Source organism: Geodermatophilus sp. SYSU D00696 (assembly GCF_054050235.1).
In genome coordinates this window covers 1-55,947 of the sequence record NZ_JBJGYY010000020.1, presented here as the reverse complement: position 1 = coordinate 55,947, position 55,947 = coordinate 1, and the positions used below count along the sequence as shown (strand labels likewise).

Annotated in this window: 62 protein-coding genes (1 of these 62 only partly in view); 36 read left to right on the top strand and 26 right to left on the bottom strand. The window is 75.3% G+C overall.

Translation table 11 applies throughout. The annotated features are described in order from the left end of the window. A protein-coding gene (locus ACI79O_RS14230; protein WP_456888543.1) for a MerR family transcriptional regulator crosses the window boundary here: on the top strand, nt 1-365 show its 3' end. Its footprint begins 448 nt before the window's first position; the window shows 365 of its 813 coding nt (coding positions 449-813); the start codon falls outside the window, past its left edge; it ends in the stop codon at nt 363-365. Between the two features lies 1 nt (nt 366). Here ACI79O_RS14230 and ACI79O_RS14225 read toward each other — a convergent pair whose 3' ends face one another. Further along, nucleotides 367-996, bottom strand: coding sequence for a LysE family translocator (locus ACI79O_RS14225; protein WP_456914476.1), 630 nt, complete (start codon nt 994-996; stop codon nt 367-369). Between the two features lie 12 nt (nt 997-1,008). Then, the gene (locus ACI79O_RS14220) at nt 1,009-1,344 is read right to left on the bottom strand and encodes a TfoX/Sxy family protein (RefSeq protein WP_456873902.1); all 336 of its coding nucleotides are present in this window, start codon (nt 1,342-1,344) and stop codon (nt 1,009-1,011) included. Between the two features lie 70 nt (nt 1,345-1,414). Here ACI79O_RS14220 and ACI79O_RS14215 point away from each other — a divergent pair, with 70 nt between their 5' ends. The 6 genes from ACI79O_RS14215 to ACI79O_RS14190 all read left to right on the top strand — a co-directional run bounded on the left by ACI79O_RS14215 (nt 1,415) and on the right by ACI79O_RS14190 (nt 7,592). After that, a complete protein-coding gene (locus ACI79O_RS14215) occupies nt 1,415-2,305 on the top strand; it encodes a DMT family transporter (RefSeq protein ID WP_456888537.1) in 891 nt (296 codons plus the stop codon). Between the two features lie 151 nt (nt 2,306-2,456). Further along, nucleotides 2,457-3,629 carry a DUF222 domain-containing protein gene (locus ACI79O_RS14210; RefSeq protein ID WP_456914475.1) on the top strand — a complete coding sequence of 391 codons (1,173 nt, stop codon included), beginning with the start codon at nt 2,457-2,459 and terminating at the stop codon, nt 3,627-3,629. Nucleotides 3,630-3,658: 29 nt separating this feature from the next. Beyond that, nucleotides 3,659-4,225 carry a DNA-3-methyladenine glycosylase I gene (locus tag ACI79O_RS14205; RefSeq protein WP_456914474.1) on the top strand — a complete coding sequence of 189 codons (567 nt, stop codon included), beginning with the start codon at nt 3,659-3,661 and terminating at the stop codon, nt 4,223-4,225. 117 nt (nt 4,226-4,342) lie between these two features. Beyond that, a complete protein-coding gene (locus tag ACI79O_RS14200) occupies nt 4,343-4,510 on the top strand; it encodes a DUF3117 domain-containing protein (RefSeq protein WP_012947303.1) in 168 nt (55 codons plus the stop codon). An 89-nt stretch (nt 4,511-4,599) separates the two neighbouring features. After that, complete coding sequence (locus ACI79O_RS14195) at nt 4,600-6,138, top strand: leucyl aminopeptidase family protein (protein ID WP_456914473.1); 1,539 nt, start codon at nt 4,600-4,602, stop codon at nt 6,136-6,138. Beyond that, complete coding sequence (locus ACI79O_RS14190; RefSeq protein WP_456914472.1) at nt 6,135-7,592, top strand: hypothetical protein; 1,458 nt, start codon at nt 6,135-6,137, stop codon at nt 7,590-7,592. Before ACI79O_RS14195 ends, ACI79O_RS14190 begins: the two co-directional genes overlap by 4 nt. Before the next feature lie 10 nt (nt 7,593-7,602). Here ACI79O_RS14190 and ACI79O_RS14185 read toward each other — a convergent pair whose 3' ends face one another. Both ACI79O_RS14185 and ACI79O_RS14180 read right to left on the bottom strand, forming a co-directional pair. After that, a complete protein-coding gene (locus tag ACI79O_RS14185) occupies nt 7,603-8,112 on the bottom strand; it encodes a DinB family protein (protein ID WP_456873908.1) in 510 nt (169 codons plus the stop codon). A 22-nt stretch (nt 8,113-8,134) separates the two neighbouring features. Further along, nucleotides 8,135-9,637 carry a phytoene desaturase family protein gene (locus tag ACI79O_RS14180; RefSeq protein WP_456914471.1) on the bottom strand — a complete coding sequence of 501 codons (1,503 nt, stop codon included), beginning with the start codon at nt 9,635-9,637 and terminating at the stop codon, nt 8,135-8,137. Between the two features lie 135 nt (nt 9,638-9,772). Between ACI79O_RS14180 and ACI79O_RS14175 the strand changes: the two genes are divergently transcribed. Then, on the top strand, nt 9,773-10,150 hold the full coding sequence (locus ACI79O_RS14175; RefSeq protein ID WP_456888522.1) for a hypothetical protein: 378 nt from the start codon (nt 9,773-9,775) through the stop codon (nt 10,148-10,150). An 85-nt stretch (nt 10,151-10,235) separates the two neighbouring features. Continuing rightward, a complete protein-coding gene (locus ACI79O_RS14170) occupies nt 10,236-10,919 on the top strand; it encodes a DUF6766 family protein (RefSeq protein WP_456888521.1) in 684 nt (227 codons plus the stop codon). Here the strand turns inward: ACI79O_RS14170 and ACI79O_RS14165 are convergent. The 5 genes from ACI79O_RS14165 to glgA all read right to left on the bottom strand — a co-directional run bounded on the left by ACI79O_RS14165 (nt 10,916) and on the right by glgA (nt 16,395). Next, entirely contained in the window at nt 10,916-11,983 is a 1,068-nt protein-coding gene (locus ACI79O_RS14165; protein WP_456914470.1) for a spore photoproduct lyase family protein, read from the bottom strand. The genes ACI79O_RS14170 and ACI79O_RS14165 overlap by 4 nt on opposite strands. A 121-nt stretch (nt 11,984-12,104) precedes the next feature. After that, nucleotides 12,105-12,839: a GAF domain-containing protein gene (locus ACI79O_RS14160; protein ID WP_456888517.1), complete on the bottom strand. Its 735-nt coding sequence runs from the start codon at nt 12,837-12,839 to the stop codon at nt 12,105-12,107. 38 nt (nt 12,840-12,877) lie between these two features. Continuing rightward, on the bottom strand, nt 12,878-13,963 hold the full coding sequence (locus ACI79O_RS14155) for a hypothetical protein (protein WP_456914469.1): 1,086 nt from the start codon (nt 13,961-13,963) through the stop codon (nt 12,878-12,880). Continuing rightward, a complete protein-coding gene (locus tag ACI79O_RS14150) occupies nt 13,960-15,165 on the bottom strand; it encodes a PP2C family protein-serine/threonine phosphatase (protein WP_456888512.1) in 1,206 nt (401 codons plus the stop codon). Before ACI79O_RS14150 ends, ACI79O_RS14155 begins: the two co-directional genes overlap by 4 nt. A gap of 57 nt (nt 15,166-15,222) precedes the next feature. After that, nucleotides 15,223-16,395, bottom strand: a complete 1,173-nt coding sequence (gene glgA / locus ACI79O_RS14145) for a glycogen synthase (protein ID WP_456914468.1) — start codon at nt 16,393-16,395, stop codon at nt 15,223-15,225. 62 nt (nt 16,396-16,457) lie between these two features. On the opposite strand from glgA, the gene glgC reads away from it, so the two are divergent. After that, nucleotides 16,458-17,678 (top strand): glucose-1-phosphate adenylyltransferase, encoded by a 1,221-nt coding sequence (gene glgC / locus ACI79O_RS14140; RefSeq protein WP_456888506.1) that lies wholly within the window; start codon nt 16,458-16,460, stop codon nt 17,676-17,678. A 61-nt stretch (nt 17,679-17,739) separates the two neighbouring features. Further along, nucleotides 17,740-18,303 (top strand): 2'-5' RNA ligase family protein, encoded by a 564-nt coding sequence (locus ACI79O_RS14135; RefSeq protein WP_456914467.1) that lies wholly within the window; start codon nt 17,740-17,742, stop codon nt 18,301-18,303. A 3-nt stretch (nt 18,304-18,306) separates the two neighbouring features. On the opposite strand, the gene ACI79O_RS14130 is transcribed toward ACI79O_RS14135, so the two are convergent. Next, nucleotides 18,307-18,966, bottom strand: a complete 660-nt coding sequence (locus ACI79O_RS14130; RefSeq protein ID WP_456914492.1) for an O-methyltransferase — start codon at nt 18,964-18,966, stop codon at nt 18,307-18,309. A gap of 195 nt (nt 18,967-19,161) precedes the next feature. Here ACI79O_RS14130 and sigE point away from each other — a divergent pair, with 195 nt between their 5' ends. The 4 genes from sigE to ACI79O_RS14110 all read left to right on the top strand — a co-directional run bounded on the left by sigE (nt 19,162) and on the right by ACI79O_RS14110 (nt 22,502). After that, nucleotides 19,162-19,752 carry an RNA polymerase sigma factor SigE gene (gene sigE / locus ACI79O_RS14125; protein ID WP_456914466.1) on the top strand — a complete coding sequence of 197 codons (591 nt, stop codon included), beginning with the start codon at nt 19,162-19,164 and terminating at the stop codon, nt 19,750-19,752. Then, entirely contained in the window at nt 19,749-20,330 is a 582-nt protein-coding gene (locus tag ACI79O_RS14120) for an anti-sigma factor family protein (protein ID WP_456888501.1), read from the top strand. Before sigE ends, ACI79O_RS14120 begins: the two co-directional genes overlap by 4 nt. A 58-nt stretch (nt 20,331-20,388) precedes the next feature. Continuing rightward, a complete protein-coding gene (locus ACI79O_RS14115; protein ID WP_456914465.1) occupies nt 20,389-22,014 on the top strand; it encodes a S1C family serine protease in 1,626 nt (541 codons plus the stop codon). A 95-nt stretch (nt 22,015-22,109) separates the two neighbouring features. Next, nucleotides 22,110-22,502: a twin-arginine translocase TatA/TatE family subunit gene (locus ACI79O_RS14110; protein ID WP_456888493.1), complete on the top strand. Its 393-nt coding sequence runs from the start codon at nt 22,110-22,112 to the stop codon at nt 22,500-22,502. A gap of 66 nt (nt 22,503-22,568) precedes the next feature. On the opposite strand, the gene ACI79O_RS14105 is transcribed toward ACI79O_RS14110, so the two are convergent. After that, nucleotides 22,569-23,729: an Mrp/NBP35 family ATP-binding protein gene (locus ACI79O_RS14105; RefSeq protein WP_456873924.1), complete on the bottom strand. Its 1,161-nt coding sequence runs from the start codon at nt 23,727-23,729 to the stop codon at nt 22,569-22,571. Nucleotides 23,730-23,950: 221 nt separating this feature from the next. Between ACI79O_RS14105 and ACI79O_RS14100 the strand changes: the two genes are divergently transcribed. From ACI79O_RS14100 to ACI79O_RS14090, 3 genes are read left to right on the top strand one after another with little or no spacing between them, the layout of a single operon-like run. Beyond that, entirely contained in the window at nt 23,951-24,643 is a 693-nt protein-coding gene (locus ACI79O_RS14100) for an AzlC family ABC transporter permease (RefSeq protein ID WP_456888490.1), read from the top strand. Beyond that, nucleotides 24,640-24,957 carry an AzlD domain-containing protein gene (locus ACI79O_RS14095; protein WP_456873926.1) on the top strand — a complete coding sequence of 106 codons (318 nt, stop codon included), beginning with the start codon at nt 24,640-24,642 and terminating at the stop codon, nt 24,955-24,957. Before ACI79O_RS14100 ends, ACI79O_RS14095 begins: the two co-directional genes overlap by 4 nt. A gap of 1 nt (nt 24,958) precedes the next feature. After that, a complete protein-coding gene (locus ACI79O_RS14090; protein WP_456914464.1) occupies nt 24,959-25,270 on the top strand; it encodes a chorismate mutase in 312 nt (103 codons plus the stop codon). Between the two features lie 11 nt (nt 25,271-25,281). On the opposite strand, the gene ACI79O_RS14085 is transcribed toward ACI79O_RS14090, so the two are convergent. The 3 genes from ACI79O_RS14085 to ACI79O_RS14075 are packed head-to-tail and all read right to left on the bottom strand — an operon-like array spanning nt 25,282 to nt 27,568. After that, nucleotides 25,282-25,758 carry a methylated-DNA--[protein]-cysteine S-methyltransferase gene (locus tag ACI79O_RS14085; RefSeq protein ID WP_456914463.1) on the bottom strand — a complete coding sequence of 159 codons (477 nt, stop codon included), beginning with the start codon at nt 25,756-25,758 and terminating at the stop codon, nt 25,282-25,284. A 39-nt stretch (nt 25,759-25,797) separates the two neighbouring features. Further along, on the bottom strand, nt 25,798-26,337 hold the full coding sequence (locus tag ACI79O_RS14080) for a DUF1003 domain-containing protein (RefSeq protein WP_456888483.1): 540 nt from the start codon (nt 26,335-26,337) through the stop codon (nt 25,798-25,800). Further along, nucleotides 26,330-27,568, bottom strand: a complete 1,239-nt coding sequence (locus ACI79O_RS14075) for a magnesium transporter MgtE N-terminal domain-containing protein (protein ID WP_456888482.1) — start codon at nt 27,566-27,568, stop codon at nt 26,330-26,332. The genes ACI79O_RS14080 and ACI79O_RS14075 overlap by 8 nt, the downstream gene beginning before the upstream one ends. A 24-nt stretch (nt 27,569-27,592) precedes the next feature. Here ACI79O_RS14075 and ACI79O_RS14070 point away from each other — a divergent pair, with 24 nt between their 5' ends. From ACI79O_RS14070 to ACI79O_RS14055, 4 genes are all read left to right on the top strand, one after another. Then, the gene (locus ACI79O_RS14070) at nt 27,593-28,462 is read left to right on the top strand and encodes a PhzF family phenazine biosynthesis protein (RefSeq protein WP_456914462.1); all 870 of its coding nucleotides are present in this window, start codon (nt 27,593-27,595) and stop codon (nt 28,460-28,462) included. Nucleotides 28,463-28,548: 86 nt separating this feature from the next. Beyond that, entirely contained in the window at nt 28,549-29,442 is an 894-nt protein-coding gene (locus tag ACI79O_RS14065) for a DMT family transporter (protein ID WP_456888478.1), read from the top strand. A 164-nt stretch (nt 29,443-29,606) separates the two neighbouring features. Then, entirely contained in the window at nt 29,607-30,560 is a 954-nt protein-coding gene (locus ACI79O_RS14060) for an HpcH/HpaI aldolase/citrate lyase family protein (RefSeq protein WP_456914461.1), read from the top strand. A 187-nt stretch (nt 30,561-30,747) separates the two neighbouring features. Then, complete coding sequence (locus tag ACI79O_RS14055) at nt 30,748-31,944, top strand: acyl-CoA dehydrogenase family protein (protein WP_456914460.1); 1,197 nt, start codon at nt 30,748-30,750, stop codon at nt 31,942-31,944. A gap of 42 nt (nt 31,945-31,986) precedes the next feature. Here ACI79O_RS14055 and ACI79O_RS14050 read toward each other — a convergent pair whose 3' ends face one another. The 4 genes from ACI79O_RS14050 to ACI79O_RS14035 form a co-directional block, all read right to left on the bottom strand. Next, nucleotides 31,987-32,778 (bottom strand): ABC transporter permease, encoded by a 792-nt coding sequence (locus ACI79O_RS14050; RefSeq protein WP_456914459.1) that lies wholly within the window; start codon nt 32,776-32,778, stop codon nt 31,987-31,989. After that, nucleotides 32,775-33,728, bottom strand: a complete 954-nt coding sequence (locus ACI79O_RS14045) for an ATP-binding cassette domain-containing protein (protein WP_456914458.1) — start codon at nt 33,726-33,728, stop codon at nt 32,775-32,777. Before ACI79O_RS14045 ends, ACI79O_RS14050 begins: the two co-directional genes overlap by 4 nt. 11 nt (nt 33,729-33,739) lie before the next feature. Then, a complete protein-coding gene (locus ACI79O_RS14040) occupies nt 33,740-34,531 on the bottom strand; it encodes a DUF4097 family beta strand repeat-containing protein (protein WP_456914457.1) in 792 nt (263 codons plus the stop codon). 82 nt (nt 34,532-34,613) lie between these two features. Beyond that, nucleotides 34,614-35,120, bottom strand: coding sequence for a hypothetical protein (locus ACI79O_RS14035; RefSeq protein ID WP_456888466.1), 507 nt, complete (start codon nt 35,118-35,120; stop codon nt 34,614-34,616). A 78-nt stretch (nt 35,121-35,198) separates the two neighbouring features. On the opposite strand from ACI79O_RS14035, the gene ACI79O_RS14030 reads away from it, so the two are divergent. From ACI79O_RS14030 to ACI79O_RS14015, 4 genes are all read left to right on the top strand, one after another. Further along, nucleotides 35,199-36,134 (top strand): NADP-dependent oxidoreductase, encoded by a 936-nt coding sequence (locus tag ACI79O_RS14030; protein ID WP_456914456.1) that lies wholly within the window; start codon nt 35,199-35,201, stop codon nt 36,132-36,134. Between the two features lie 80 nt (nt 36,135-36,214). Continuing rightward, entirely contained in the window at nt 36,215-36,535 is a 321-nt protein-coding gene (locus ACI79O_RS14025; RefSeq protein WP_456914455.1) for an EthD family reductase, read from the top strand. Then, nucleotides 36,532-38,082: an acetolactate synthase large subunit gene (locus tag ACI79O_RS14020; protein WP_456914454.1), complete on the top strand. Its 1,551-nt coding sequence runs from the start codon at nt 36,532-36,534 to the stop codon at nt 38,080-38,082. Before ACI79O_RS14025 ends, ACI79O_RS14020 begins: the two co-directional genes overlap by 4 nt. A gap of 75 nt (nt 38,083-38,157) precedes the next feature. Continuing rightward, entirely contained in the window at nt 38,158-40,890 is a 2,733-nt protein-coding gene (locus ACI79O_RS14015) for a putative bifunctional diguanylate cyclase/phosphodiesterase (protein WP_456914453.1), read from the top strand. 63 nt (nt 40,891-40,953) lie between these two features. Here ACI79O_RS14015 and ACI79O_RS14010 read toward each other — a convergent pair whose 3' ends face one another. The 7 genes from ACI79O_RS14010 to ACI79O_RS13980 all read right to left on the bottom strand — a co-directional run bounded on the left by ACI79O_RS14010 (nt 40,954) and on the right by ACI79O_RS13980 (nt 46,060). Beyond that, a complete protein-coding gene (locus ACI79O_RS14010; protein ID WP_456888457.1) occupies nt 40,954-41,373 on the bottom strand; it encodes a hypothetical protein in 420 nt (139 codons plus the stop codon). Between the two features lie 26 nt (nt 41,374-41,399). Beyond that, nucleotides 41,400-41,840, bottom strand: a complete 441-nt coding sequence (locus ACI79O_RS14005) for a hypothetical protein (protein ID WP_456914452.1) — start codon at nt 41,838-41,840, stop codon at nt 41,400-41,402. Nucleotides 41,841-42,018: 178 nt separating this feature from the next. Further along, nucleotides 42,019-42,735: a DUF4230 domain-containing protein gene (locus ACI79O_RS14000; RefSeq protein ID WP_456888454.1), complete on the bottom strand. Its 717-nt coding sequence runs from the start codon at nt 42,733-42,735 to the stop codon at nt 42,019-42,021. A gap of 134 nt (nt 42,736-42,869) precedes the next feature. Then, nucleotides 42,870-43,115, bottom strand: coding sequence for a hypothetical protein (locus ACI79O_RS13995; protein ID WP_456914451.1), 246 nt, complete (start codon nt 43,113-43,115; stop codon nt 42,870-42,872). Continuing rightward, nucleotides 43,112-44,176, bottom strand: a complete 1,065-nt coding sequence (locus ACI79O_RS13990) for a carbon-nitrogen hydrolase family protein (protein ID WP_456888452.1) — start codon at nt 44,174-44,176, stop codon at nt 43,112-43,114. Before ACI79O_RS13990 ends, ACI79O_RS13995 begins: the two co-directional genes overlap by 4 nt. A 121-nt stretch (nt 44,177-44,297) precedes the next feature. Then, nucleotides 44,298-45,275 (bottom strand): AraC-like ligand-binding domain-containing protein, encoded by a 978-nt coding sequence (locus ACI79O_RS13985; RefSeq protein ID WP_456888451.1) that lies wholly within the window; start codon nt 45,273-45,275, stop codon nt 44,298-44,300. A gap of 161 nt (nt 45,276-45,436) precedes the next feature. Continuing rightward, complete coding sequence (locus ACI79O_RS13980; protein WP_456914450.1) at nt 45,437-46,060, bottom strand: hypothetical protein; 624 nt, start codon at nt 46,058-46,060, stop codon at nt 45,437-45,439. 206 nt (nt 46,061-46,266) lie between these two features. Here ACI79O_RS13980 and ACI79O_RS13975 point away from each other — a divergent pair, with 206 nt between their 5' ends. The 7 genes from ACI79O_RS13975 to ACI79O_RS13945 all read left to right on the top strand — a co-directional run bounded on the left by ACI79O_RS13975 (nt 46,267) and on the right by ACI79O_RS13945 (nt 51,266). After that, the gene (locus ACI79O_RS13975) at nt 46,267-46,770 is read left to right on the top strand and encodes an OsmC family protein (protein ID WP_456888450.1); all 504 of its coding nucleotides are present in this window, start codon (nt 46,267-46,269) and stop codon (nt 46,768-46,770) included. Nucleotides 46,771-46,976: 206 nt separating this feature from the next. Continuing rightward, entirely contained in the window at nt 46,977-47,630 is a 654-nt protein-coding gene (locus ACI79O_RS13970) for an ATPase, T2SS/T4P/T4SS family (protein ID WP_456914449.1), read from the top strand. Between the two features lie 5 nt (nt 47,631-47,635). Continuing rightward, entirely contained in the window at nt 47,636-49,078 is a 1,443-nt protein-coding gene (locus ACI79O_RS13965) for a recombinase family protein (RefSeq protein WP_456914448.1), read from the top strand. Between the two features lie 103 nt (nt 49,079-49,181). Continuing rightward, entirely contained in the window at nt 49,182-49,484 is a 303-nt protein-coding gene (locus ACI79O_RS13960; protein ID WP_456914447.1) for a hypothetical protein, read from the top strand. An 89-nt stretch (nt 49,485-49,573) separates the two neighbouring features. Then, on the top strand, nt 49,574-49,804 hold the full coding sequence (locus tag ACI79O_RS13955) for a hypothetical protein (RefSeq protein WP_456914446.1): 231 nt from the start codon (nt 49,574-49,576) through the stop codon (nt 49,802-49,804). 110 nt (nt 49,805-49,914) lie between these two features. Next, complete coding sequence (locus ACI79O_RS13950) at nt 49,915-50,226, top strand: hypothetical protein (RefSeq protein WP_456914445.1); 312 nt, start codon at nt 49,915-49,917, stop codon at nt 50,224-50,226. 107 nt (nt 50,227-50,333) lie between these two features. Further along, nucleotides 50,334-51,266 carry a hypothetical protein gene (locus tag ACI79O_RS13945; protein ID WP_456914444.1) on the top strand — a complete coding sequence of 311 codons (933 nt, stop codon included), beginning with the start codon at nt 50,334-50,336 and terminating at the stop codon, nt 51,264-51,266. A 255-nt stretch (nt 51,267-51,521) separates the two neighbouring features. Here ACI79O_RS13945 and ACI79O_RS13940 read toward each other — a convergent pair whose 3' ends face one another. Next, nucleotides 51,522-52,406, bottom strand: a complete 885-nt coding sequence (locus tag ACI79O_RS13940) for a sulfite exporter TauE/SafE family protein (protein ID WP_456914443.1) — start codon at nt 52,404-52,406, stop codon at nt 51,522-51,524. On the opposite strand from ACI79O_RS13940, the gene ACI79O_RS13935 reads away from it, so the two are divergent. From ACI79O_RS13935 to ACI79O_RS13925, 3 genes are all read left to right on the top strand, one after another. Beyond that, on the top strand, nt 52,393-53,379 hold the full coding sequence (locus tag ACI79O_RS13935; protein ID WP_456914442.1) for a hypothetical protein: 987 nt from the start codon (nt 52,393-52,395) through the stop codon (nt 53,377-53,379). The genes ACI79O_RS13940 and ACI79O_RS13935 overlap by 14 nt on opposite strands. 344 nt (nt 53,380-53,723) lie before the next feature. After that, nucleotides 53,724-54,098, top strand: coding sequence for a hypothetical protein (locus tag ACI79O_RS13930; RefSeq protein ID WP_456914441.1), 375 nt, complete (start codon nt 53,724-53,726; stop codon nt 54,096-54,098). Between the two features lie 424 nt (nt 54,099-54,522). Then, nucleotides 54,523-54,756 carry a hypothetical protein gene (locus ACI79O_RS13925; protein ID WP_456914440.1) on the top strand — a complete coding sequence of 78 codons (234 nt, stop codon included), beginning with the start codon at nt 54,523-54,525 and terminating at the stop codon, nt 54,754-54,756. The last annotated feature ends 1,191 nt before the right edge of the window (nt 54,757-55,947 follow it).

The window sequence follows — 55,947 nt, the reverse complement described above, 5'->3', positions numbered from 1 at the left end:
AGGAGATCGACGCGCACCTGGCGCGGTCGGGCGCCGTCCCGGCCGGCCCGCTGCGCGTCGTCTACCACGGCATGGTCACCGAGGACGGCGACGGCCCGGTGGAGGTGGTGCGCCCGTTCACCGGCCGGGTGGAGCCGGCCGGTGAGCTGCGGATCCGGCTGCAGCAGGCCGGGCGGGAGGCGGTCACCTGCCTGTCACGGCGGCAGGCGGAGTTCCCCGGCATCCTGCGGGCCTACGACGCCGTCGGCGCCTGGGTGGACGCCCGCGGCCTGGAGCGGGCGGGCAGCCCTGCCGAGGTCTACCTGAGCGACCGCGACGTGGCCCCCGACGAGCCGCACGTCGAGGTGGCCTGGCCGGTCGCCTGACTCACGCCCGGGAGGTCGCCAGCCGGGCGCCGAACGCGAGGAGGGCGCACCCGGTGACCGCGTCGAGGGCCCGCCGGACCGGCCGCCGGGTGAGCACCCGCCGCGCGAGGTGGAGCCCGGCGACCAGCGCACCCAGCCACGCCAGCCCCAGGACCGCGTGGGTGAGGGCGTACGCCAGCAGCACCGGCGCGCCGGTGTCCGGGGACAGGAACTGCGGCAGCACGGCCAGGTAGAACGCCAGCACCTTCGGGTTGGTCACGTTGGTGAGGAACCCCTGCCGGAAACCGGTCCACGCCGCGCGCGGGGCCTCCGGGCTGCCGTCGTCGAGGTCGGGGTAGCGCCCGCGCACGGCGGAGGCGAACGCCTGCACCGCGAGGGACACCAGGTAGGCGATGCCCACCCAGCGGACCACCTGGAACAGCGGCTCGACCCGGACGACCACCGCGGCCAGCCCGGCCGCGGCCGCGGCGCCCTGCACCGCGTTGGAGGCCGTGACGCCGACGGCGCACCAGCCGCCGCGCCGTCGTCCGCCCGCCAGGGTGTTCCGGACGACGACGGCGGAGTCGGGCCCCGGTGCGAGGGTCAGGAGCGCGGCGAAGACGACGAAGGTGCCGTAGCCCGCCCGGTCCACGCCCGGAGCCTCTCAGGCCCGCCGGCGGGAGGCCACGAACGCCATGGCCTCCTCGGCGAGCGCGAGGTCGGACTCCGGCGTGCCGTGGTCGAGCGCGACCCACTCCCGCATCGGGGTGCCGTTGGCCGCCGCGAAGGGCAGCCCGGTGCCGGCGGCGACCAGGCCCTCCACCCGGTGCCGCGGCAGCTTGAACACCAGCGCCCCGCCGACGACCATCGCGAAGATCGACCCGTCGACGGTGAGCGCGGCCGAGCCGAAGCCCCGCCGCCCGCCCGCGCCGGGCGGACCGACCCCCGGCCGTGTGGCGAGGGCCTCCACGAGGAGGTCGAAGCGCTGGCCCGGGTCCACGGCACCGAGTCCAGCGCCGGTCGGCGGGGATGGCAACGGGAACGTCCGCCGCATCGGTGAGGATGTCGCGGTGAGTCGTCGCGGGTGGGCCCTGTTCCTGGCGATGTCGGTCATCTGGGGCGTGCCCTACCTGCTGATCAAGGTCGCGGTCGACGAGGTGTCGCCGGTCGTCCTGGTCTTCGTGCGGTGCGTCGTCGGGGCGGCGCTGCTGCTGCCGTGGGTGCTCGCCCGCGGCCAGGTCCGGCCGGCGCTGCGGCACTGGCGCGCGCTGCTGCTGTTCACGGTGCTGGAGATGACCGCGCCCTGGCTGCTGCTGTCCTACGCCGAGGTGTCGCTGTCGAGCTCGCTGACCGGGCTGCTGGTGGCCTCTGTGCCGTTCGTGGCGGCGCTGGCCGCGCGGCTGCTCGGCGAGGAGGAGCGGCTGACGCCGGTGCGGCTGGCGGGCATGGGGCTCGGCGTCCTGGGCATCGTGGCGCTGCTCGGGTTCGACGTCGAGGGCATCGCGCTGCTGCCGGTGCTGGCCGTGGTGCTCGTCGTGATCGGCTACGGGACGGCGCCATTGGTGGCCAGCCGCGCGCTCGGCGACGTCCCGGGGGTGGCGGTCAGCGCGGTGGCGCTGGTGGTCACGGCGGTGGTCTACGCGCCGTTCGCCCTGCCCCGCCTGGACGAGGTGACGGCGGCGTCGCCACAGGCGCTCGGGTCGCTGGTGGCCCTCGGCGTGGTGTGCACCGCGCTGGCGCTGGTGCTGTTCTTCGCGCTGATCCGCGAGGCCGGCCCGCAGCGGGCGCTGGTGATCACCTTCGTCAACCCGGCGGTCGCCGTGGTCGCCGGGGTCCTGCTGCTCGACGAGCCCTTCACCCTCGGCCTGGCGGTGGGGCTGCCGCTGGTGCTGGTCGGCTGCGTGCTCGCCACCCGCCGCAATGTCCCGGCGCCGGCTCCGGTGGAGTCGCCGGTGCCCTGAGGGGGCCTTTGTAGCGCTAATGGCACCTGACGGCGGCGGGGCGGCGCCGATGCCTCGACAGCCTCGTCGAGGTGGTCCGCGGATCTGTGGACGGGTCCCTGACCTGGGGATTCGAATGGTGTGCGGGCCTCCGCTGGGCTACTATTCGATCATGCGTTCGAGTGGTTGGGAGGCCGGTGACGTCCTGGACGACGTCGCCGCGCTGGTCGCCGAGCGCAACCGGATCGATGCCGCCCTGGCCCGCCGGGTGCGGGCGGCGGAGCTGGCGCAGGCGCCCGAGCGGGACGGGCAGAAGAGCATGGCGTCGTGGCTGCGCGGGCACTGCCGGCTGTCCGGGTCAGAAGCGGCGCGGCTGGTCGGCAACGGCCGGGCGCTGGAGCACCTGCCGGCCCTCGCCGAGGCCCATGACGCCGGCTGGGTGACCGTGGCCCAGGTCGCCGAGGCCGCCGGGCTGCTCACCCCGAAGCGGCGGGCGGCGTTCGCCGCCGCCGGGGTCGACCTGGGCGAGGTCGACGGGGTGCTCACCGGGGTGGCGGTCGAGCAGGACCACGCCGCGCTGGTGACGGTGGTCCAGCACTACGAGCACGCCTGCGACCCCGACGGGCCCGAACCCGATCCGACCGAGGGCCGGTCGCTGACGGTGGTCAAGCACGCCGATGGCAGCGTGAGCTTCCGCGGGCACCTGGATGCCGTGGGTGGGGAGAAGGTGCAGGCCGCCCTCGAGGCGCACGTGCAGGCCGACCGGCCGGCCGGGAACGAGCGGACCCGGGCCCAGCGGCAGGGTGACGCGCTGGTGCAACTGGCCGACAACGTCCTGGCCTCCGGTGCGTTGCCGGTGCTGCGCACCGTCAAGCCGCACATCGCGGTGCGGGTCGACCTCGACGACCTGGCCGACCCGGCCACCGGCCCGGTCGCCGGGACGATGGGGTTCGGGGCGACGATCTCCGCCGCCCGGGCCCGGTGGCTGGCCTGCGACGGGCAGGTCACCCGGATCGTCATCGGCCCGGAGGGACAGCCGCTGGACGTGGGCCGGACCAAGCGGGTGGTGACCCCGGCGATCCGGCGGGCGGTGGAGGCGCGCGACGGGGGTTGTGTGTTCACCGGCTGTGACGCCCCGAGTCACTGGGCGGACGTGCACCACCTGGTGCACTGGATCGACGGCGGCGAGACCAGCCTGGCCAACAGCGCGCTGCTGTGCGAACGGCACCACACCCAGGTCCACCACGGCTTCCGCATCGAACGGCAACCCGACGGGCGGTGGCGCACCTGGCGACCCGACGGCACCGAGATCACCGTCCCCGCACCGCTGGCTCCCGCGGCATGACGTCGTCGGACGGCGCTAGCGTCCACGGCGTGGAACCCGCGCCGACCGCTGACCTGGTGCGCTGTGCGTGGGGGGACAGCACGCCGGAGTACCAGCGCTACCACGACGAGGAGTGGGGCACCCCGCTGCGCGGCGACGACGCGCTGTTCGAGCGGCTCTGCCTCGAGGCGTTCCAGTCCGGCCTGTCCTGGATCACCATCCTGCGCAAGCGACCCGCGTTCCGGGCCGCGTTCGCCGGTTTCTCCATCGAGGCGGTCGCGGAGTTCACCCCCGACGACGAGGCGCGCTTGATGGCCGACAGCGGCATCGTCCGCAACCGCGCCAAGATCGCCGCCGCGGTCCGCAACGCCCGCGCCGCCCAGCAGGTCCCCGGGGGGCTGTCCGACCTGCTGTGGTCCTTCGCGCCCGCCGGGCCGCGCCCCCGCCCGGCCACGCTGGCCGACGTCCCGGCCACCACCTCGGAGTCCACGGCGATGGCGAAGGAGCTCAAGCGGCGGGGCTTCGTCTTCGTCGGGCCGACCACCGCCTACGCGCTCATGCAGGCCACCGGCATGGTGGACGACCACGTCGTGACCTGCTTCCGGGCGACCCCCTGAAGGGGCTCGTGTTGGTTCCGCGGCGGGGATACGGGATCATGTGCCGAGAGCTCAGCACCGATGAACAGCCACACCGCAGCCGAAGGGGGCGGCGGGTGGCCGGCGAAGGAGGCACGCATGGCGGCCATGAAGCCGCGCACGGGTGAAGGTCCCCTGGAGGTCACCAAGGAGGGGCGCGGCCTGGTCATGCGGGTGCCGCTCGAGGGCGGTGGCCGGCTCGTCGTCGAGCTGTCCCCGGACGAGGCCGCGGCGCTCTCCGAGGCCCTGAAGGGCGCGACCAGCTGAACGCCCCCGCGAGCCTGCCCCCGGGCAGCCCCGCGCAGGACGACGCGGCCCCGGCCGCCGGCAGCACGCCGGCGACCGGGGCCGCACCCTTGCCGCGGGTCGAACTGCTGACCTCCCTGCCCCGGCTCGGCGAGGACGACGTCCTGGCCGTCCCCGTCGGCACCGGCGCGGCGCTGCCGCCCTGGCTGACCGCACCGGCGTTCGGCTCCCTCCCACCGGTCCCGGCCCGGCTGCTCTCCGCCGCGCTGGCCGACACCGGCAACACCGGCAAGCCCGGCACGGTCACCGACCTGCCGGTCCCCGGCCGCCGCCCGCGCAGCGTCGTCGCCGTCGGGCTCGGCGACGGGACGCTGCCGCACCTGCGCACCTACGTCGCCGCCGCCGTCCGCCGCGCGCAGAGCCTCGCCGAGCACGGTGCCACGCGCCTGGTGCTGCCCCTCGACGCCGCCCTCGCCCCGGCCGGCGCCGACGAGGTGCGCGCCGCCGTCGAGGCCGCCCTGCTCGGCGGCTACCGGTTCCGCGAGACGTCGAAGCCGCACCCGCCGCGGCTGGACACCGTCGCCGTGGTCGCCGCCGACGCCGCCGACCCCGCGGTCAGCGCCGCCGCCCGCGCGGGCGAGGTCACCGGCCGCGCCGTCGCCTGGGCCCGCGACCTGGTCAACACGCCCAGCAACACCAAGGACCCCGCCTGGCTGGCCGGGCAGGCCGTCGAGCGGCTGGCGGGCCTGCCGCACGTCACCGTCACCGTGCTGGGCCCCGAGGAGCTCGTCGCGGGCGGCTTCGGCGGCGTGCTGGCCGTGGGCGGTGGCTCGGCGTCCCCGCCGCGGGTCGTCGTCGCCACCTACGCACCGCCCGGCGCCGGCCCGGCCCACCCCGTGCTGGTGGGCAAGGGCATCACCTTCGACACCGGCGGCATCTCGATCAAGCCCAACGCCGGCATGCGCGAGATGAAGACCGACATGGCCGGGGGAGCGGCGGTGCTGGCCGCGCTCGACGCCGCCGCACGCCTGGAGCTCCCGGTCGCGGTGACCGCCGTCGTCCCGGCCGCGGAGAACGCCGTCTCGGGGTCGTCCTACCGCCCCGGTGACGTCGTCCGGCACGTCGGCGGGCGCACCACCGAGGTGCAGAACACCGACGCCGAGGGCCGCATGGTGCTCGCCGACGGCCTGGCCCACGCGCGGCTGTCGCTGGGCGCCACCGTGCTGGTCGACATCGCCACCCTGACCGGCGCGATGAAGGTCGCGCTCGGCACCCGCACGGCCGGCCTCTACGCCACCACCGACGGGCTGGCCGACGCCCTGGGCACCGCCGCCCTGCACGCCGGCGAACGGGTGTGGCGGATGCCCCTGGCCGAGGACTACGCCGACCTGCTCGACAGCGACGTCGCCGACGCCAACAACGCTCCGGGCAACCCCGGCGGCACCACCGCCGCACTGTTCCTGCGGCCCTTCGCCGGCGACCTGCCGTGGGCCCACCTCGACGTCGCCGGTCCCGCCCGCGCCGCCGCCGACGACGCCGAGGTGGTCAAGGGCGGCACCGGGTTCGGCGCCCGCACGCTGTTGCGCTGGCTGGAGGCCGGGGCGCCTCTCGACCCGCTCCCGCCCACCGCCGACCGAGGAGCCCGATGACCACCGACGACACCGGCGTCGTCTTCCCGGCCGGCCCCGACGGGCGGCGCAGCACCGCCGCGGTCGGCCGGGCGGTGGTGGCCGACGCGCTGCGCCCGGTCGACCCGGTCGGCGCCCGCGCGGCCGAGCAGGAGACCAACTGGCGGACCGGGTACCTCACCCACTTCCGCCGGCTGGTCGAGGCCGGACTCGCCTCCGCCGAGGCGGCCCGCACCATCGCCGGCGCCGGGCTCGACGCCGTCCACGGCCGGCTGCGGGTCGCCGGAGGTGGCACAGAGCAGCCGCTGGGGACGCTGCTCACCGCACCGGCAGGCCGGGCCCTGACCACCGGCGAGGTCACCGGCCGCGGCGAGCCCGAGCGCGCCTTCACACTGCCCTTCCACGGCCGGCGGCTGGCCGGCGACGAGTTGACCCGGCGACTCGACACCTGGGTGGAGGGCGGGGTCCTGGAGCCCACGGCGGCCGCGGCGGTCCGCGAGGTCGCCGCCCACCCCGAGTGGCTGGCGCTGCCCGGCCGCACGGTCGCCGTCCTCGGCGCCGGCGCGGAGATGGGCCCGCTCACCGCGCTGCTGCGCTGGGGCGCCACGGTGGCCGCCGTCGACCTGCCCCGGCCCGACCTGTGGCGGCGGGTCCTCGACACCGCGCGCCGCGGGGCCGGCCGGCTGCTGGTGCCCACCGCGGGCGGCGGGCTGCCCGAGGGCGCCGGCGCCGACCTGGTGCGCGAGGTGCCGGCCGTCGCCGACTGGCTCGCCGACCTGCCCGGCGAGCCGGTGCTCGGCAACTACGTCTACGCCGACGGCGCCACGAACGTCCGCGTCTCGGCCGCCGTCGACGCGCTCACCCTGCGGGTGCAGGCCGCCCGGCCCGAGGCCGCGCTGGCCTTTCTCGCCACCCCCACCGACGTCTTCGTCGTCCCGGGCGAGGCCGTGGCGCAGTCGGTGCGCGCCTACGAGGGGCGCTCGCGGGTGGGCAAGCTGCTCGGCCGGCCGCTGCGGACCCTCTCGGCCGGCCGGCTGCTGCAGCGCGGGTACGTGCCCGGCGCCGACCCCGGCCTGCACGACGCGCTGGTCCCGCAGCAGGGCCCGAACTACGCGCTGGCCAAGCGGCTGCAGCGGTGGCGGGCCACGGTCGCGCGGGCGGCCGGGACGACGGTGTCGCTGAACGTCGCCCCGCCCACCCGCACCCGCTCGGTGGTGAAGAACCGGGCGCTGGCCGCCGCCTACGCCGGGGCGCACCGGTTCGGCGTCGAGGTGTTCGAGCCGGCGACGTCCAACGTGCTCATGGCCGCGCTGCTGGTCCACGACCTGCACACCGGCGGCGGCCCGCGGCACGACCACCCGTGGCAGGACGAGGCGCACGCCGCCGTCCACGGCGGGCTGTGGCGGGCGGCCTACGCGCCGCGCAGCGCGCTGGGGCTGGCCGCGGTGCTCGGCGTCGGCGCCGCCCGCGGCTGACCCGGGCGGCTCACTCGCCGACCGCGCCGTCGACCGCCTCCCGGAGCAGGTCGGCGTGCCCGTTGTGCCGGGCGGTCTCCTCGACCAGGTGCAGCAGCATCCAGCGCAGGCTGAACGCACCGCCGTTGCGCAGCGGGACCGCCGACAGCGCGTCGAGGTCCCCGGTGGCGGCGACCACGGCGTCGGTGCGCCGGCCGGCCTCCCGGTAGCGCTCGCGCAGCGCCTCGGGCTCCAGGCCCAGGGCCTCGTCGAACTCCCAGTCCGGCGTCGCGTCCCAGTCGACGTCGGCCCACGGCTCGGGGATGCGCTCCCCGGAGAACCGCTCCACGGCCCAGCTCTCCTCCACCAGCGCCAGGTGGTAGAGCAGGCCGGCCAGGGTCAGCGAGGACGGCGGGTGCGTCCGGCCCAGCTGCTCGCGGGTCAGACCCTCGGTCTTGTGCAGGAGCGTCTCCCGCTGGTAGGCGAGGAAGCCGGTCAGCTGCACGGTCTCGGACGCGTTCTCGGGCGGGTCGGTGCGCACCGGGGAACCCTCGCACGTGCGGTCAGGCGGGCCCGACCAGCCCCGCGACGATCTCGGCGGACAGGGTGACCAGCGGCAGCCCGCCCCCGGGGTGGGAGGAGCCGCCGACCAGGTAGAGCCCCCGCACCGGCGCGGCGTTGCCCGGCCGGAGGAACGCCGCGCGTGCGCCGTTGCTCGACGTGCCGTAGATCGAGCCACCGACGCTGCCGGTCTCCCGGGCCAGGTCGGCCGGCGTGCGGGCCACGCACCAGCGCACCCGGTCGCGCACGTCGAGCCCGCGCGCGGCCATGGCCTTCAGCACCCGGGTGGCGTAGCGGTCGGACAGTCCGGGGGCGTCCCAGTCGACGCCGGCGTCGGGGTCGTGGCGCGGCGCGTTGACCAGGACGAACCAGGACTCGCTGTCGTCGTCGGGCCGGGTGGCGGGGTCGTCGGGCGCGCTGACGTAGATGGTCGGGTCGGGCACCGGGCAGGGGACGCCGCGGTGCCGGCCGGTGCCGAAGACGGCGTCGAACTCCGCGTCGTAGTCGGCCGGGAAGGCGACGGTGTGGTGCGCCAGGCCGGGCGTGCGGCCGCGCAGCGCCAGCAGCAGCACGAACCCCGACAGCGACGGCGTGGCCCGGGTCAGGCCGCGCCGCACCGCGCGGGTGCGCCGGGAGGGCGGCAGCAGCCCGGCGTAGAGGGCGGTGGCGTCGGCGCCGGACACCACGACGTCGGCGGTCACCTCCCCGCCGTCGGCGAGCTCCACCCCCGACACCCGGCCGCCGTCGCTGAGCACCCGCCGCACCGGCGTGCCGGTGCGCACCTCGGCCCCGCGCTCGCGCGCCCGGTCGGCCACCGCGGTGGCCAGCCGGTGCAGCCCGCCGCGGACGTACCAGGAGCCGAAGGCCTGCTCCACCCACGGCACGGTGGCCAGCACCGCCGGCGCCCGCCGGGGATCGGAGCCGGAGTAGGTGGCGTAGCGGTCGAGCAGCACCCGCAGCCGCGGGTCGCGCAGGTGCCGGGCGCCCAGGCCGCGCAGCGTCTGCCAGGGGGCCACGGTGCCGACGTCGGCGGGGTCGCGGGCCAGCCGGGCGAGGGTCGCGGCCCCGCGCAGCGGCGAGCGCAGGAACGGCTGCTCGGTGATCGCCCACATCGCCTCGGCGCGGTCGAGCAGGGCCCGCCACTGCGCGCCCGCGCCGTCACCGAGCGCCGCGTCGAGCGCGGCCGGCACCGCCTCGAGGGAACCGGGCACGGCCAGCCGGGTGCCGTCGGCGAACCGGTAGGCGACGGCGGGGTCGAGCCGGACCAGGTCGACGGCGTCCTCCAGCGGGCCGCCGGTGGCGTCGAACAGGTCCTGCAGCACCTGCGGCAGCGTGACCAGGCTGGGGCCGGTGTCGAAGGCGTGCCCGTCGCGCTCGTACCAGCCGAGCTTGCCGCCCACGGTGTCGGCCTGCTCCAGCACCGTGACCCCGTGGCCCAGCGCGGCCAGCCGGGCCGCCGCGGCCAGGCCGCCGAGCCCGGCACCGACGACCACCACCCGCGCCACGCCGTCACCGTAGTGCTCGACCCCGCGACCCGATCGGGTGATCACCAGGAGTGGCGGCCCCTTCTGTCGGGGAACAGGATCGGACCCGGACGCGGAGCAGACGCGGCCCCCGGGGACGGGAGGAGGCGGCGATCCGTGCGTGCGACAGCGCTGTGGCCGGCCCTCGGTGCCCTGCTGCTGAGCGGGTGCTCCGACGTGCACCTGCCCGCCGTGGAGCAGGTGGCCGGGGACTTCGCCGCCGGCGACTCCGTCGTCCGCTGCACACTCCTGACCGAGGCCGCGGTCTCCAGCCTCGAGCACGAGGAGCCGACCGGCTGCGCCACGGCGCTCGAGGACCTGGAGCTCGGCCGCGGCGACGTGGTGTCGGCCCAGGTCTGGGGCTCGGAGGCGCAGGTGCGCCTGGACGACGACACGCTGTTCCTCACCGAGACCGCCGACGGCTGGCGGGTCGCCGCGGCCGGGTGCGCGCCCTCGGACGAGGACCGCTACGACTGCCTGGTGGAGGGCTCGTGAACGCCGTCCGTGCCGTGTTCCTGGGCTACCTGCTGACCGTCCTCGGCGGCGTCGCCTACTGCGTCGTGCTGGCGCTGCTCGGGCGGTGAGCGACGTGCGACGGGTGCTGCGCGACAACGGGCTCAGCCTGGCGTTCGGTGCGCTGTTCCTCGCCACACTCGTCGGCCAGGCGGTCGCCGGCGCCGCGGAGGAGAACGAGCAGCGCCTCGACCAGGGCCTCGACCCGCTGCCGCTGGCCGACTACGTCACCTCGTCGTCGTTCGCCGTCGACGTCATGGAGAACTGGCAGTCGGAGTACCTGCAGTTCTTCCTCTACGTGTTCGCGACCGTGTGGCTGGTCCAGCGCGGCTCGGCGGAGTCCAAGGAGCTGCACGAGGTCGGCACCGAGAGCGACGAGGAGCAGCGGATGGGCGCGCACGCCCGCGCCGACTCGCCGCCGTGGGTGCGCGCCGGCGGCTGGCGGGCCGGCCTGTTCTCCCGCTCGCTGGGCCTGCTGATGGGCGCGCTGTTCCTGCTCACCTGGGCGGCGTCGTCGATCGCCGGGTGGACGGCGTACAACACCGAACAGCTGCAGTCGCACGCCGACCCCGTCAGCTGGGTCGGCTACCTGGGCCGGGCCGACTTCTGGAGCCGCACCTTCCAGAACTGGCAGTCGGAGATGCTCGCCGTGGGCTCGATGGCGGTGTTCGCCGTCTACCTGCGCCAGCGCGGCTCACCGGAGTCCAAGCCGGTGGGCGCCGCGCACGGGGACACCGGCGAGACGGGCTAGAAGGCGTACCGCACCCGCAGCCACGGCGCGTGGTGGGCGATGAGCTCCTGCAGCCGCTCGACGCCGGCCCGCTTCACGTCGTTCCGGTAGCGGACGTTCCACTGGCCGTTCTGGCTGCGCTTGGGCTGCTGGAGGCCGGGCCGCCACAGCAGGTCCTCGGCCTTCGGGTGCCAGCCGAGGTTGACCTCGTGCAGGTCCCGGTTGTGAGTCAGCATGATCACCTCGGCCGCGGCCTGCGCCTTGGCGGCGGGGGACAGGGTGTCGTCCAGGCGGCGCAGCAGCTCGGCCCAGTCGGCCTCCCAGCCGTCGCGCAGGACGACCGGCGAGAGGTTGAGGTGGACCTCGTAGCCGGCCTCGACGAAGTCGTCGACGGCGGCGATGCGGTCGGGGACGCGGCTGGTGCGGACGTCGACCACCCTCGAGTCGGCGTCGGGCATCAGCGAGAACCGCACGCGGGTGCGGCCCCGCGGGTCGAGGTCGAGCAGCTGCCGGTTGACGTACTTGGTGGCGAACGACGCCTTGGCGGTCGGCAGCTCGCGGAAGGTGGCCACCAGGTCGGCCACGTTGTCACTGACCAGCGCGTCCACCGAGCAGTCGCTGTTCTCCCCGATGTCGTAGACCCAGCTCACCGGGTCGCACTGGTCGGGCTCGGTCTTGACGCCCTGCCGGGCGACGTGCCGGCGCAGGTAGCCGGTGATCTGCTCGATGTTGGTGAAGACGGTGATCGGGTTGGCGTAGCCCTTGCGCCGCGGGACGTAGCAGTAGGCACACGCCATCGCGCAGCCGTTCGCGGTCGAGGGCGCGATCCAGTTCGACGAGCGGCCGTTGGGCCGGGCCGACAGGGACTTCTTGACCCCGAGCACCAGCGTCTCGGTCTTGACCCGCACCCACCGCTCGACGTTGCCCCCGTTGCCGTGGAGCTCGGGGATCTGCCAGTGCGAGGGCACCTCGACCACCTCGGCGCCGGGGAAGCGCGCCAGCACCTCACGGCCGCGGACGGAGTCGAGGGCCGCGGGCTCGGCGTAGACGGTGCGCACGTCGAGCAGACGGGTGGGGGAGGGCACGGGGGACGGCGCTGCAGCGGGGACGGCGGACGGCGAGGGCGCGGCGGTCACGGGAGGTGCAGCGATCCGCGTCGACCGCCACTTCCCGCCCTGACCTGCGGGAACGGTCACACGCGACGGCTCAGGCGGCGGGGCCGGTGCCGAGGTCCTCGACCCGCAGGCGGCCCTCCTCGAGGTCCTCGGCGACGTCCTCGACGGTCCGCCCGCCGACGTAGGCGGCGCCCCGCAGCAGCGCCAGTGCGCTCGCCGGGTCGGTCTCCAGCGCCATCGCCGTGCGGCCCGCGGCCCGCAGCACCGCGGCCCTGCGGCGGGCCTCCGGGCCGTGCAGCCAGGCCGGTCCGCGCTCGGCCGGCCAGTCCGACCACACGGCCGCCTCGGTCAGCTGCGCGGTCACCAGCTCGCCCACGGCGACGGCGGCGAACACGTCGAGGGTCGGCACCGCCGTCTCGTCGGTGAAGTAGAGGTCGAGCGCCCCGGCGCCGGCGAGGTCCTCGCGCAGCGGGAACGCGACGACGGCCCGGAACGGGGTCTGCTCGGTGAGCAGGTCGGTGAAGGCCGGCCAGCGGCGGTGCAGGTCGGCCAGGACGGCGAACACCGGCAGCCGGGTCGTCTGCGCCTCCCAGCACGGGCCCGAGCCGACGGTGAACTGCAGCCGCTCGGCGCAGGCGGCCTCGACCGAGCTCGACCCCAGGGGGATCCGCCGGCCCGCGGCGTCGACCACCGACAGCCCCGCCGCGTCGACGCCGAGCGTCGCGGCACCGGCCCGGGCCAGCCGGGTCGGCAGCAGCTCGGCCGCCGGGGACTCGCCGGCGCTCAGGTGCTCGAGCGCCGTGGCGAACCGCGTGGCGATGGTCACAGGTCATCCTCCCTCCGCGCGGCGGAGAGGGCCAGCGCTCAGCCGGGGGTTCCCGGCCGGTGGGTGTAGGCGGCCTCGCGGACGGCGTCGTCCTCCTCCAGCCCGGCGCCCAGCGCGCCGCCGACGGTGGCCAGCGAGCTGGTCAGCCAGGCCAGCTCCAGGTAGTCGCCGAGTGCGGCGCGGTGCCCGAGCCCCTCGCCGAACAGCCCCGACGGCACCAGCAACAGGGAGCCGGTGAGGGCGAGGACGAACAGCGTGGCGTAGAGGGTGAGCACGCCGATGACCACGGTGGCGACCGTGGCCAGGTTGAACAGCGCCACCTGCTTGCGCACCCGCGGCGAGCGGGCCCGCTCCCACAGCCGCGCGCCGACGACCAGCGTCGCGCAGATGGCCAGCACCGAGCCGAGTCCCACCGCCGCCAGCCGGACCGGTCCGAAGCGGTCGGCCAGCCGCCAGATGTCCGAGGTGACCAGGGCGAAGACCCCCGCGGCGACCGCGGCGGTCAGCGCCCGCGACAGCGACGCGGTCAGCCGCCACGGGCGGTTGGCCCGCACCATGCCGACCAGCAGCCGCAGGTTCCCGGTGAGCACCCGCGCGGTGAACCCGATCCCCGCGTCGGCTTGGTCGGCGGCCAGCTCGTGCAGCCGCCGTCGCAGCCGCTCGGCGTCGTCCCCGCCCTCGCCCTCGTCACCGAGCAGCGCGCGCACCAGCCCGACCGCCGTCTGCAGCGCCCGTCGGCGCCGGCCGACCGCCCCCAGCGCCGGCAGCGACAGCACCGCGACGCCGTGCACCGGGCTGGCGTGCGCCACCACGGTGCGGCGGTCGACGGTGATCGGCAGGTCGGTCACGCAGACGGCGAGGTCCCACTCCTCGGCCAGCAGGCGATCGCGGGCCGCGGCGACGATCTCGGCGTCGTCGGCCGGCGGCTGCACCAGGCCGTCGACGACGACGCGCACGTCCCAGGCCACCTCGGTGTGCTCGGCGTGCAGCGCGCCGGCGAGGTCGGCGGCCAGCTCGTCGGCCACCTCGGCGGGCGCACCGGGGGCGGCCACCAGGCCGACGACGACGTCGGGGCGGGCGCGGACCCCCGGGCCCGGCCCGTCCCCGGCCGGGGCGGCGCTCACGGCTCGAGCGTGGTCTCGCGGCCGGTGCGCCACTCGACCATGACGATGCTGGCGTCGTCCTGCAGCTGCCCGGCCTGGTGCTCCATCACGCTGCCCATCAGCCGGCGCATCGTCTCCGGCGGCGGGTCGCCGGCGAGCTCGGCGCGGACGACGAGGTCGGCCAGCCGCTCCTCTCCGAAGAACTCGCCGTCGGGCGAGCGCGCCTCCACGACGCCGTCGGTGTGCAGCAGCAGCCGGTCCCCGGGCCGCAGCTGCACCTGGCACACCGCCGGGTCGGCCGCGAGCAGTCCCAGCGGGCGGGCCGGCGGGCACGGCGGCGGGCGCATTGGGACGCCGTCGCGGACGAGCAGCGGGTCGGGGTGCCCGCAGTTGACCCAGCGCAGCAGGCCGGTGTCCAGGTCGAGACGGGCGAGGACGGCGGTGGCGAACCGGCTGCCGGAGAACTGCCCGGCCACGACGGCGTCCACGGCGGCGGCGACCCCGGGCAGGTCCAGCTCCCGGCGCCGGGCGTGCCGGTAGGCGCCGACGGCCGCGGTGGCCAGCAGCGCGGCCGGCAGGCCGTGCCCGACGGCGTCGAGCACGAGCAGGTCGGCCAGCGGGCCGTTGACCGCGTAGTCGAAGGTGTCGCCGCCGATCTCGTAGGACGGCTCGAGGGCACCGGTGATCACCACGCGGTCGTTCGCGTAGGTCAGCGGCGGCAGCAGCTCCCACTGGACCTCCGCCGCCAGCGACAGGTGGCGGCGCCGGCGCAGCCGGGCGAAGACGTCGCTGTAGGCGTCGCGGGTGACCACCAGCTCGGCGACCAGGGAGGCGAAGGACCGCGCGTCGTCCTCGAAGGCCGGCGGCGTCTCCGTCGGCACGACCAGCTCCAGGACACCCAGCCGCTCGGCGCCGTCGAGCAGGGGTACCCAGAGGCTCCCCGGCCCGTCGTGCGGCGCGGACCGCAGCGGGTCGACCCGGCGGAAGGCCCGCCCGCCCAGCGACCCGTCGATGGTCAACGGGTGGCGCACGGCGACGCCCTCGCCGGGGACGGGCACGAGCTCGTGCTGCGCGTAGTCGGCCAGGTAGACCACCGCGTCCTGCGCGCCCAGCCGCCGGGCCTGCTCGGCCACCACGGTGCCCACCCGGTCGGCGGACAGCCGGTGCGACGCGCGCACCAGGGCCCGGATCGGGTCCTCGTCGGACGGCGTCGGGGGAGTCACGTCGGGACAGCCTCCCACCCGGCGCCGGGCCCCGCCGCCGGGCCCCGCCGCCGGGGATCAGCCGCGGGCGTCGAGCACCGCGGAGTAGACCTGCACGGTCTGCTGGGCGATCGCGGGCCAGCCGAACTCCGACAGCACCCGCTCGCGGCCCGCGGCACCCATCGCCGCGGCGCGCGCCGGGTCGGCGAGCAGCTCGGCGATCCGCGCGGCCAGGCCCGCCTCGAACGCGGCGATGTCGTCGGGGTGGTAGGGCACCAGCAGCCCGGTGCGCCCGTCGGCGACGACCTCGGGGATGCCGCCGACGGCGCTGGCGACCACGGCGGTCCCGCACGCGGCGGCCTCGAGGTTGACGATGCCGAGCGGCTCGTAGACCGACGGGACGACGAACACCGTGGCGCCGGTGATCAGCGGCACGAGCTGCTCGCGCGGCAGCATCGCCTCGATCCACACCACCCCCGGCCGGCGGGCCTGCAGCGCGGCCACCGCGTCGGCGACCTGCTGCCGCTCGCCCGGGGTGTCGGCGGCACCGGCGCACAGCACCAGGCCCGCGTCGGCCGGCAGCTGCTCGGCGGCCCGCAGCAGGTGGACGACGCCCTTCTGCCGGGTGATCCGCCCGACGAACAGCGCGTAGGGCCGGTCGGGGTCCACCCCGAGAGAGCGGACGACGTCGGGGTCGCGCACCGGCCGGTAGGCCTCGGCGTCCACGCCGTTGCCGACGACGTGCACCCGCGCCGGGTCGAGGTCGGGGTAGGCGTCGAGGACGTCGGCGCGCATCCCGTGGCTGACCGCGATCACGGCGTCGGCGGCGAGGTAGGCGGTGCGCTCCACCCAGGACGACAGCCGGTACCCGCCGCCGAGCTGGTCGGCCTTCCACGGCCGGCGCGGCTCGAGCGAGTGCGCGGTGACCACGTGCGGGACGCCGTGCACCAGCCCGGCCAGCAGCCCCGCGCCGTTGGCGTACCAGGTGTGGCTGTGCACCAAATCCACGCCGCCGAGCGCGGCGGCGATCTCGACGTCGGTGCCCAGCGCCTGCAGCGCGCCGTTGGCGCCGGCCAGCCCCGGCGGCACCGGCCAGCCGACGGCGTCGGCGCGCGGGCTGCCGAAGGCGTGCACCTCCAGGTCGGGCCCCGCGGGCAGCGAGCGCAGCGCCGCGACCAGGTGCTCCACGTGCACCCCGGCGCCGCCGTAGACGTCGGGGGGCCACTCGCGCGTGACGATGCCGATGCGCACGGCCGTCACCCTAGGGGGGACGGTGAGGGGCCGCCGGACGCGGAAGCGGCTAGGTTTCCCCCATGCGTGGGGGTCCCCGGGTGCTCGGCATCGTCCTGGCCGGTGGTGAGGGCAAGCGGCTGGCACCGCTGACCGCTGACCGGGCCAAACCGGCCGTACCCTTCGGCGGCAACTACCGGCTGGTCGACTTCGTGCTGTCCAACCTGGTGAACGCCGAGATCCGGCAGATCGCGGTGCTCACGCAGTACAAGAGCCACAGCCTCGACCGGCACATCACCACCACCTGGCGGATGTCACAGCTGCTCGGCAACTACATCACCCCGGTGCCGGCCCAGCAGCGGCTCGGCCCGCGCTGGTACACCGGCAGCGCCGACGCGATCTTCCAGAGCCTCAACCTCATCCACGACGAGCGGCCCGACATCGTCGTCGTCTTCGGCGCCGACCACGTCTACCGGATGGACCCGGGACAGATGGTCGACCAGCACCTGCAGACCGGCGCCGGCGTGACCATCGCCGGGCTGCGGGTGCCCCGGCGCGACGCCACCGGCTTCGGCGTCATCGACGCCGGCGCCGACGGCAAGGTGCGCGGCTTCCTGGAGAAGCCGGCCGACCCGCCGGGCCTGCCCGACAGCCCGGAGGAGTCCTTCGCCTCCATGGGCAACTACGTGTTCACCACCGAGGCCCTGCTCGAGGCCCTGCGCGCCGACGCCGAGGACCCCGACTCGGTGCACGACATGGGCGGCTCGATCATGCCGATGCTCGCCGACGCCGGGCGGGCGTACGTCTACGACTTCTCCACCAACGTCGTCCCGGGGACCACCGAGCGCGACCACGGCTACTGGCGCGACGTCGGGACGATCGACTCCTACTACGACGCGCACCTGGACCTGGTGTCGGTGACGCCGGTGTTCAACCTCTACAACGACCGCTGGCCGATCTACACCCTGCCGCCGCAGCTGCCGCCGGCGAAGTTCGTGCTCGGCGGCCGGGCCGAGGAGTCGATGGTCAGCGCCGGGGCGATCATCGGCGGCGGGTCGGTGCACAACAGCGTCATCTCGCCCGGGGTGCACGTCGACCGCGGCGCCCGGGTCGAGGACAGCGTGCTGATGAACGGCGTGCACGTCGGCGAGGGCGCGTACGTCCGCCGGGCGATCCTCGACAAGAACGTCGTCGTGCCGCCGTGGGCCCGCATCGGCGTCGACACCGACGCCGACCGCGAGCACTACCACGTCAGCGCCGGAGGTGTGGCGGTCCTGGGCAAGGGTGCCCGCGCCGTCGTCTAGACGAAGGACCCTCGTGCCCCCCGAGAAGGACCCCGTCCCCCTCACCCCTCGCACGCTCGGGGTGAGCCTCCGGACGGGGCCATCCGCCGCTCGGGCCGGGCCCCTGCACGAGGGCCGTTCCAGCACGTCACCCCTGGTCGTCACGCTGCTGCTCGGCGCCGAGGCGCAGGCGCGCTTCGACCGGCTGCGCGCCGAGCACTTCCCGGCCGACCGCAACCACCTGGCCGCGCACGTGACCCTGTTCCACGCCCTGCCCGGGGAGCAGCGGCCCGCCGTCGACGCGGCGCTGGACCGGGCCGCCGACCGGCCGCCGTTCGACGTCGAGGTGACGGGCCTGCAGCTGCTCGGGCGCGGCGTGGGCTACCGGCTGCGGTCCGGCGAGCTCTCGGCGCTGCACGCCGGCCTGGCCGCGGAGTTCGACCCCTGGCTGACCCGGCAGGACCGCCAGCGCCTGTCGGCCCACGTGACCGTGCAGAACAAGGTCGAGCCGGAGGTCGCCCGGCGGCTGCGCGACCGGCTCGCGGCCGGCTTCACGCCGCACGCGGTGCCGGCCCGCGGGCTCGGGCTGTGGCGCTACCTCGGCGGCCCGTGGGAGCCGCTGGCCGAGCACCCGTTCGGGAGCTGACCGCTACGGCCGGCGGGTGGCCAGCAGCAGGCCCGCCCCGACCGGCAGGACGGCGGAGGTGAGGTGCTCGTCCTCGCGCACGGTGCGGGCCAGCTCGCGCCAGGCCACCGTCTGCGGGTCGCGGGCCGAGCGGTCGCCGATGCGGTCCCCGGCGAGCAGGCCGTGGCAGGCCAGCGTGCCGCCGGTGCGGACCAGCCCGACGACGGCGCCGAGGTGCGCCGACCACTCGGTCGGCGGAGCGGCGCAGACCACCAGGTCGTAGGCGCCGGGGGACAGCCGGGGCAGCACCTCGGCCGGCGTGCCGAAGATCAGCCGGGTCCGGCCGGGCGGGACACCGGCCTCGGCCAGGGTGCGCCGGGCCGCCCGCAGCTGCTCGGGATCGGTGTCGAGCACGGTGAGGACGCCGTCGGGGCGCATGCCGCGCAGCAGCCACAGGCCGGCCACCCCGCCGCCGCTGCCGATGGAGACCACCGTGCGGGCGTTGCTCCCCGCCGCCAGCACGGCCAGGGTGGCCCCGACCGCCGGCCCCACCGGCGGCGGCCCGCCCAGCGCGCCGGCCCGGGCGCGGGCGGCGGCGAGGACGGGGTCCTCGGTGGCGTACCGGTCGGCCCACGCGGCGCTGCCGGTGCCGCCCGTGTGCGACGGGGGTCCCTCGGCGCTCATCACCGGCCGAGGGTAGAGGCCGCCGGCGCCGCGACCCGGGACCCGGAGGTGTGACCCCGACCTGTGAGGTGCCTGTGAACGGGAACACCCGGTGATCCGCCGTCCGTTGCTCCCGTCGTGACACCCGAGCGTGCCGCCGTCCCCTCCCAGCCTGCGGGGGAGGCCGGCAGCGTGCGCGTCCGCGATACTGACGACGTGCCCGAGGCCCCCGCCACCGCCGACCGGCCGGACGCGTCCGGCGCCGGCGAGGTGTGGGTCGCGCCCACCTGGGAGCAGGTCGTCCGGGACCACTCCGCCCGGGTCTACCGGCTGGCCTACCGCCTCTCGGGCAACGCCCAGGACGCCGAGGACCTCACCCAGGAGACCTTCGTCCGGGTGTTCCGGTCGCTCGCTGACTTCTCGCCGGGCACCTTCGAGGGCTGGCTGCACCGGATCACCACGAACCTGTTCCTCGACATGGTCCGCCGCCGGCAGCGGATCCGGTTCGACGCGCTGCCCGAGGACACCGAGCGGCTGCCCGGCACCGCGCCCAGCCCCGAGCAGGTCTACGCCGACACCCACCTCGACCCGCAGGTGCAGGCGGCGCTGGACGCGCTGCCACCGGAGTTCCGCGTCGCCGTCGTCCTGTGCGACATCGAGGGCCTGACCTACGAGGAGATCGCTGCCACCCTCGGCATCAAGCTCGGCACCGTGCGCAGCCGGATCCACCGCGGCCGCGTGCAGCTGCGGCAGGCCTTGGCCCACCTCGCCCCGCGGGGGGTCGCGGCACCGGGAGCCCCGGCATGAGCCTGCCGGAGAGCCACCTCGCGCAGGAGGCGATCGCAGCCCTCGTGGACGGCGAGCTGGGCAGCGGCCCGGCCGCCCGCGCCGCCCGCCACCTGGCCGGCTGCGCCGAGTGCCGGATGCTCGTGCAGGCCCAGCGGGAGGCCAAGGAGGCGCTGCACACCGCCGCCGACGTCGCCGTCCCCGGTGACCTGCTCTCCCGGCTGTGCGCCATCCCCTTCACCGCCGACGTCCCCGGCTCCGGCGGCCTGGGCACGGTCGCCGCGGGGCCCGGGCAGCTGACCGTCACCGACTCGTCGGGGCGTTGGACCATCGCACTCGACGACCCGCCCGCACACGGCGCCGCGCCGCACCAGGCGCGCTGGCTGCGCCGCGGCGTGGCCGGCACCTTCCTCGCGCTGAGCGTGGGCGTCGCCGTGCTCGCGCTCAACCTGCCCGACGTCGGCACCGTCCCGCCCGGCCCGACGCCGGCGTCGGTGGCCGACGGGTCCGGTCCCGACGAGCGCACCGAGGTGGTGCCGCCGGTGGTGCGGACGGTGATCTCGTCCGCGCCGCACGACCCGGCCGGCGGCGCGCCCTGAGCCGCGACACCCGATCCCGCCGCACCGGCCTGCCGGGCCGGGGGAGGATCCTGTACCCGTGACGCCCCCCGACGCCCGGCAACCCGGATCCGACGACGGCGACCGCACCGTCGAGGCCGTCGTCCGCCCCCCGGTCGACGCCCCGCGCGCCGCCGACCCCGGCCGGCCGGCCGACGGCGACGCGGTCTTCGCCCGTCCCGCCGGCGCCGCCGGTCCGTTCGACCCGCCCGAGCGCCGGCGTCCCGCCGTGCAGCCGGCCCCGCCGCCGAGCCTCGCGCAGCAGGCCGCCTTCGGGCGCCCGGCCGCCGTCGCCGGCAGCTTCGCCAGGGACCGGCCCACCCCGCCGCCGCAGCCCGTCGCCCCCCCGCCGCCGGAGGCCGTGCTGCGGGCCTTCCGCGCCCCGGCCGGGCAGGGCGGCCTGCAGGAGCCGCCCGGCGGGCGCCCCGGCCGGCGGCGCACCTCCGCCGGGCCGTGGTGGAAGTCCGACGCCCGCAGCGACCCCTGGCGCGACCCGCACGCCCCGGCCGGCCTCACCGGTCCGGCGGTGTTCGAGGAGGAGGCCGAGCAGGAGGGCCCGGTCGTCGTCGACCGCAAGGGCCGCCGCAAGCTGCGGCTGCGCGACCTGTCGGTGCGGGTGGCCGCGCTGGTGCTGCTGGCCGTGCTGCTGGCGGGGGCGCTCGGCGGCGGCGTCGGCTACCTGCTCACCCGCGAGGCCGCGGAGACCCCGCTGCTCGCGCCGGGCACGACCCTCTCGGAGACCGACGACGCCGTCACCCGCGAGCCCGGGTCGGTGGCCGACATCGCCGAGCGGGTGATGCCGGCGGTGGTGTCGATCGAGGTGCGCGTCGGCGAGGCCGGCGCCACGGGCTCGGGCGTCGTCGTCGACGGTGAGAACGGCTACATCGTCACGAACAACCACGTCATCTCCGGCGCCGACGGCGTCGAGGGCGCCGGGATCCGCGCGGTGTTCAGCGACGGCACCGGGTCCGAGGCGCGCATCGTGGGCCGCGACCCGGCCAGCGACCTCGCCGTCCTCAAGGTCGACCGGCCCGGCCTGGTCACCGCCTCGCTGGGCAGCTCCGACGACGTCGTCGTCGGCGACCCGGTGGTGGCGATCGGCTCCCCCCTGGGGCTGGCCGGCACCGTCACCAGCGGGATCGTCAGCGCCCTCGACCGGCCGGTGCGGCTGGCGGGGGAGGGCAGCGACACCAACGCGGTCATCAGCGCCGTGCAGACCGACGCCCCGATCAACCCGGGCAACTCCGGCGGCGCGCTGGTCGACGCCACCGGCGCGGTCATCGGCATCAACACCGCGATCGCCTCGCTGGGCGGTGGCAGCGTCGGCCTGGGCTTCGCGATCCCGATCGACACCGCCCGCGAGATCGCCGAGCAGCTGATCTCCACCGGCGCGGCGGTGCACGCCTCGCTCGGGGTCAACACGCGGTCGGTCACCGACGGCACCCGCGACGGCGCCCTGGTGCTCAACGTGGAGCCCGAGAGCGCCGCGGCCGCCGCGGGGATCCGGGAGCAGGACGTGGTCATCGCCGTCGACGACGTGCCGGTGGGCAGCTCCGAGGAGCTCGTGGTGGCCATCGACGCGCACCGGCCCGGCGACGTGGTGACCATCGAACTGATCCGCAACGGTTCCTCCACGACGGTGCAGGCGACGCTCGACCAGGCCTGACGAAGGACCCCGCTGCCCCCCGCCACTCGCAGGCTCGCGGCGGGGCCCTGCAGCGGGGCCGAACTACGCTGGGTCCACGGAGGAGGGATCGGCACGTGTTCGACTCGATCGGCTGGGGCGAGATCGTGGTCCTCGCCCTCGCCGCGCTGTTCATCTTCGGCCCCGAGCGGCTGCCCACCCTGGCCCGCGACGCGGCGGCCGGCCTGAAGAAGGTCCGCACCGCGCTGACCGGGGTGCGCGCCCAGGTCGACGACTCGCTGGGTGAGGAGCTCGCCGGACTGCGCGACCTCGACCTGCGCAAGTACCACCCGAAGACGTTCATCCGGCAGCAGCTGTTCGAGGACGACGACGCCCCGCCGGTGCGCCGCGGCAGCGCCGGCGAGCCGGGCGTGCCCGCCGGTGCGACCGCGGCCAGCCTGGTCAAGCCGCCGCCCGCGGTGCGGCGCGACCCCGCCGTCCCGCCGCCCTTCGACGTCGACGCCACGTAGCCGGCCCCGCTGCGCAGAACGGCCCGGCTCCCTCGCGGGAGCCGGGCCGTTCTGGGTGCCGGTGGGTCAGCGGCGGACGGGGGTGAGCCCCAGCGACATGCCCGACAGGCCGCGCTGCCGGACGGCGAGGGAGTCGGCGATGCTCGTCAGCGCCTGCGCGGCGGGCGTCCCGGGCTCGGCGAGCACGATCGGCGCGCCGGCGTCGCCGGACTCGCGCAGCCGGGTGTCGAGGGGGATCTGGCCCAGCAGCGGCACCCGGGCGCCGAGCGTGCGGGTCAGCGCGTCGGAGACCGCCTGGCCGCCGCCGGAGCCGAAGACCTCCATCCGGGAGCCGTCGGGCAGCTCCAGCCAGGACATGTTCTCGATGACGCCGACCACCTGCTGGTGGGTCTGCGTGGCGATCGCGCCGGCCCGCTCGGCCACCTCGGCGGCGGCCTGCTGCGGCGTGGTCACCACGAGGATCTCGGCGTTGGGCAGCAGCTGGGCGATGGAGATCGCGACGTCGCCGGTGCCGGGCGGCAGGTCGAGCAGCAGGACGTCGAGGTCGCCCCACCACACGTCGGCGAGGAACTGCTGCAGCGCCCGGTGCAGCATTGGCCCGCGCCACACGACCGGGGTGTTGCCCGGGGTGAACATGCCGATCGAGATGACCTTCACGCCCATCGACTGCGGCGGCATGATCATGTTGTCGACCTGGGTCGGCTTGTCGTCGACGCCCAGCATGCGCGGCACCGAGTGGCCGTAGATGTCGGCGTCCACGACGCCCACCGACAGGCCGCGCTTGGCCAGCGCGGCGGCCAGGTTGACCGTGACGCTGGACTTGCCCACGCCGCCCTTGCCGGAGGCGACGGCGTAGACGCGGGTCAGCGAGCCCGGCTGGGCGAAGGGGATGACCGGCTCGGCGGTGTCGGTGCCGCGCACGGTCCGGCGCAGCTCGGCGCGCTGCTCGTCGCTCATCACGTCGAGGCCCACCTGCACCGAGGTCACGCCGGCGACGGCGGACACCGCGGTGGTGACGCGGTTGGTGATCGTCTCGCGCATCGGGCAGCCGGCCACGGTCAGGTAGACCTCGACCCGCACGGCACCCGGGTCGCCGCCGACGCCGATCTGCACGTCCTTGACCATGCCGAGCTCGGTCAGCGGGCGGTTGATCTCCGGGTCCTGGACGGTGGCCAGAGCGGCGTTGACGGCGTCGAGCGCCGGCGAGCCGGTCAGCGTGTCGGACATGGGGGTGTGTGTCTCCTTCGACGGGGGGACCCGGCTGCGGCCTGCCGCACACGGCGGGGACCAGCTCCGCGGGCCACCTGCCACTGTACGGCGGTCGGCACCGGGTGCCGCCCGGCGCGGGGGTGACGTACTGCGCAGTCCGGCGCGGCGCACCCGTGCAGGTCAACGCGGTGCCGGGCGCCGTGCTTCCCCTCTGCGGCCGGTCGCTAGCCTCGGGTCCCGTGTCCGGATCCGCCCGCGCCGCCGTCCTGCGCGACGCGATCGGGCTCGGTGTCGCCGTCGGCCTCTACGGGGTGGCCTTCGGCGCGGCCGCCGACGCCGCGGGCCTCGACCCCTGGCAGGCGCTGGCGATGTCGCTGCTGATGTTCACCGGAGCCTCCCAGTTCGCCCTCGTCGGCGTGCTCGGCGCCGGCGGTGGCGCGGCCGCGGCGGTCGGCAGCGCGCTGCTGCTCGGCACCCGCAACACCGTCTACGGCGTCCGGCTGGCCCCGCTGCTCGCCCCGCGCGGCCTGCTGCGCCGGCTGGGCGCGGCGCACTGGGTCATCGACGAGACGACGGCGCTGGCCGTGGCCGCCCCCGACCGTCCGCTGGCCCGGCTGGCGTTCCTCGCCGGCGGCGCGACGATCTTCACGGTCTGGAACACCACCACGCTGGTCGGCGCGCTCGGTGCCGCGGCGCTGGGGGAGACCGCACAGGCGGCGCTCGACGCCGTCGTCCCCGCCGCCTTCCTCGCCCTGCTCTGGCCGCGGCTGCGCGCCGGCGCCGAGGAGCCCGCCGTCGCCCGCCGGGTCGCGCTCGGCGGTGCGGCCGTGGCACTGGCGCTCACCCCGTTCGTGCCGCCGGGCGTGCAGGTGGTGACCGCCGTCGTCGCGGTCGCGCTGGCCGGCCGGCCCCGGCAGGAGGCGGCGGCGTGAGCAGCGGGACGCTGTGGGCGGTGGTGCTGGCCGGGTCGCTGGGCTGCTACCTGCTCAAGCTCGCCGGGCTGTCGGTGCCCGCGGCGTGGGTCGAGCGGCCCTGGGTCACCCGCATGGTCACCTTCGTCCCGGCCGCGCTGCTGGCCGCGCTCGTGGCGGTGCAGGCGGTCGCCGCGGGGCGCGACCTGGTCGTCGACGGCCGGCTGGCCGGGCTGGCCGTCGCCGCGGTCGCGCTCGCGCTGCGCGCCCCGTTCGTCGTCGTCCTGGTGGCCGCCGGCGCCACCGGGGCGCTCGTGCACGTCCTGGGGAGCTGAGATGACCGAGCCCACCTCGCTGGCCGACGTCCGGAGCGCGATCGACCGCCTCGACGAGGACCTCGTGGCCCTGCTGGCCCGGCGGGAGCGGCTGGTGCGGGCGGCGGCCCGGTTCAAGACCGACGCGGCGGCCGTGCGGGCTCCGGGCCGGGTCGAGCAGGTCGTCGCCCGGGCGCGGCGGCTCGCCGCGGCCCGCGGGGCGAGTCCGGAGGTGGCCGAGCGCGTCTACCGGGCGATGATCGCGGCCTTCGTCGACCTGGAGCTGTCCGTGGCCGGGATGCCCGACGACGGGCCCGACTCCGCCGGGACCTGACCGGCGCCGGGTCAGAACAGCCGGCTGTCGCGCTGCTCGAGGTCGAGCAGGAAGCGCTTGCGGGCGAGCCCGCCGCCGAAGCCCACCAGACTGCCGTCGGCGCCGACCACCCGGTGGCAGGGGACGACGACGGCCAGCGGGTTGCGCCCGCAGGCGAGGCCCACGGCCTGCGCGCCGCCGGGCTCGCCGACGGCCGCAGCGACCGCGCCGTAGCTGCGCGTCTCGCCGTAGGGGATGCGGGTGAGCTGCTGCCAGACGGCCAGCTCGAAGTCGCTGCCCACCGGCCGCAGCGGCAGGTCGAAGGCCTCCCGGTCGCCGGCGAGGTACTCGCCGAGCTGGCCGGCGGCGCCGGCGAGGGCGGCGTCGTCCCGCGCGCCGATCTCGGTCCGGGGGCCCGGCGGGGAGAGGTACAGGCGTACGAGCACGCCGTCGTCGGCGACGACGGTCAGCGGCCCCATCGGCGAGGGCACCACCGTGTGTGCGCGCACGCCCCGCAGGATGCCGCAGGGGGACGACGAAACGGTGCGCTACGTCGCGGGGTCGGCCAGGGCCGGCTGGGCGACGTCCTTGTGCCGCTTCTTCCCCTTCTTCTCCCGCTCCTCGGCGGGGAAGCTGTCGACGAGGCGGGTGAGCTCGCCGCGGATGAAGTCGCGGGTGGCCACCTCGCCGATCGCCAGGCGCAACGCGGCCAGCTCACGCGCGACGTACTCGGTGTCGGCGCGGGTCTGCGCGGCGCGGGCCCGGTCCTCCTCGGCCTGCACGCGGTCTCGGTCGGCCTGCCGGTTCTGGGCCAGCAGGATCAGCGGCGCGGCGTAGGCGGCCTGGGTGGAGAACGCCAGGTTGAGCAGGATGAACGGGTAGGGGTCCCAGCGCAGCCGCACGGCGAACACGTTGAGCGCGATCCACAGGATCACGATGATCGTCTGGACGGCGAGGAAGCGGCCGGTGCCGAGGAACCGGGCGATGGCCTCGGCGAACCGGCCGACCGCGTCGGGGTCCAGCCGCAGGTAGCTGCCCAGCCCGCGGGGTGAGCCGCGGGGGACGTCGAGCCGCCGGCCGTCAGCCACGGCGGGCCCGCTCGCGCCAGTTCTCGGGGAGCAGGTGGTCGAGGACGTCGTCGACGCTGACCGCGCCCACCAGCCGGCCGCGGTCGTCGACCACGGGCGCCGCCACCAGGTTGTAGGTGGCGAAGTACCGGGTGACCTCGGCCAGCGGGGCCTCCGGCCGCAGCGGCTCCAGGTCGTCGAGCACGCCGCTGACCAGGGCCGACGGCGGCTCGCGGAGCAGCCGCTGGATGTGCGCGAGCCCCAGGTAGCGCCCGGTCGGGGTGGCCGAGGGCGGGCGGCAGACGTAGACCTGGCTGGCCAGCGACGGGGTGAGCTCGGGCTCGCGCACCCGGGCCAGCGCCTCGGCGATGGTCGCGTCGGGAGTGAGGATCACCGGCTCGCTGGTCATGATCCCGCCGGCGGTGTCCTCGGAGTACTGCAGCAACTGGCGCACCGGCTCGGCCTCGTCGGGCTCCATGAGCTCCAGCAGCCGGTTGCGGTCGACGTTGGACAGCTCGGAGAGCAGGTCGGCGGCGTCGTCGGGGTCCATCTCCTCGAGGACGTCGGCGGCGCGGGCCTCCTCGAGGTTCTGCAGGATCGCCATCTGCTCGGTCTCGGGCAGCTCGCCGAGCACGTCGGCCAGCCGCTGGTCGTCGAGGGCCCCGGCCACCTCGTGCCGCCGCTTGACCGGCAGGTCCTGCAGCGCGTGGGCGAGGTCGGCGGCGTTGAGCTCGCGGTAGGTGGCGATGAGCGTCTCGGCGCCCTGCCCGCTCTCGGGCAGCGCCAGGCCCACCACCTCGTCCCAGGCCAGCTGGTGCAGCTGCCCCCGCCGGCCCAGCCGGCCGGGCTCCTGGACGGCGAGCCGGGTGATCTCCCACTCGCCGGTGCGGGTCTGCTCCATCCCCGCGTCGACGACGGTGGCGGGCCGGCCGGTCTCGCGGATGGTGACCGTGCGGTCGAGCAGCTCGCCGAGCACCAGCGTCTCCCCGCGCCGCTGCTCGAACCGCTTGAGGTTGAGCGTGCCCGACGACAGCACGATCGCCCCGGGGTCGACCGTGGTGACCCGGCCCATCGGCACGAAGATGCGGCGGCGGGCCACCACCTCGACGACCAGGCCCAGCACCCGAGGGCTGGCGGTGCCCACCCGCAGCGCCACGACCAGGTCGCGCACCCGCCCGACACGGTCGCCGTTGGGGTCGAACACGGGGAGCCCGGCGAGCCGCGCGACGTACGCCCTGGTCACCGTGCTCACGGTTCGTGAGGTTACCGTCGGGCCGTGGCCACCCCGGGTTCCGTGGAGTACGAGGTCGTCGACGTCTTCGCCCCGCGGGCGTTCGCGGGCAACCCGCTGGCGGTGGTGTTCGACGCCGACGACCTGACCACGGAGCAGTGCCAGGCGCTGGCCGACGAGTTCGCGCTGTCGGAGACGTCGTTCCTGTGCGCGCCGACCGAGCCCGGCGCGTCGTACCGGGTCCGCATCTTCACCCCGTACGCCGAGCTGCCCTTCGCCGGGCACCCGAGCGTCGGCGCGGCGCACACGCTGGTGCGCACCGGCCGGCTGCCCGCGGGCACGCTGCACCAGGAGTGCGGGGCCGGCGTGCTGCCCATCGAGGTCACCGAGGACGGCGCCACCCTCACCGGCGGCCGGCCGACCTCCGAGGACGGCCCCGACCCGGCGGTGCTCGCGGAGGCACTGGGGCTGGCCGCGGCCGACGTCGTCGGCGTGCCGGCGGGGGTGGCCGGGTGCGGCCTGCCGTGGACCTTCCTGGCCGTGCACCCCGGCGTCGTCGACCACGCCGCCCCGCAGCCGGCGGCGCTGGCCGCGCTCGGCGTGGGGGAGGGCGTCTCGGTGCTCTCCTGGGACGCTGCGACCTCGACCGCCTACGCCCGGGTCTTCGCCCACGACCTCCGCTGGAGCGAGGACCCCGCCACCGGGTCGGCCGCGCTGGGCGCCGGCGTGTGGCTGGTGGCCTCCGGGCTGCTGGCGCCGGAGGGCACGTCGGCCTACACCGTGCGCCAGGGCGAGGCGATGGGCCGGCCGTCGGTTCTGCGCTGCACCGTCACCGCCGACGGCGGCCGGGCGTCCACGGCCACGGTGGCCGGCGCGGTGGTGCCGGTGGCAGCCGGTCGCATCCGCGTGCCATGAAGGACCCTGCTGCCCCCCACCACTCGCAGGCTCGCGGCGGGACCCTGCAGCAGGGCCGAGGGGCAGGCGCGGTCGACCCGTGGGCGGTGCACCGCCCGGGCGCCCGCGACGTCGGGCTCATGGCGGTCGCCGTCGTCGGGATCTCGTTCTCCGGGCCGCTGACCGCGATGGTGACCGCCTCGTTCCTCGCGATCGCCTTCTGGCGCAACGCCGCCGGCGCGGCGCTGCTCGTGCCGGTGCTGCTGGGCCGTGAGCGGGCCACCCTGACCGGCCTGCGGCCGCGGGACCTGACGACGTCGGTCGTGGCCGGGCTGTTCCTCGCCGCGCACTTCGCCGCGTGGCTGCCCAGCCTGTCGATGACCACCGTCGCCGCGTCGACCGCGCTGGTCACCACGACGCCGGTCTGGACGGCGCTGGCCGCGCGGGTCTCCGGCGTGCGGCTGCCCGCGCAGGTGTGGGTCGGGCTGGCGCTGGCCGTCGTCGGCGCGGCGCTGATCGCCGGGGTCGACGTCGCGGTGAGCCTGGAGGCGCTGGCCGGTGACGGGCTGGCGCTGCTCGGCGCGATCTGCGCCGGCGGGTACATGCTGGCCGGCGCCCGGGCGCGCACCCGGCTGGCGACGTCGGCCTACTCGGTCGTCTGCTACTCCACCTGCGCGGTGGTGCTGGCCCTGGCCGCGCTGGTGACCACCACCCCGCTCGCCGGGTTCAGCGCCCGCGACTGGTGGCTGATCGCCGCGATCACCGTGTGCGCCCAGATCCTCGGGCACACCCTGCTCAACCTGGTGCTGTCCACGGTCGGACCCACGGTGGTCGGGCTGGCGGTGCTGCTCGAGGTACCCGGGGCGCTGCTGGTCGCGCTGGTGCTGCTGCAGCAGACCCCGCCGCTGCTCGCGCTGCCGGGCATGGTCGCCGTCGTCGCCGGGGTGGCGCTGGTGGTCCGCGCGGGCCGGCCGGTGACGCCGGTGGAACCGGTCACCTGACGACGGACCCCCTCGCCCCCCTGCAAGGACCTCCCTGCCCCCCACCGCTCGCAAGCTCGCGGCGGGCCCCTGCAGGGAGGCCGACCGCCGCTCGTGGCGGGACCCTGCGAGGGGACCGACGGGCCGTCACTACCCTCCGATCAACGATCACCACTGGAGGCACCGTGGCCGAGCTCCGATCCCGCCGTTCCAACCTGGCCGTCCCGGGCAGCAACCCGCGCTTCCTGGAGAAGGCCAAGGGCCTGCCGGCCGACCAGGTGTTCCTCGACCTCGAGGACGCCGTCGCGCCGCTGGCCAAGCCGGGCGCGCGCAAGAACGTCGTCGCGGCGCTCAACGAGGGCGGCTGGGGTGAGCGGATCCGCACGGTCCGGGTCAACGACTGGACGACGGAGTGGACCTACCGCGACGTCGTCGAGGTGGTCGAGGGCGCCGGCGCCGAGCTCGACTGCATCATGCTGCCCAAGGTCGCCGACGCCGCCCAGGTGCGGGCGCTGGACCTGCTGCTCACCCAGATCGAGAAGACCAACGGCCTGGAGGTCGGGCGGATCGGCATCGAGGCGCAGATCGAGACCGCGCAGGGGCTCGTCAACGTCGACGACATCGCCTTCGCCAGCCCCCGGATCGAGACGATCATCTTCGGCCCGGCCGACTTCATGGCCAGCATCGGCATGCGCTCGCTGGTGGTCGGTGCGCTGCACCCCGACTACCCGGGCGACCCGTTCCACCACATCCTCATGACCATCCTCATGGCCGCCCGCGCCCGCGGCGTGCAGGCCATCGACGGGCCCTTCCTGCAGGTGCGCGACGTCGACGCCTTCCGCGAGGTGGCCAAGCGCTCCGCAGTCCTCGGGTTCGACGGCAAGTGGGTGCTGCACCCGGGGCAGATCGACGCCGCCAACGAGATCTACGCGCCGTCGCAGGAGGACTACGACCACGCCGAGCTCATCCTCGACGCCTACGACTGGTACACGTCGGAGGCCGGCGGGAAGAAGGGCTCGGCGATGCTCGGCGACGAGATGATCGACGAGGCCAGCCGCAAGATGGCGCTGGTCGTCGCGGGCAAGGGCCGCGCCGCGGGCATGTCCCGCACGTCGTCGTTCACCCCGCCGGAGGCCTAGGCACCTCCAGAGGCCTAGGTACCTCCAGAGGCATAGGAAGCCATCCGCACGTTCGCGGCCCCGATTCGTGGGGATTGCTTCCTATGCCTCGGAGCGGCGCGGGGGTGACCCGGGACACGGCGACGGTGCCCGGGGGGTGGCCCATACTCGCCGGTAACACGGACACCGGAGTCCCGGAGGAGCAGACGTGGCCCGACTGGCGCAGACCGCCGACCTGACCGACATCCAGCAGGAGATCCTGTCGACGGTCCGCAGCTTCGTGGACAAGGAGATCATCCCGCACGCCCAGCAGCTCGAGCACGGCGACGTCTACCCGCAGGAGATCGTCGACGGGCTCAAGGAGCTGGGCATCTTCGGGCTGATGATCCCCGAGGAGTACGGCGGTCTCGGCGAGTCGCTGCTCACCTACGCGCTGGTGGTCGAGGAGATCGCCCGCGGCTGGATGAGCGTCTCGGGCGTCATCAACACCCACTTCATCGTCGCCTACATGATCCGTCAGCACGGCACGCAGGAGCAGAAGGAGCACTTCCTCCCGCGGATGGCCACCGGCGAGGTGCGCGGCGCGTTCTCGATGTCCGAGCCGGGCCTGGGGTCCGACGTCGCGGGCATCCGGACCAAGGCCGTGCGGGACGGCGACGACTACGTCATCGACGGCCAGAAGATGTGGCTGACCAACGGCGGCTCCTCCACGCTGGTCGCGGCGCTGGTGCGCACCGACCTGGGCGCGGACAAGCCGCACCAGAACCTGACCACCTTCCTGGTGGAGAAGCCCGCCGGCTTCGGCACCGTCGCTCCGGGCCTGACCATCCCCGGCAAGATCGACAAGATGGGCTACAAGGGCGTCGACACCACCGAGCTGGTGTTCGACGGCTACCGCATCGGCGCGGACATGGTCCTCGGCGGGGAGCCCGGCCGCGGCTTCGCGCAGATGATGGACGGCGTCGAGGTGGGCCGGGTGAACGTCGCCGCCCGCGCCTGCGGCATCTCCATCCGCGCCTTCGAGCTCGCCGTCGAGTACGCCCAGCAGCGGGAGACCTTCGGCAAGCCGATCGTGCAGCACCAGGCGATCGCGTTCCAGCTCGCCGAGATGGCCACGAAGGTCGAGGCCGCCCACCTGATGATGGTCAACGCCGCCCGGCTCAAGGACGCCGGCCGGCGCAACGACGTCGAGGCCGGCATGGCCAAGCTGCTGGCCAGCGAGTACTGCGCCGAGGTGACCACCCAGTCGTTCCGCATCCACGGCGGGTACGGCTACTCCAAGGAGTACGAGATCGAGCGGCTCATGCGCGAGGCGCCGTTCCTGCTCATCGGCGAGGGCACCAGCGAGATCCAGAAGACGATCATCAGCCGTGGCCTGCTCCGGGAGTACGGCCTGCGCCGCTGAGGACGCCGCCCGGGACCACCACGGTCCCGGGCCGCTCGCGCGTCAACGGGGCGGGCGGCGCTCGTAGCTCGCCCGGGCCCACAGGTGGCCGACCAGTGCGATGCCGGCGCACCAGGCCACCGCGAGCAGGGCGGAGGAGCCGATCGCCGTCCCGGTGAGCAGGCCGCGCAGCGTCTCGACGATCGGCGTGAACGGCTGGTGCTCGGCGAACCAGCGCAGCCAGCCGGGCATCGACTCGACCGGCACGAAGCCGCTGCCGAAGAACGGCAGGAGCATCAGCGGCATCGGCAGGTTGCTGGCCGCCTCGACCGTCCTCGTCCACAGCCCCATGGCCACCGACAGCCAGGACAGCGCGAAGGAGGTCATCGCCAGGACGCCGACCGTCGCCAGCCACTCCAGGGCGGTCGCGTCCGGCCGGAAGCCGACCAGCAGCGCGACGGCGAGGACGAGCGCCAGTCCGACCAGCGTCTGGACCACGGCGCCGACGACGTGCCCGGTGAGCACCGACGCCCGGGCGATCGACATGGTGCGGAACCGGGCGATGATGCCCTCGGTCATGTCCATGGCGATCCCGATCGCCGTGCCCTGCGCGCCGCCGGTGACGGCCAGCACGAGGATGCCGGGGACGACGTAGGTGACGTACTCCGCCCGGCCGCCGGACGGAGCGCCCAGCCCGGCGCCGAGCGTCCCGCCGAAGACGTAGACGAACAGCAGCAGGAAGACGATCGGCAGCGCGGCCACGATCACCGTCAGCCCGGGGTAGCGCACGGCACGCCTCAGGTTGCGCCGCAGCATGGTGGCGGAGTCGCTCAGCGTGAGGGCCAGGGTGGTCACGAGGCCACCTCCTCGGGAGCCGGCCGGCCGGTCAGGGCCAGGAAGACGTCGTCCAGGTCGGGGGTGTGCACGGTCAGGTCGGCGGCCTCGACGCCGGCGTCGTCGAGCCGGTCGAGCAGCGCCCGCAGCGCGGGCACGCTGCCGTCGCCGGGGACCTCGAGGACCAGCGCCGCGGGGTCGGCGGTGCCGGTCGGCAGGGCGCGGGCGGCCCGCCCGAGCGCCGCGGCGTCGGGGAAGCGCAGCCGTACCGACGCGCCGGGGACCAGCCGCTTGAGCTCGTCGGCGGTGCCCTCGGCCACCAGCCGGCCGCCGTCGAGGACGCCGATGCGGTCGGCGAGCTGGTCGGCCTCCTCGAGGTACTGCGTGGTGAGGAGGACCGTGACGCCGTCGGCCACCAGATCGCGGACGGCGTCCCACATCGCCCGCCGGCTACGCGGGTCGAGCCCGGTCGTCGGCTCGTCGAGGAAGACGACCCGTGGGCGGGCCATGAGCCCCATCGCCAGGTCCAGCCGGCGGCGCATGCCACCGGAGTAGGTGGCCGGCGGCCTCCCCGCCGCGTCGGTCAGGTCGAACCGGGCGAGCAGCTCGGCGGCGCGGCGGCGGCCCTCCTCCCGGCCGAGGTGGTGCAGGTCGGCCATGAGCCGCAGGTTCTCGGCGCCGGTGAGCAGCGTGTCGACGGCGGAGAACTGGCCGGTCAGCGCGATCGCGGCGCGCACCGCGTCCGGCTCCCGGTGCAGGTCGTGCCCGGCGACGCGGACCTCGCCGCCGTCAGCGGGGAGGAGCGTCGAGAGGACGTCGACGGTGGTGGTCTTGCCGGCCCCGTTGGGGCCGAGCAGGGCGTAGACGGTGCCCTCGGGCACGGTCAGGTCCAGCCCGTCGAGGACGGTCGTCGGGCCGAAGGCCTTGCGCAGGCCGGTGACGGCGATGGCGGCGGTGACGGCGGCGGTCATCCCGGTCCTCCTCAGGCCCGGCGGACGAGGATGTCGCCGTAGGCGGTGCGCGCCTTGAGCTGCACGGTGCCGGTGGCGTCCTCGGGGCCGTCGGCGGCGGTGAGCTCGTTGCGGATGCTGCCCGAGGCCGACTGCAGGTCCAGCCAGGCCGCGGTGCCCGCGGCGATGCCCGCCTCGACCTCGCCGTAGGCGGTCTCCAGCACCAGCGACCCCCGCACCGCCTCGCCCACGCGCACCCTCCCGTAGCTGGTGCTCCCGAGCAGCGAGCCGGCGGTGTGGTCCACGGTGACGTCACCGCAGTTGGTCCGCAGCCGGGTGTCGCCGTCCGTGCGGCCGATCCGCACGTCGCCGTAGTCGGTCTGCGCGACGGCGTCGCCGGAGACGGCGCCGACGGTGATGCCGCCGCTGCTGGTGCGGGCCCGCAGCCCGGCGGCCGAGTCGAGCCGGAGGTCGCCGTGGCGGCTCTCGAGGGCGGCGCGGCCGAGCCGGCCGGAGCAGGAGATCCCGCCGGCCGTCGTCCGCACCTCGACCGACGAGCCCTCGGGCAGCGCCACGTCGACGTCGACCTCGCCGCCGGAGCCGAGGAACAGCAGCCGCGGCCGGCCGGTGGTGCGGACCAGCAGGTGCCCGCCGGCGCAGGTGACGGTGGCCTGCTCGGCGGCCTGGACGTCGGCGCTGCTGCGGTCGTCGTGCGGCCGGACGTCGACCACCGTGACGGGCTGGTCGGTGGCCCGCACGCGGACGCTGCCGGCGGCGACGTCGATGCGGGCGGTGATCGGGTCGGGGGTGTCGAAGGTGGGCATGGCGGCGCCTCCCGGGCGTGCCGGATCGGCCCCGGCCGGTCGGCCGGGGGTGCGGTGCGGGCGTGCGTGTGCGGTGTGCGGGCTAGCGGACCCAGCCGGTGTAGGACTGGCCCGCCGACCAGCGCGAACGGCGCGGCTCGGCGGCCGGGGGACGGTCGGCCCGGGCGACGGCGTCGGCCACGACCCGGACCAGCCAGGTGTTCACCGACGAGCCGAGGCGGGCGGCGGCCTCCTCGACGCGGACCTTGAGCGTCTCGGGCAGCCGCAGGGTGATGCGGATGGTGCTGCCGTCGTCGGCGTCGGGGACGACCGCCTCGGGAGCCGGCGCGGGCAGGTGCTCCTCGGCCGGGGGAGGGGTGACGACGAAGCCGATGTCGCTGCCCCGCAGCCGCACGTCGACCGAGCCGGGGGCGAGCTGGCCGGTGATCTCCTCCGCCGCCGCGGACAGCGCGCTGAGCAGGGCCAGCCGGACCGAGGACTCCAGCGGGGCGGTGAGCCGCTCGGCGAGGGCCTGCGCCTCCTCACCGCCCGGCGCGGCGGCCAGCGCCAGCTCCCGGCGGAGCTGCTCGACGTACGGCGTGAGGTCCATGACGTCATATTGACACCACCGTGACGTCATCCGCAAGCCCCGTGACGTCATGGCGCGGGAGGCCCCTAAGGTCGGGGCGTGCGAGCCGTGGGAGTGACCGAGTTCGGCGGGCCCGAGGCCCTCTCCGTCGTCGACGTCCCGGACGAGCGTCTCGGGCCCGGCCAGGTGCGGGTGCGGGTGCGGGCCGCGGCGGTCAGCCCGACCGACACCCACCTGCGCGAGGGCGCCTACGCCGGGCGCGACCCGGTGAAGACCCCGCCGTGGGTGCCGGGCATGGACGCCGCCGGTGAGGTGGTCGAGGTCGGCGAGGACGTCGACCGGGTCGCGGTGGGCGACGCGGTCATGGGCATCGTCGTGCCCACCGGCGCGCACGGCGGGTACCGCGAGGACCTCGTGCTGCCTGCGGCCTCGGTGGCCCGGGTGCCGGCGGGCGCCGACGCCGTGGCCGCCTCGACGCTGCCGATGAACGCCCTCACCGCCCGGCTCTCGCTCGACCACCTGGCCCTGCCGCCGGGGTCGGTGATCGCGGTGACCGGCGCGGCCGGTGCCTACGGCGGCTACGTCGTCCAGCTGGCGAAGGCAGACGGGCTGACCGTCGTCGCCGACGCCTCCGAGGCCGACGAGCAGCTGGTGCGCGACCTCGGCGCCGACGTCGTCGTCCGGCGCGGCGACGACGTGGCCGACCGGATCCGCGCCGAGTTCCCCGACGGCGTCGACGGGCTGGCCGACGGCTCGGTGCAGGACGCCCACGTGCTGCCGGCGATCCGCGACGGCGGCCGGCTGGCCACGGTGCGCGGCTATCGCGGCGACGGCTCGGGCCGGGTCGAGGCCTTCCCCACGCGGGTGCGCCACTACGCGGAGAACGCGGCGGCCCTCGACCGGCTGCGCGAGCAGGTGGAGTCCGGCGCGCTGACCCTGCGGGTGGCCCGCGCGTTCGCGCCCGAGGAGGCGCCCGAGGCCCACCGGGTGCTCGCCGCCGGCGGGGTGCGCGGGCGGTTGGTGATCACCTTCTGAGGTCGCGGGGACGGGGCGGTGCCTGACAGGGTGGGGCCGACCGGGCGCGGCGCCCGGCCCGACCCCCAGGAGTGGCGCAGATGGTGCACAGGCTCGTCGTCAGCTACGGGCAGCCCGAGGACCCGGCGGCGTTCGACGCCCACTACCGGGACACGCACGTCCCGCTGACCGTGCAGCTGCCGGGCCTGGTGCGCTTCACCACCGGCCGGCCGCACTCCCTGGATCCCTCGCGCCCCGCGCCCTACCTCGTCGCGGAGCTCGACTTCGACTCCGAGGAGGCGATGGGCGCGGCGTTCGCCTCCGAGGAGGGCAAGGCCGGGGCCGAGGACATCGCCTCCTTCGCCACCGGCGGCGCCACGATGACCCACTACGAGGTGACCGAGGTGCACGTCTCCCGGTGAACGGCGCCCAGGCTCTCATCCGCACCCTCGTCGACGCCGGCGTCGACGTCTGCTTCGCCAACCCCGGCACGTCGGAGATGCACTTCGTCGCCGCGCTCGACGACGTCCCGGAGATGCGCGGCGTGCTCACCCTCTTCGAGGGCGTGGCCACCGGCGCCGCCGACGGCTGGGCCCGCATGACCGGCCGGCCCGCCGCCACGCTGCTGCACCTGGGCCCGGGCCTGGGCAACGGGCTGGCCAACCTGCACAACGCCCGCCGCGGCCGGGCGCCGATGGTCAACGTCGTCGGCGACCACGCCCGCTCGCACAAGCGCCTGGACGCGCCGCTCGAGTCGGACGTCGACGCGCTGGCCGGCACCGTGTCGGGCTGGGTCCGCCGCTCGCTGGCCCCCGAGGACGTCGCCGCCGACGCCGTGGACGCCGTCGCCGCGGCCGCCCGCGGCCAGATCGCCACGCTGGTCCTGCCGGCCGACGTCTCGTGGTCCGACGGCGCGGCCGTGGCCGACCCCCCGGCGGCGCGCCCCCGCCCGCGGGTGCCCGCCGCCGCGGTGTCCGCGGCGGCGTCGGTGCTGCGGTCGGGGGAGCCCACCGTGCTCTTCGTCGGCGACGACGTCGTGGCGTCCGAGACCGGCCTGCTGGCCGCGGCCCGGGTGGCCACGGGCACCGGCGCGCGGCTCCTGTCCGAGACCTTCCCCGCGCGCATGGTGCGCGGCGCGGGGCTGCCCGCCGTGGACAAGCTGCCCTACCCGCCGGAGGTGGCGATCAAGGCGCTCGCCGGCACGCGGCACCTGGTGCTGGCCGGGGCGACCTCCCCGGTGCACTTCTTCGGCTACCCGGGCACGCCGGGCACGCCGGTGCCCGAGAACTGCACGGTGCACGTCCTCTCCGCACCGGGTGAGGACGGCGTCGCGGCGCTGGAGGAGCTGGCCGGGGAGGTCGCCGCCGGTGCCGAGCCGGAGCTGCTGGAGGCCTCCCGCCCGGAGCTCCCGACCGGGCGCCTCGCGCCACGGACGGTGTCGGCGGTGGTCGGCGCGCTGCTGCCCGAGCGGGCGATCGTGGTCGACGAGGCCATCACCTCCGGGATCGGGCTGGCCGAGCTGACCTCCGGCGCGCCGCGGCACGACTGGCTGGCGCTCACCGGCGGCGCGATCGGCGACGGCCTGCCGATGGCGGTCGGCGCGGCGGTGGCCTGCCCCGACCGCCCCGTGGTCGCCCTGCAGGCCGACGGCAGCGCCATGTACACCGTCCAGGCGCTGTGGACGATGGCCCGCGAGCAGCTCGACGTCACCGTCGTCCTCTACGACAACGCCTCCTACGCGATCCTGCAGGGGGAGCTGTCCCGGGTGGGCGCCACCGGCGGCGGCGAACGGGCCGGGCAGCTGCTCGACCTCGGCGGCCCGGCCCTGGACTTCGTCGCGCTGGCCACCGGCATGGGCGTGCCGGCCACCCGCGCCGAGACCGCCGAGGACCTCGCCGACCAGCTCGGGACGGCGCTGCGCGAGCCGGGGCCGCACGTGGTGGTGGCGGTGCTGCGCCCGGGGAGCTGACCCGGGGTCACCCCCGCGGGGGACCGGCGACCGGAAGGGTTCCAGACCGTTCCGTTCCACGCCGATGCGCAGACCGTGTCATCGACCAGCGTCCGCGTCGGCAGCGTCGCCGTCCCCCCTGCGGTCCTGCGCCGGGCGGTCCTCGGCGCGGCCGTCGTCCCGGTCGCGCTGGTGCTGTGGGCACTGGCCGCCTGGTCGGGCAGCACCGCGGGCACCGCGCTCTACTTCGGCGTCGTCGGGCTGACCGTCGTCGCCGCCTGGGGCGGGGCCGCGCGGGGGAGCCGTCGCCCGGCCGCATCGTGCATCGCCGCCGGCGCGACCCTCTCCGCCGTCGGCGACGTGCTGTGGCAGGTGCAGGCCTCCTCCACCGGGTCGGGCACGGGGGCCGGCCCGGCCGACGCCGTCTACCTCGCCGGTTACGTCGCGCTGGCGATCGGGTTGGCCCTGCTCGCCCGCAGCCACACCGACGACCGCGACGAGCAGGTGGCCGGCTGGATCGACGCGCTGGTCGTCTTCGTCGCCGTCCTCCTGGTGGTGTGGGAGGTGTCGATCGCCGCGACCGTCGGGGACGCGTCGCTGGACCTGCCCACCCGCATCGCGCTCGCCTGCTACCCCGCGCTCGACGCGGCGCTGATCGGACTGGTCGTGCGCCTGCTGGCGACCCGGCGGCAGGGGGAGCGGACGTCGCTGGTGGTGGCGGCCGCCTGCGCGTGCTGGCTGTTCTCCGACGTCGCCTACCTGCTGCACGCCGACGCGGACAGCTTCGGCTCCCTGCTCGACGCCGGCTGGGTGCTCGGCAGCGTGCTGCTGGCGGTCGCCACCTGGCTGCCGGGCTCCCCGGCGTCCGGGACCGCGCCCGCGCCGTCCCGGCGGTCGGACCTGGCGCGGCTGGCCGTGTGCCTCGGCGCGCTGCTGGTGCCGCCCACGACCGACCTCGCCGTCCACGCGAGCGGCGGCGCGGGCGACCCGGTGGCGATCCTCGCCGGCATGGTGGTGCTCACCGCGCTGGTCTTCCTCCGCGCCGCGCTGCTGGTGCGCCGCGAGGCGGCGGCCCGGGCGCTGCTGCGCTCGCGGGAGCGCCACGCGGCCAAGCTCGCCGCCCACTCCTCCGACGCGGTCCTGGTGGTCTCCCGCGACGGCCGGCTGCTCAGCGACCCCGCACCGATGGCGGCGGTCCTCGGGACCGCCCCGCTGCGCGGGCACAGCGCGGGGGAGGCGGTGCGGCTGGCCGGCCTCGACCTCGAGCAGGCCCAGCGGGTCTTCGACCGGGCGCTCGAGGCGGCCGGCACGGTGGTCGACGCCGAGGTGCCCGCCCGCTGGCGCGGCGAGGACCGCTGGCTCGGCGTCCGGCTGGTCGACCTGGGTGACGACCCCGACGTCGGCGGCGTCGTCGTGCACGTCACCGACGTGACCGGCCGCCGCCGCGCCGAGGAGGCCCTGGCGCACTCCGCCCTGCACGATGGCCTGACCGGCCTGGCCAACCGGGAGCTGTTCGCCGACCGCGTCCAGCAGGCGCTGCTGCGCACGGTGCGCGGCGGCGGCTCGGCCGCGGTCGTCTGCCTGGACATCGACGGCTTCAAGACGGTCAACGACACCCTCGGCCACGCCGCCGGGGACGCGCTGCTGCGCGAGGTGGCCGCCCGGCTGCGCGCGGCGGTGCGGGCCGACGACACCGTGGCCCGGCGGGGCGGTGACGAGTTCGCCGTGCTGGTCGAGCAGGCCGGCGGAGGGGACGACGAGGCGCTGGCCACGTCCGCGCGCGTGGTCGAGGTGCTGCGCCGGCCGGTGCAGCTCGACGCCGGGCCGGTGACGCTGTCGGTGAGCGTGGGCGTCGCCGTCGGCCGGGGCGAGGTGGGCGCCGGGTCGCTGATCGGCGACGCCGACCTCGCGATGTACACCGCCGAGCTCGACGGCGGCAACCGCGTGCGGCTGTTCGAGCCCGGCATGCGCGCCGCGGTGCAGGCGGCCCGCGAGCTGGAGCGGGAGCTGGGCGGCGCGCTGGCGGGCGGGGAGTTCCGGCTGGTCTACCAGCCCGTCGTCGCCCTGGCCGACCGGCGGGTGACCGGCTTCGAGGCGCTGCTGCGCTGGGACTCCCCGCGCCTGGGCCCGGTGGGCCCCGACCGGTTCGTGCCGGTGGCCGAGGCCGCGGGCCTGATGGGTCCGATCGGCGCGTGGGTGCTGCGCGAGGTCTGCGCCACCGGGGCCGCGTGGCGGCAGGCCCACCCCGGCGCCGGTGACCTGACGATGGCGGTCAACGTGTCGGCCACCCAGCTGACCTCGCCGGACCTCGTGGGTGCCGTCGCGGCCGCGCTGGCCGACAGCGGCCTGCCGGCCTCCGCGCTGGTGCTCGAGGTGACCGAGACCGCGCTGGTGGACGACCCGGAGCGGGCGGCCGCGTCACTGGCGGCGCTGCGGGCGCTGGGTGTCCGGTTGGCGCTCGACGACTTCGGCACCGGCTACTCGTCGCTGGCGCACCTCCAGCAGTTCACCGTGGACGTGCTCAAGATCGACCGCTCGTTCGTCCACGGGATCGCCGAGGGCGACCCGCTGCCGGCGATCGTGCGCGGCACCATCGAGCTGGGCCGCACGCTGGGGTTGGAGGTGCTGGCCGAGGGCGTGGAGCACGAGCACCAGGCGCGGCTGCTCGCCGAGGGGTGCTGCGACACCGCCCAGGGTTTCCTCTTCGCCCGGCCGCTGGAGCGCACCGACGCCGAGGCGCTGCTGCTCGAGCGGGCCGCGGGCCGTCCGTCGCCGTCGGCGGCCGTGCCCCGGCCGCGCACGCGCCGGCAGCTGAGCCGCCGGGGCTGACCGGGACGCACCGAGCCCCGCCGGTGCGGGCACCGGCGGGGCTCGGGTGGGTCGTCGCCCGGGTCAGGGCTGCCCGGGGAAGGCCGAGGCGATCGTGTGGTACGCGTACAGCGCGCGAGCGCACTGCTCGCGGTCGTTGGCCCGCAGCGAGGGGAAGGGGCCACCCTCGGCGTAGAAGGTGTACGGGTAGGAGATCGCCCCCTCGTCCTCGTACAGGGCGCACTGCGCGTACGGGTCCCCGGCGCCCTCGACGACGGGCACCCGCCCAGCCAACGTCCGGACGCACGAGCTGTAGCGGAAGTCGTCGAGGGTGCCGCCGTACTCGGCCACGGTGTTCTGGATGGTCGCGCAGGCCTGCGCGGGGTTGGCGACCTTGACGGCGCCCGAGCCGCCGGACGGGGCCGCCGACGCGGAGGTGGCGCCGGTGACGACGGCGGCGAGGGCGGCGGCCGCCACGAGGCCGGTGCGGGCGAGGGTCTTCATCGGGGAGGTCCTCCTCAGGACGGGGTTCATCGGGTGCCACCCGGGAACAGCGGCGCGCGTCCCGGGTCGATCTCGCCGTGCGCCACACCGCTCATGACCTCGATGCAGTCGGCGCGGTTCTGGAGCACGTACGTCTGGGCGAAGCGGACGGTGATCGGGTAGGGCCCGAAGCGGGCCTCGATCCCGGTCCGGCACTGGGCCGCGATCGCCGCGGTCGACAACTGGCCGTCCCCGTGCGCCCAACTGCTGGCGCAGCCGCCGGTGGTGGGGACGGCGCGCTCGTAGGCGCCGTCGGCCGCGCCGGTGGCGCCGTCGTAGGTCGCCTCGTACTGGATGACGAACCAGTTGCCGTCCTGGCAGAGCTGCCCGGGGCCGGCGCTGGGCGCGGCGGCGGCCGGGGCGGCCGCCAGCACCAGCGAGGACGCGGCGGTGCACAGCACGGCCGCGAGGGGTGTACGTCGCCTCACGCGGGTCTCCTCGGTCTCGGAAGCCGGCGGAAGCTAGCACCGGGACCGGAGGCCGAGGAGCACGTTGAGCGTGATCAAGTGTGCTCTGCGTCACACATCGACGAAGCCCTGGGCAGGGCGGATGCGTGCGACGTCCCCGGGAACGGGGTCTGGGGCGGCCCGGTGGGGCCGCCGTTGGTCAGCCGGTGGCGCTCGGCGCGGGCTCGAAGGTGACCGTGACGCTGTCCACGCCGAGGGAGCCCGCCAGCGTGGTGAGCATGTCGCGGGTGTTGGCCTCGGCGCGCTCGCCCAGGTCGCTCTCGGCGGCGGCCGACTCTAGCCGGTCCTCGGCGAGCGCGAACAGCGCGCTCTCGTCGGTGGGGTCGTCGGCGAGGGCGTCGCCGAGCCGCTCGACCAGCCCGCGGTCGCGGTCGAGCACCCGGCTCTGCTCGGGGTCCACCCGCGCCTGGCCCAGCTCCGGGGCGGGGAGGGTGATGGTGGCCGACTCGCCGTCGGCGGAGAGCTCGACGTCCCCCTCGCCGATGCCGGAGAAGTCGACCGAGGCGTCGACGCTGCCGGTGGCCAGGAACTGCACGCGCTCGCCGCTGATCACCGAGGGCACCCAGGCGGTGTCGCGCTCCTGGTCGATCACGACCTGGAAGGTCCCGGTGGCGGCGCGGTACTCGGCGAGGTCCTCCAACGCCAGCAACAGCGGGGGAGTGCTGCGGTCGACGACCTCCTGCTCGAACGGCGCCGTCCAGTCCGCGACCCGGTCGGCCACGACCAGCCCGACCGGGACGGCGACCCCGGCGGCGACGCCGAGCGCGACCAGCCGGCGGGGAGCCCGGGAGCGCCGGCGCACCGGGCGGTGGGAGGAGGAGGCGTCGGGGTCCCGGTGCAGGAGGGTCGTCGGCATGCTCGGGCGGTCTCCTCACGGGCGGCGTCGGGGGACTGTGGGCTGGAGCACGCGCCGCGCCGGATCTGTTCCCGGTGCCCCGGCGTGTCGGGCCCGGCCGCAGCGGTGGGGGCACGCCGCGGCCGGGCGGTCACTCACCGGACGACGCGCCGGCCGGCTCTCCTTGCCCTCCGGGCGAGGAGCCGGGTCCCCGCGACGCGACGTCCCGGCTCGGCCCGGGGGGTGAACACCACGGCGGTGAGCCGGCCCGTGCCGTCGACGGCCCCCGCCAGGCGGCGGAGCAGTGCCGCGACCTCGGCGTCCGCGGCGGCCACCGCCGGGCCGGCGTCCCGGGGGTGCCAGACGCCGCGGTGCGACGGGACCGGCGGCTCGAGACTCACGGCCGGCCCACCTGCTCGAGGGCCGAGGCGTCGGCGGGCACCAGGTCGCTGGGCTCGGGCAGCTCCACCGGCAGGCGCCCAGGGGCCTGCTCCGGGGTCACCACCACCCGGTTGGGCGCGCCGTTGAACAGCAGCCGGAAGACGTCGGGGCGCGAGTAGTGGCCGACCGGGTCGGCGGCGGACTTGGCGATCGCGATGAGTGCGGGGTCGAGGTCGGCGTAGAGGATCCCCTCGGCGTCCTCGGGCAGCGGCTCGGCGAGCTCGGTGCCCTCGGGGCCGTAGATCCGGGTGAACCCGCCGCCCTGCAACAGCAGCTGCCGCTTGGCCTCGGTGTCGGCGAACAGGTCGTGGGCGGCCTGCCCGATGACCGAGCACGGCGCGAGGACGAAGGTCTGCCCCTCCACCGCGTACACCCGGCTGGCCGCGGTGTTCACCTCCGGGCCCAGCGCCGTGGCCGCCCCGCGGTAGATCGAGAAGCTGGGCCAGGAGGCGACGTGGATCTGCTCGCCCATGCTGTACATCGCGTACTTGGTCAGCGGCTGGAAGTGCTCCCAGCAGTTGAGCGCCCCGAGCCGGCCGAGCGCGGTCTCGTGCACCTGGATGTCGCTGCCGTCGCCCTCGCCGAAGACGCTGCGCTCGACGTGGGTCGGCTTGAGCTTGCGGCGCACCGAGACCACGGTGCCGGCGTCGTCGATGAAGGCCTGCGACATGTAGAGGCTGCCGCCGGCCCGCTCGGCGAAGCCCAGGACGACGTGCACGCCGTGGCGTCCGGCCGCGGCGGCGATCCGGCGCATGTGCTCGCCGTCGCGGGTCATCGAGTTCGCGGCGTAGCGGGCGACGAACTGCATGCCCCACGCAGGCGAGTCCAGCCAGATCCACCACGGGTAGCCGGGGACGAACGTCTCCCCGAAGGCGACCAGGTCGGCGCCGTTGCCGGCCGCCTCGCCGATCAGGTCGACGACCTGGTCCACCCCGGCGTCGAGGTCGAGCCACCGCGGTTCGGCCTGGACGGCGGCCGCGCGCACCGGACGGACGGGAGCGGAGCTGTCGGGGACGCTCATGCGGTCCTCCTGCGACGGGCCCGCCGGCTGCGGGCGTGCGACCACGGTGAGCCGACCGCGCGCAGGCGGACTCGCGGTCCGTGCCAGGTCCCTGCCGCTGCGTGCCAGGTCCGGCCGCTCCTCAGGGCCGGCCGGTGACCGCCCGCCGGTAGGCCGCCGGGGTGGTCCCGGTGACGGCGCGGAAGGCGCGGTGGAACGAGGCCTCCCCGCCGAAGCCGGAGCGGACGGCGACGGTGGCCAGGGGCAGCGTCGGCGCGGTGCGCAGCAGGCGCTGGGCGGCGGTGACCCGCAGCCGGCGCAGCACGTCGCCGAGCCCCTCAGGCTCGCACTCGAAGAGCCGGAACAGGCTGCGCCGGGAGAGGTGGCAGGCCGCGGCCACCCCGTCGGCGCAGAGCCGGGGGTCGGTGTGGTGGGCGGCGAGGTGGGCCAGCACCCGCTCGCGGTCCAGGGCGGCCGCGCCCGGGGGCGGCCCGGTCCCGGCGGCCAGTCCCAGGGCCGAGGTGAGCAGCCCGAGCGCGTGCGGGGCGAGCGCCGCCGTCCCGGCCGGGTCGGTCGCCTGCTGCCGGGCCAGGCCGCGGAGGAAGTCGGCCACCAGCCGGGCGCTGCTGTCGGCGCCCAGGGTCACCGCGGTCGCCCCGGCCAGGGGGCCGGCGGGCAGCACCCGCCGCGGCACCTGGACGACGAGCTGCTCGAAGGCGCCGTCGAAGTGCAGCGTGTAGGGCCGGGTGCTGTCGTAGAAGGCCATCGCACCGGGCACCAGCCGGGCCTCGCGGTCGTCCTGCGAGACGATCCCCCGCCCGGCCAGCTGGATGCTGGCCAGCACGTACTCCTCGTTGCTGCGGGCGATCAGCCGGCGGGTGCGCTGCACGTTCTGGCCGCTGGCCCGGACCGTGGTGAGCTCGACGTCGCCGACCACGCCGTGCGCGATCCGGCCGCGGAACGGGAGCTCGGTGGTGGGGGACGCCGAGAGCTGGACGAAGGTGTCGCAGATCAGGTCCTGCCAGAAGGAGAACGCCTCCGCGGGCCGCACGGAGTCCGTCGTCACCGTGACCTGGTCGGACCCGGTGCCGGCGCGCTCCTTGGCCGACCTCGTGGGCACGTCGCGATGATGACCCCGGCGCCGGGGGACGTCCATCCCCTCAGTGCGCCGTTGAGCGTGTGCGCGCACGCCGCACTCTCCGGCTCCGGGCGCCGCGTCGGCGCACACGCTCGGTGGCGTGCCGGTCGCCGGGTTGCACGTGCCAACGGCGAGCGGGCGAGTCAGGAAGTGAAGATGGCCGACTCGTAGTCGAAGCCAGGCGTGACCTCGAGGACCAGGTCGTTCGGATGGGTTGCACCGAAGGCCAGCCGGAAGGTGCTCTCGCGGCCCGGCAGCAGCGTCGTGGACGGGGTGCCACCGATGCCGTTGGCGGAGTCGTATACCTGCTGCCCCTCGGTGGTGCCGCTCTGCATCGTGGCCATGAACGTGGCCGGGTCGTAGTTGGCCTGAGTGCCGTTGGCCACCGTGACATCGAAGACGACGAAGCTCGGCGGTGCTGGCTCCCCGACCGCGGCGCTGTCCGAGGGCGTGTAGGGCTGTGGCGGCGCGACGGTCACCGCCAATCCGTTCTCGTAGGTGTAGGTCTGCCCGAACCGGGGGTTGACGGCAGCGCTCGGGGGCTCCTCGGAGGTAGCGTCGCTGGGCTCTGCGACGTTCGCGCAGTACTCGGTCCAGTCGGCGTAGACGCCCGGGTCCGCGCACTCCTCCGGGGAGGGCAGCTCTCCGACATCGGACTCGCTCGGCGACGGGCTCGGAGATGCGCTCGGAGAAGCGGTGGAGGGGCCACCCGAGACCTGTGAGCCGCAGCCGGCGAGCAGGATCGAGCCCACCGCGAGCCCGGCCATCAGACGACGGCGCATGTGTGCCCCCATGTCACGCGATGTACGAAGAGGACGAATGTAGTGATTCGCGCGGTCGAGCGAGACCAGTTCGTCCGGATCGTCGCCGACTCGCAACAAGAGGGTCTGTCGGCCGCGTCGGCGCACACGCTCGGTGGCGCGCCGGTCGCCGGGTCGTGAGCATGGGGCTCGACACCACGAGGGGGATCCGGATGGACGCCGTCCAGCTGCGGGAACTGCAGGCACCGCTCAAGCAGCGCTACCGCGACGACCCGGGATCGGCCTGCGCGCGGATGTCCGCCGAGGCCGACTTCTCCGCGCCCGGCATCACCGCGACCGTGCGGACCTGGGCCGGACCCGCCCGCGCCGGGCTGCACCCCTCCACCGGCGGCGACGGCAGCGACGCCTGCTCCGGCGACATGCTGCTGCAGGCGCTGCTGGCCTGCGCCGGGGTGACGATGCGCAGCGTGGCCACCGCGATGGGGCTCGACGTCCGCGCGGGCCGGCTCACCGCGTCGGCGGACCTCGACCCGCGCGGCACGCTCGGTGTGGACAGGTCGGTGCCCGTCGGGCTCGGGCCGATCACCGTGGACGCCGAGCTGGACACCGACGCCGACGACGCCGCGCTGGCGCGGCTGGCGGAGCTGACCGAGCGGTACTGCGTGGTGGCGCAGAGCCTGGCGCACCGCCCGCACCTGACCGTCCGGCGCGCCTGACCCAGGTGCCAAGCGTGTGCGCCGGCGCCGGGTTCCCGGGCTGCGTCTGCCGCGCCTGCGCACACGCTCGGGCCACCTGGGGGCGGGTCACCCGACCGGATGGTGCCGGTGCGGGCTGTCCACAGATCGGTTGACCGGGCTCCCGTCCACGCCCGGAGTCGACCTACGGTCCCTCCCGTTCTGCAACGGGGTGTGACGGGGGTCCAGTGCCGACGAGTGCGCTCGACGTGGTCGACGGCGAGGTCCGCGAGCTGATCCGCCGGCGCGGACTGGACCCGTTCACCGACCCCGCGCCGGTGCGGGTGCTGGTGCGCGACGTGGTCGCCGACTACTCCGAGCGGTCGCTGACCTCGGCGCTGCCGCCGGTCGGCGACCCGGATGCGGTGGTGCGCGACGTGCTCGACCGGGTGGCCGGGTTCGGGCCGCTGCAGCGCTGGCTCGACGACCCCGAGGTCGAGGAGGTGTGGGTCAACGAGCCGGGCCGGGTGTTCGTCGCCCGCCGCGGCCGCAGCGAGCTGACCACCACCATCCTGGGCGCCGGTGAGCTGGCCGACCTGGTGGAGCGGATGCTGCGCACCTCGGGACGGCGGATCGACATGAGCCAGCCCTTCGTCGACGCGATGCTGCCCGACGGTTCCCGGCTGCACGTGGTCATCCCCGACATCACCCGCCGGCACATGGCGGTCAACATCCGCAAGTTCGTGCTGCAGGCGCACTCGCTCGACGAGCTGGTGGCCACCGGGACGCTGACCGTGCAGGCCGCCCGGTTCCTGGAGGCCGCGGTCGCCGCGGGGCTCAACGTGCTGGTGTCCGGCGGCACGCAGGCCGGCAAGACGACGCTCGACAACTGTACGAACTGACATACTTGGGCGGTGACCACCGCCCTCCCCGAGTCTCACAGACTGCCGCGCTGGCTGACGCCCCACGAGCCGCTGTCTACTGCCGCATCTCCGACGACCGGCGCGGTGAGGGCCTAGGGGTGGAGCGCCAGCGCCAGGACTGCGCCGCGCTGGCCGAGCGCAACGGCTGGAACGTGGTGCGCACCCTCACCGACAACGACCTGAGCGCCTACAGCGGGAAACCCCGGCCCCAGTACGCCGCGCTCATGGCTGCCGTGGAGGCCGGTCAGGTCGACGTCATCGCCGCGTGGGACCCAGACCGGCTGCACCGCTCCCCGGCCGAACTGGAGACCTTCATCGCCGCCGTGGAGCGGGCCGGCGTGGCGGTCTACACCGTGCAAGCGGGGGAGTGGGACCTGACCACGGCCAACGGTCGACTGCACGCCCGGATGCTGGGCGCGGTCGCCCGGCACGAGTCTGAGCACAAGAGCGAGAGAGTGAGGCGCGCCTTGCAGCAGCGAGCCGAGTCCGGCCGGCCCCACGGCCGCCGCGCCTACGGCTGGATCCGGGAACACGCCCCGGACGGGACCGTCCGTGAGGTGATCGAGCCGGCCGAGGCGGCTGTGGTCCAGCGCCTCGCGAACGCCCTGCTGGCGGGGGAATCCCTGCGGTCGGTCACCGCGGCCCTGAAGACCGGAGGCGTGCCGTCGCCGACCGGGAAGCCGTGGAGCAAGAACATGGTCCGGGCGCTGGTCCTGCGCGAGCGCAACGCCGGTTTGCGAGTCCATCGGGGCGAGGTCGTAGGGGAAGGTGCCTGGGAGGCGATCCTGGACAGGGGTCGCTGGGAGCAGCTCCGCGCCGTCTTGACGGATCCCCAGCGGAGGTCCAGCACCGGCACGGCTGCCGCGCACCTGCTGTCCGGAATCGCCCGCTGTGGCGTCTGCGGAGCCACATTGCGCGTCGCCCAAAATCGTGGCGTTCCGTCCTACCGGTGTTCCGCCAACGGATGCGTGATCCGCCGGAAGGCCGACCTGGACCATCTCATCGTCGGGCTGGTCACTGCCAGGCTGGCGCGCCCGGATGCCGTAGGCCTATTCACCGTCGGCGACAGCGCCGAGCGGACAGCGGCGGTCGAGGAGGCCGAGCGCCTGCGCGGACGCCTCGACCACGCCGCGGACCAGTACGCCGAAGGCGCCATCGACGGCCGCCAGATGGAGCGCATCACCGCCAAGCTGCGCCCCTTGCTCGCGGACGCCGAGCGACGAGCCCGGGTTGTCGACCCCGCCCCGCTCCTGGACGGTCTGACCGGAGCCAGCGACGTGGCGTCGGCCTGGAACGACCTCCCGCTGAGCCGCCGCCGCGCCGTGGTGAGCACGCTGATGGCCATCACGGTGAGCCGGACCCGGCAGGGCGCACGGACATTCGACCCCGAGGCCGTCACGATCGAGTGGAAGGGGGCCGGCGCGTGACCCGCCCCTGCGCCAACCGCTGGCGCTCGAGTGGCGTTCCGAGCCTGCCCCGGGGCCAGGCGTTCATGCAGTGCAGGCCGGTATGAGGCCCACGGTCGTCGCCGTGTGCAACAAGCCTAAGGGCAAGCACGTGCTCGCCCGAGTCGCCGCGATCGACAGGGCGCCCGTCCTGCAGGTGCTGATGGCGGTGAAGACCCCGGACGGCTCCGAAGGCACCTGGATCGACGTCGACTTCGACGAGAACGCCAGCCTCCGGGCCACCTGCGCCTGCCGCAAGGAGTTCGCCCTGTTCCCGCCGCGGCTACGCGAGGCCTACCGGGAGGGTCGGGTCATCACGGCCGACCCGGTGGGGCTGTGGGCCGACCCACGGGGAGTGATGCGTCGTCGCGGGCGTGCCAAGGGTTAGCATCCACCTCGACGCCTCGCCTACTGCCGGCGAAACCCCCGTCACCGACTAGGCCCCGGTGGTACTGCACCGAATAGGTGAGTGCCACTGTGCCGTCGAACGACCCGGCCACCCGGGCGACCATCGCCCGGATCGCCGCTCACGCCCGCTGGCGCAACGCGCCCGACGCAGTTGTTCGGGAGCGCCGGGAGCTCGATGTCCGGCGCGTCGAGGACTACATCCGTCGCCTGGTCGATGCTGCCCCGCCGCTGACACCGGAGCAGCGCGATCGGCTGTCCACGCTCCTTCGCCCCGGCGGATCACTCGGCGGTCCGCGGTGAGGGCAGATGAAGGGGCGGCCCGGCCGCGAACCGGAACCGCCCCCAGCGAGAACGCCACCTCCAAGCAGCCCCTCGACGCCGAGTCTAGGGCCGCCGAGAACAACCTGATCTTGACGACCCTCGCCGACCTGTCGCGGGCTGTCCGTGACGCCGGCGTCGCCGCGGCCAACGCCCACCAGGACACCTGGTGGGCCTCGTGCTGCGACGCCGCCATCCGTCACTTGGCTGCGCTGGATCGGCCGTTCACCGCCGACAGCGTTCAGGCGCTCATCCCACCGGCCGACCACCCCTGTCGGATGGGCGGCCGGTTCCACGCCGCCGTCCGGGCCGGCATCATCCGGCCGGTCGGCTACACGCTGAGCGAGCGGCCGAGTCGACGGCGCGGCGTCCTCCGGCTCTATCAGCGTGGGGCGGCGGGGTGAGCCGCCGAGGGGCCGCCCATGGGACCGGCGGACGGCAGCGAGGCGGTGAGGCGGCTGTAGGGCCTTCCAGGCGCAACCTGAGAGCCCCGTACATCGACCTCATCCGCGTGGGCGTCACGACCTCCGGCATGAGCGGTCGCGACCGGGACACGGCGGTCTACAACGCCCTGTTCCGGACCGCCATGGCCGCCGTCAACGCCGGCTGGCTCTACTCCGAGTGGCACGCCGAACTCAGCAAGCGTGGCAGCGGCCTGGGGATGCAGGTGGCCACCAAGCAAAGCGGGGACGACCGCCCCGCCGGGCAGGTGCAGAAGACCCTGCAGCGGGTGTGGGACAGGGCTGTCGACCGGGTGAAGGAGACCCCGGCCCTCGATGAGGCGGCCCGAGCCGCCTACGTGGCCAAGTTCCGGACGTGGCTGGCGAACCCCGCCTGCCCGGTGTCGGACAACCAGCGGGTGGTGCTCGACGCCATCGCCCGACGGGCGGCCGAGCTGAACGTCACCAGCCCGCCCTGCCCGATCCGGTACCTGCTGGGGGAGACCGGCCTGGGGTTGACGGCCGTGCGCACGGCCCTGCGCCAGTGCATCGAGGCGGGTCTGCTGGTGCAACTGGAGAAGGGGCAGCCCTGGACCAAGGGCCGGAAGCGGGAGAACTGCCGGGCGGCCGTGTACCGGCTGCCCCGGGTCGAAGCCCTGCCCGGGGCTAACCCGTGCCCCGCAAGCGGGGCTAGTGGTGCCCCGCCCACGGTGCCCCAGCCGGTCGAGGCGGTCGCGGTGCCACTGACTAGTGGTGCCCCCCACCCGATGCCGTCGGCCGCGACCGTCCCCGGGCCACTGACTAGTGGTGCCCCGCCGTCGAGCAACCCACCCCTGGTGGAACAGGTGACGCTGAACGAACTCGTCCATGCGCACGCGCTGATCACGGAGATCACGGCGGTGGTACTCGCGGCTGTCCGCGTCGAGCTGGGACTGCCGGCGCCCGATCGGGCCGGCGCGACCGTCAGGCCGCTTCGGGTGATCCGAGGTGGCGGCGCAACGTGATGAGCCGGGCGACGATCGAACGCGCACGCGCAGGCGCACCAAGGGTGCTCCCGGAAGTCCCGGTACTTCCGGGTCTTTCGCGCACCCGGGCGTAGGGCATCGCGCGAAACGCTCGAAACTGCGGCCCCGCCGAGTCGCTGATCAGCGACTCGGCGGACCGGACCAGGGGTGGGCCGTATTACGCCTGATGCCCCACAACCCTCGGTTCTTGAGTGTCAGCGAGGGCGTCACCCAGCCACGCGTGCCCCCACACCTTCACCGCCGAGACGAGCAGCAGCACGATGACCAACGGCACGAGGACCATGGACGGCACCGCGCCGAGCAGGAGTCCGCCGGTGACCGACCCGGCCACCGAGCCGACCGCCATCGCGACCACGAACCGGCCGTTGTCGCGTAGCACCGCGAACGTCCGGTCGCGGCTGTCCGGAAGAAGGCGACCAGCATCGTCGGCAGCGACACGAGCAGGGACAGGCTGCCGGCGAGCTTCACGCCCACCGCGTACGGCAGCACGATCGTCGGGACCAGCAACTCGCCGCCGGCAACGCCCATCAGTGCGGCGACCACGCCGCTGCCGAATCCGGCCACCACCCCGGCGGTGGCCTGCCCTCCGAGCGGCAGAGCAAGCTGCGGCAGCGTGCCCAGGTGCTCGGCGCCGAACACTGCGGCGATGGCCAGAAGGAGCGCGCCGAGCACTCGGTGGAGGGTCGCCGCCCGCATCCGGGTGGCCCAGGACGCGCCCATCCATGCCCCGGGCAGGCTGCCGACGAGCAAGCTCACCGCAATGAACCAGTGCTCGGCCAGCGCGTCGAGCGGCACCGCCGTCAGGCGCGACGGCAGCGCGGCCGTCACCACGACGAGGCTCATCGCCTTGTTCACGACGACCGCGGACAGCGCAGCGAAGGCGAACAGCGAGCTGAGCAGCGGCAGACGGAACTCCGCGCCACCGAGTCCTACAAGTCCGCTGAGCAGCCCGACCGCGGCCCCAGCGCAGGCGGCCAGCCACAGCGGTCGCCGAGCGGTGCGGGCGCGGCCGGCGCAGTCGTCTCGGATGATGCTGTTCCGTCCCCGGTTCAGGTCACCGGCGAACCGTAGCCACGCCGCGGCAAGGATCCGAGACAGGAAAAACGTGCCCCTCACCATCTACCTGGATCAGACGCACTGGGTCTCCATGGCGCAGGCAAGGGTGAACCGGGACAAGCTTGAGCGGCGCCGCGGCCTGGACGAACTGACAGCAGCGGACCTGCTATGGCGGGCGGTGGACGCGGAAGAGGTGCGGTTGCCCCTGTCCTGCGCCCACCTGGTCGAGACGGCCCACGCCGGCGCTGAGGCTCGGCGTGCCGACCTGGCAGACGCGATGCTCGCCGGCTACAGGGGTTGGCACATGCGCCACCCGATCGACGTGCGAGGTAGGGAGCTGAGGTGGGGTCTGCGGGCGGAGCCGGATGCGGCCCCCGATGCTCGCCATGTCTTCAGCCAGGCGCCCGGCGCGCCCTTTCGCGCGACGGAGTTCGAGCCCTATGGATGCCGCGACCCTGCCTTCCCCGAGCCCGTGAAGCGACTGATCGAGCAGCTGACCTGGCGGGACACGTGGGCGGCGACGCTGCGCGAGGACTCGTTGACCACCGACGAACAGGCACATGCGGACGCCCTCATCAGCGCGTGGGCCGACGGGTACGCGGACCTCTCGGCCTACATGAGGGACAACCCGACCGACAGGGACATCCGACTCGTCGCGGCGGGGAAGACGTACGCCGACCTCGGCCTGGAACTCGCTCAAGCGGCGGTTGCCCTCGGCCTGACGATGGAAGAGTTCCGCGAGCGCATCAACGTCGCCCGATGCATCGACTTCTTCGCGACGCTGCCGTTCGTCGGTCGGGTCATGGAGGTCACCTACCAGCGAATACGCAATCCCGGTGAACCCTGGTCGCGCAACGACCTCAACGATCTGCTCTACCTTGCCTGTGCGGCTGCCTATGCCGACGTGGTGGTGGCCGAGAAGCACATGACCCATCACCTGAGGACAGCGGCGCGGCACGCCCAGCCCGGCGCAGTCGTGGTTGCCGACCTGAGGGCTCTACAGCGGCACTTGGAGGCACCCTCCGGCACGGGGTGAGCCTGGGCCGACCGATGGCGCGGAGCCCGGCCAGGTAGCTGGCCCCGACCATTCCCCGGCGCCGGTCCACCCGGCCGTCGGCGGGGTCCTCCTCGGCTGCGCGGCGCATGTCCCGGCGGTCCCCGTCGGTGAACGACCGGATCGTCATGCCCGGCAGGTTCCGCGGGCGATGGGCCGGTCGGGGGGGATGGGGTAGCCACGCCCGGCGCGGCCCTGCCCGCGTGACGGCCGCGCCCGTTGGGGCTAGCGATCCGGCGAGGCGGTCGGTAGCCCGGTGGCGGTCGCCTCGCCCCCCGCCCGTGTTCCACGGCCCCGTCGTCATCGAGACACGGGGGTACAGAAACGTGACCAGCAGCAAGCTTCTGCGCCTCGTCACGGGCGTCGTACTGGCCATCGGCATCCTGCTGCTGGTGCTGCCCACATCGGCCAGCGCCCTGGGCGATGTGGTGGGCTGCGGCAGCGCCCTGGACCCGTCCCTGCGCGAGGCCATCGCCCAGGACATCGACGACATGCTGTCCGGCGGCCGGGGGCGCGCTGACTGGTCCGCGCTCTGCAAGGACCGCATCGAGACGCAGCGCATGATCGCCTGGCCCCTGATCGTTGGAGGCGGCCTCGTCCTGCTGTACCTGAACATGAACGGGCAGACATCCAGGCTGGACTCCCGCTGCGGCCGCCGGGCCGCGCCGCAGGAGTCGGAGGGTAACGAACCCTTGCAGTGACCGGCCGGCTGACCGCCGCCGCGCCCGCCGGTCAGCCCGCGACCAGCGTCCGGCACTCGGGGCAGGGGTGGCCCGCGCCCAGTCCCCGGCCGGGGGTCCACGGACCTCGGATGACGCGGACCGTCGTTCCGCACTCCGCCCGCCACGGCCCCTCGCCGCCCTCAGCCACCTGGCGGGCCACCGCGTGCGCCCAGCCAGGTGCGGTCCTGACCCTGCCCACGGTGTCACCCAACTTCGGGGCGTCGTCCTGGTCGTGCTCTCGGCCCGTCACGTAGTCCTGTGCCATGACCGGCAGCATCGCTGCCCCGAACGACGTCACCCGTTAGCGCCGTGACAGATGGGGCCGGCGGGGCGAGTGTGGCTGGTGTGGCGCAGACCGGGCGGCAGGGCCGGGACGGGGGCTGTCGCCTCTAGGGTCCCAAGCGTGGAGTACGACATCGTGACGCGCTTCCGCCCGCAGTTCGGTGGGCAGGTCGAGGAGGTCTACGTGGACGGCCGCCGGGTGGGCATGATCTACCGGGACCCCAAGCCGCCCGCCGAGATCGCGGAGCTCTGGGTTGCCCACACGCAGGGCGGCCAGGGTGCGGGCAGCCGGGACGAGGCGCTGCGGGCGGTGCTGCGGCACGCGCAGGAGAACCCGGACTACGAGCTGAGGTAGCCGCGCCGCAGGTCCCCGGTCACAGCCCGGCGATGCCTACAGGGGGGACTCGCCCGCCGCAGTCGCAGCCACTGACCGAACCCAGATTCGGTCGTCGAGCCGATCCCCTCGCTGGCCACCCCGATCGTCGGAAACGCACGCCCCGACGGTGCAGGGCGGTGCGGCGGGCCGCGTAGGTCAGCCGAACTCGCCGGGGCAATTCCACTGACCGTCGTTGCGCGGTGCCCACTCCGTTCCTTCGGCGTACGGGTAGAAGACGGTGCTGCCCACGTACGGAATCCGGCTGGTCGTGGTCTGACGGGCAGTGTGCCCGTCGTCCCAGTTGATCGTGTATGCGAGGGTCCAGTTGTTCGGCTCGCCCGTGCAGCTCTTCTCCGTGAGCGTCACCCACACGCCCGGTCCCGGGCCGCCGACCGGCACCGGCGTGGGCTCCGACTGGGAGGGAGGAGCCGACGTCGGCGACGGCCGCGGTGCCGATGTGGGGACGGGCTGTGGCGGGGGTGCCTGCTCGGGCTGCGGCTCGGGTGCTTGCGCCGGCCGTGGTGACGGCGCGGGCCTCGGCGTCGGGACCGGTGCGGCGTCGGACTCCGGGGCCGGGCCGGGGGATGGTGCTAGGTCAGGGGATGGTACGAGGTCAGGGGACGGCTCGGATGTCGGCGCCGCGGCGGCAGTAGGAACTGGCGTGGGAGCGGTGCCGGCGTCGACCTGCTCAGCCGCCTGCGATCTGGGCTTCTCGATGGCTCCGTCGCACCCGGCGAGGGCGACAGCCGCCGCGAAAACGACGGCCACGGTGGCCCGGCGGGGAGAAGGTGCATGAGTCATGGCGCCACAGGTATCGGCACGCATGGCGAGGTTAGTGACCAGATGCGGCGACAGCAGGTTCCGCTTCAACCGGGAACTCAGGTCTGACCGGGGCAAACGGCACTCGCCAGCATCGCCCCATGTGTCCGAGTCGTCGACACTCCCACTCCCGCTCGGACACCAACTCGACGTTACGCCACGTCACACATGCTTATTAGTCTGAATGTCGCCTTAAGTCTTGCTTTTATGTTCGCTTCGGGAGTCTGTGTCGTCCTCTCCCCATTTGGCCATCCATGCTTGGTTCTGTACGGAGATGACCTGCTCGCACGCGGCGATCAGCTCTGGAGCGGAGAGGGGTCGGCCGTCGGGGGCGGTGCGTCGCTCGGCCAG

Bases quoted from the DNA above. Each gene is read 5' to 3' on its own strand.
- ACI79O_RS13975 (WP_456888450.1), top strand. From the start codon at position 46,267: ATGGACGCCGTCCAGCTGCGGGAACTGCAGGCACCGCTCAAGCAGCGC.
- ACI79O_RS13980 (WP_456914450.1), bottom strand. From the start codon at position 46,060: ATGGCCGGGCTCGCGGTGGGCTCGATCCTGCTCGCCGGCTGCGGCTCA.
- ACI79O_RS14025 (WP_456914455.1), top strand. From the start codon at position 36,215: ATGGTGCACAGGCTCGTCGTCAGCTACGGGCAGCCCGAGGACCCGGCG.
- ACI79O_RS14105 (WP_456873924.1), bottom strand. From the start codon at position 23,729: ATGTCCGACACGCTGACCGGCTCGCCGGCGCTCGACGCCGTCAACGCC.
- ACI79O_RS14210 (WP_456914475.1), top strand. From the start codon at position 2,457: ATGCGTTCGAGTGGTTGGGAGGCCGGTGACGTCCTGGACGACGTCGCC.
- ACI79O_RS14000 (WP_456888454.1), bottom strand. From the start codon at position 42,735: ATGCCGACGACCCTCCTGCACCGGGACCCCGACGCCTCCTCCTCCCAC.
- ACI79O_RS14190 (WP_456914472.1), top strand. From the start codon at position 6,135: ATGACCACCGACGACACCGGCGTCGTCTTCCCGGCCGGCCCCGACGGG.
- ACI79O_RS14090 (WP_456914464.1), top strand. From the start codon at position 24,959: ATGACCGAGCCCACCTCGCTGGCCGACGTCCGGAGCGCGATCGACCGC.
- ACI79O_RS14010 (WP_456888457.1), bottom strand. From the start codon at position 41,373: ATGAAGACCCTCGCCCGCACCGGCCTCGTGGCGGCCGCCGCCCTCGCC.
- glgC (WP_456888506.1), top strand. From the start codon at position 16,458: ATGCGTGGGGGTCCCCGGGTGCTCGGCATCGTCCTGGCCGGTGGTGAG.
- ACI79O_RS13990 (WP_456888452.1), bottom strand. From the start codon at position 44,176: ATGAGCGTCCCCGACAGCTCCGCTCCCGTCCGTCCGGTGCGCGCGGCC.
- ACI79O_RS13940 (WP_456914443.1), bottom strand. From the start codon at position 52,406: ATGGTGAGGGGCACGTTTTTCCTGTCTCGGATCCTTGCCGCGGCGTGG.
- ACI79O_RS14040 (WP_456914457.1), bottom strand. From the start codon at position 34,531: ATGCCCACCTTCGACACCCCCGACCCGATCACCGCCCGCATCGACGTC.
- ACI79O_RS14045 (WP_456914458.1), bottom strand. From the start codon at position 33,728: ATGACCGCCGCCGTCACCGCCGCCATCGCCGTCACCGGCCTGCGCAAG.
- ACI79O_RS14120 (WP_456888501.1), top strand. From the start codon at position 19,749: ATGAGCCTGCCGGAGAGCCACCTCGCGCAGGAGGCGATCGCAGCCCTC.
- ACI79O_RS14130 (WP_456914492.1), bottom strand. From the start codon at position 18,966: ATGAGCGCCGAGGGACCCCCGTCGCACACGGGCGGCACCGGCAGCGCC.
- ACI79O_RS14035 (WP_456888466.1), bottom strand. From the start codon at position 35,120: ATGGACCTCACGCCGTACGTCGAGCAGCTCCGCCGGGAGCTGGCGCTG.
- ACI79O_RS14200 (WP_012947303.1), top strand. From the start codon at position 4,343: ATGGCGGCCATGAAGCCGCGCACGGGTGAAGGTCCCCTGGAGGTCACC.